At 62.7% G+C, this 55,486-nt stretch carries 57 protein-coding genes, 1 pseudogene and 1 riboswitch (2 of these 59 cut by a window edge); of the genes and pseudogenes, 36 read left to right on the top strand and 22 right to left on the bottom strand.

What is annotated here, in order from left to right:
* Positions 1-233: the 3' end of an ABC transporter transmembrane domain-containing protein gene (locus tag NKH36_RS15645; protein ID WP_352963161.1), read on the top strand. It extends 1,570 nt beyond the left edge of the window; only the last 233 of its 1,803 coding nucleotides appear in the window; its start codon lies beyond the left edge, outside the window; the stop codon is at positions 231-233.
* On the opposite strand, the gene NKH36_RS15640 is transcribed toward NKH36_RS15645, so the two are convergent.
* From NKH36_RS15640 to NKH36_RS15625, 4 genes are all read right to left on the bottom strand, one after another.
* On the bottom strand, positions 167-1,360 hold the full coding sequence (locus NKH36_RS15640; RefSeq protein ID WP_352963159.1) for a hypothetical protein: 1,194 nt from the start codon (positions 1,358-1,360) through the stop codon (positions 167-169). The genes NKH36_RS15645 and NKH36_RS15640 overlap by 67 nt on opposite strands.
* 161 nt (positions 1,361-1,521) lie before the next feature.
* A complete protein-coding gene (locus NKH36_RS15635) occupies positions 1,522-1,656 on the bottom strand; it encodes a hypothetical protein (RefSeq protein WP_352963158.1) in 135 nt (44 codons plus the stop codon).
* A gap of 66 nt (positions 1,657-1,722) precedes the next feature.
* Complete coding sequence (locus tag NKH36_RS15630; protein ID WP_352963156.1) at positions 1,723-2,205, bottom strand: DUF3857 domain-containing protein; 483 nt, start codon at positions 2,203-2,205, stop codon at positions 1,723-1,725.
* A 158-nt stretch (positions 2,206-2,363) separates the two neighbouring features.
* On the bottom strand, positions 2,364-3,848 hold the full coding sequence (locus tag NKH36_RS15625) for a carboxypeptidase M32 (RefSeq protein ID WP_352963155.1): 1,485 nt from the start codon (positions 3,846-3,848) through the stop codon (positions 2,364-2,366).
* A gap of 187 nt (positions 3,849-4,035) precedes the next feature.
* Here NKH36_RS15625 and NKH36_RS15620 point away from each other — a divergent pair, with 187 nt between their 5' ends.
* Positions 4,036-4,389, top strand: coding sequence for a DUF1304 domain-containing protein (locus NKH36_RS15620; protein ID WP_352963153.1), 354 nt, complete (start codon positions 4,036-4,038; stop codon positions 4,387-4,389).
* A 114-nt stretch (positions 4,390-4,503) separates the two neighbouring features.
* On the opposite strand, the gene NKH36_RS15615 is transcribed toward NKH36_RS15620, so the two are convergent.
* The 9 genes from NKH36_RS15615 to NKH36_RS15575 form a co-directional block, all read right to left on the bottom strand.
* Positions 4,504-4,800, bottom strand: coding sequence for a hypothetical protein (locus NKH36_RS15615; RefSeq protein ID WP_352963151.1), 297 nt, complete (start codon positions 4,798-4,800; stop codon positions 4,504-4,506).
* A 365-nt stretch (positions 4,801-5,165) separates the two neighbouring features.
* On the bottom strand, positions 5,166-6,197 hold the full coding sequence (locus NKH36_RS15610) for a peptidoglycan -binding protein (RefSeq protein ID WP_352963149.1): 1,032 nt from the start codon (positions 6,195-6,197) through the stop codon (positions 5,166-5,168).
* Position 6,198: 1 nt separating this feature from the next.
* Positions 6,199-7,224 (bottom strand): MotA/TolQ/ExbB proton channel family protein, encoded by a 1,026-nt coding sequence (locus NKH36_RS15605; RefSeq protein WP_352963147.1) that lies wholly within the window; start codon positions 7,222-7,224, stop codon positions 6,199-6,201.
* A gap of 113 nt (positions 7,225-7,337) precedes the next feature.
* Positions 7,338-8,027: a PAQR family membrane homeostasis protein TrhA gene (trhA, locus tag NKH36_RS15600; RefSeq protein WP_352963145.1), complete on the bottom strand. Its 690-nt coding sequence runs from the start codon at positions 8,025-8,027 to the stop codon at positions 7,338-7,340.
* A 109-nt stretch (positions 8,028-8,136) separates the two neighbouring features.
* Positions 8,137-8,937, bottom strand: a complete 801-nt coding sequence (locus tag NKH36_RS15595; protein WP_352963143.1) for an inositol monophosphatase family protein — start codon at positions 8,935-8,937, stop codon at positions 8,137-8,139.
* Positions 8,938-9,018: 81 nt separating this feature from the next.
* Complete coding sequence (gene efp / locus NKH36_RS15590; protein WP_352963141.1) at positions 9,019-9,585, bottom strand: elongation factor P; 567 nt, start codon at positions 9,583-9,585, stop codon at positions 9,019-9,021.
* A 137-nt stretch (positions 9,586-9,722) separates the two neighbouring features.
* Entirely contained in the window at positions 9,723-10,754 is a 1,032-nt protein-coding gene (locus NKH36_RS15585; RefSeq protein WP_352963139.1) for a tetratricopeptide repeat protein, read from the bottom strand.
* A gap of 1 nt (position 10,755) precedes the next feature.
* On the bottom strand, positions 10,756-11,403 hold the full coding sequence (locus NKH36_RS15580; RefSeq protein WP_352963137.1) for a thiamine phosphate synthase: 648 nt from the start codon (positions 11,401-11,403) through the stop codon (positions 10,756-10,758).
* Positions 11,404-11,537: 134 nt separating this feature from the next.
* A complete protein-coding gene (locus tag NKH36_RS15575) occupies positions 11,538-12,455 on the bottom strand; it encodes a DMT family transporter (RefSeq protein WP_352963135.1) in 918 nt (305 codons plus the stop codon).
* Positions 12,456-12,588: 133 nt separating this feature from the next.
* Between NKH36_RS15575 and NKH36_RS15570 the strand changes: the two genes are divergently transcribed.
* Complete coding sequence (locus tag NKH36_RS15570) at positions 12,589-13,047, top strand: Lrp/AsnC family transcriptional regulator (protein WP_352963132.1); 459 nt, start codon at positions 12,589-12,591, stop codon at positions 13,045-13,047.
* Between the two features lie 113 nt (positions 13,048-13,160).
* On the top strand, positions 13,161-13,931 hold the full coding sequence (locus NKH36_RS15565) for a sulfite exporter TauE/SafE family protein (protein WP_352963129.1): 771 nt from the start codon (positions 13,161-13,163) through the stop codon (positions 13,929-13,931).
* 56 nt (positions 13,932-13,987) lie between these two features.
* Here the strand turns inward: NKH36_RS15565 and NKH36_RS15560 are convergent, their stop codons facing one another.
* Positions 13,988-14,539, bottom strand: a complete 552-nt coding sequence (locus NKH36_RS15560) for a DUF2269 family protein (RefSeq protein WP_352963127.1) — start codon at positions 14,537-14,539, stop codon at positions 13,988-13,990.
* A gap of 335 nt (positions 14,540-14,874) precedes the next feature.
* On the opposite strand from NKH36_RS15560, the gene NKH36_RS15555 reads away from it, so the two are divergent.
* The 9 genes from NKH36_RS15555 to NKH36_RS15515 all read left to right on the top strand — a co-directional run bounded on the left by NKH36_RS15555 (position 14,875) and on the right by NKH36_RS15515 (position 20,941).
* Entirely contained in the window at positions 14,875-15,279 is a 405-nt protein-coding gene (locus NKH36_RS15555; RefSeq protein WP_352963125.1) for a hypothetical protein, read from the top strand.
* A gap of 379 nt (positions 15,280-15,658) precedes the next feature.
* On the top strand, positions 15,659-16,189 hold the full coding sequence (gene rcdA, locus NKH36_RS15550) for a protease adaptor protein RcdA (protein ID WP_352963124.1): 531 nt from the start codon (positions 15,659-15,661) through the stop codon (positions 16,187-16,189).
* A 328-nt stretch (positions 16,190-16,517) separates the two neighbouring features.
* Positions 16,518-17,024: a crossover junction endodeoxyribonuclease RuvC gene (gene ruvC, locus NKH36_RS15545; RefSeq protein WP_352963122.1), complete on the top strand. Its 507-nt coding sequence runs from the start codon at positions 16,518-16,520 to the stop codon at positions 17,022-17,024.
* Positions 17,025-17,181: 157 nt separating this feature from the next.
* On the top strand, positions 17,182-17,451 hold the full coding sequence (locus tag NKH36_RS15540; protein WP_352963120.1) for an AbrB/MazE/SpoVT family DNA-binding domain-containing protein: 270 nt from the start codon (positions 17,182-17,184) through the stop codon (positions 17,449-17,451).
* Positions 17,429-17,848, top strand: coding sequence for a type II toxin-antitoxin system VapC family toxin (locus NKH36_RS15535; RefSeq protein ID WP_352963118.1), 420 nt, complete (start codon positions 17,429-17,431; stop codon positions 17,846-17,848). The genes NKH36_RS15540 and NKH36_RS15535 overlap by 23 nt, the downstream gene beginning before the upstream one ends.
* A 27-nt stretch (positions 17,849-17,875) precedes the next feature.
* On the top strand, positions 17,876-18,496 hold the full coding sequence (gene ruvA / locus NKH36_RS15530; RefSeq protein WP_352963115.1) for a Holliday junction branch migration protein RuvA: 621 nt from the start codon (positions 17,876-17,878) through the stop codon (positions 18,494-18,496).
* Between the two features lie 40 nt (positions 18,497-18,536).
* Positions 18,537-18,821, top strand: coding sequence for an AbrB/MazE/SpoVT family DNA-binding domain-containing protein (locus tag NKH36_RS15525; RefSeq protein WP_352963113.1), 285 nt, complete (start codon positions 18,537-18,539; stop codon positions 18,819-18,821).
* A gap of 46 nt (positions 18,822-18,867) precedes the next feature.
* Entirely contained in the window at positions 18,868-19,905 is a 1,038-nt protein-coding gene (gene ruvB, locus NKH36_RS15520) for a Holliday junction branch migration DNA helicase RuvB (RefSeq protein WP_352963110.1), read from the top strand.
* 127 nt (positions 19,906-20,032) lie between these two features.
* Positions 20,033-20,941 carry a metallophosphoesterase gene (locus NKH36_RS15515; protein WP_352963107.1) on the top strand — a complete coding sequence of 303 codons (909 nt, stop codon included), beginning with the start codon at positions 20,033-20,035 and terminating at the stop codon, positions 20,939-20,941.
* A gap of 6 nt (positions 20,942-20,947) precedes the next feature.
* Here the strand turns inward: NKH36_RS15515 and NKH36_RS15510 are convergent.
* Positions 20,948-22,197 (bottom strand): annotated as a pseudogene (locus NKH36_RS15510) (glycoside hydrolase family 5 protein).
* Between the two features lie 133 nt (positions 22,198-22,330).
* Here NKH36_RS15510 and ybgC point away from each other — a divergent pair.
* From ybgC to ftsH, 9 genes are all read left to right on the top strand, one after another.
* Entirely contained in the window at positions 22,331-22,804 is a 474-nt protein-coding gene (gene ybgC / locus NKH36_RS15505; protein WP_352963104.1) for a tol-pal system-associated acyl-CoA thioesterase, read from the top strand.
* 280 nt (positions 22,805-23,084) lie between these two features.
* Complete coding sequence (gene tolQ, locus NKH36_RS15500; protein WP_352963101.1) at positions 23,085-23,795, top strand: protein TolQ; 711 nt, start codon at positions 23,085-23,087, stop codon at positions 23,793-23,795.
* 9 nt (positions 23,796-23,804) lie between these two features.
* Positions 23,805-24,263 carry a protein TolR gene (tolR, locus tag NKH36_RS15495; RefSeq protein WP_352954833.1) on the top strand — a complete coding sequence of 153 codons (459 nt, stop codon included), beginning with the start codon at positions 23,805-23,807 and terminating at the stop codon, positions 24,261-24,263.
* A gap of 7 nt (positions 24,264-24,270) precedes the next feature.
* The gene (gene tolA, locus NKH36_RS15490; RefSeq protein WP_352963098.1) at positions 24,271-25,428 is read left to right on the top strand and encodes a cell envelope integrity protein TolA; all 1,158 of its coding nucleotides are present in this window, start codon (positions 24,271-24,273) and stop codon (positions 25,426-25,428) included.
* A gap of 67 nt (positions 25,429-25,495) precedes the next feature.
* On the top strand, positions 25,496-26,779 hold the full coding sequence (tolB, locus tag NKH36_RS15485; protein ID WP_240992820.1) for a Tol-Pal system beta propeller repeat protein TolB: 1,284 nt from the start codon (positions 25,496-25,498) through the stop codon (positions 26,777-26,779).
* A gap of 269 nt (positions 26,780-27,048) precedes the next feature.
* Positions 27,049-27,555 (top strand): peptidoglycan-associated lipoprotein Pal, encoded by a 507-nt coding sequence (pal, locus tag NKH36_RS15480; protein ID WP_352963095.1) that lies wholly within the window; start codon positions 27,049-27,051, stop codon positions 27,553-27,555.
* Between the two features lie 203 nt (positions 27,556-27,758).
* On the top strand, positions 27,759-28,868 hold the full coding sequence (gene ybgF / locus NKH36_RS15475) for a tol-pal system protein YbgF (protein ID WP_352963092.1): 1,110 nt from the start codon (positions 27,759-27,761) through the stop codon (positions 28,866-28,868).
* A gap of 55 nt (positions 28,869-28,923) precedes the next feature.
* Positions 28,924-30,300 (top strand): tRNA lysidine(34) synthetase TilS, encoded by a 1,377-nt coding sequence (gene tilS / locus NKH36_RS15470; RefSeq protein WP_352963089.1) that lies wholly within the window; start codon positions 28,924-28,926, stop codon positions 30,298-30,300.
* Between the two features lie 123 nt (positions 30,301-30,423).
* A complete protein-coding gene (gene ftsH, locus NKH36_RS15465) occupies positions 30,424-32,352 on the top strand; it encodes an ATP-dependent zinc metalloprotease FtsH (protein ID WP_065011263.1) in 1,929 nt (642 codons plus the stop codon).
* 287 nt (positions 32,353-32,639) lie between these two features.
* Here the strand turns inward: ftsH and NKH36_RS15460 are convergent, their stop codons facing one another.
* Positions 32,640-33,299, bottom strand: coding sequence for a hypothetical protein (locus tag NKH36_RS15460; protein WP_352963086.1), 660 nt, complete (start codon positions 33,297-33,299; stop codon positions 32,640-32,642).
* A gap of 514 nt (positions 33,300-33,813) precedes the next feature.
* Between NKH36_RS15460 and glmM the strand changes: the two genes are divergently transcribed.
* From glmM to serA, 5 genes are all read left to right on the top strand, one after another.
* The gene (gene glmM / locus NKH36_RS15455; RefSeq protein ID WP_127314515.1) at positions 33,814-35,166 is read left to right on the top strand and encodes a phosphoglucosamine mutase; all 1,353 of its coding nucleotides are present in this window, start codon (positions 33,814-33,816) and stop codon (positions 35,164-35,166) included.
* A gap of 226 nt (positions 35,167-35,392) precedes the next feature.
* Positions 35,393-36,223 carry an outer membrane protein gene (locus NKH36_RS15450; protein WP_352963083.1) on the top strand — a complete coding sequence of 277 codons (831 nt, stop codon included), beginning with the start codon at positions 35,393-35,395 and terminating at the stop codon, positions 36,221-36,223.
* A 189-nt stretch (positions 36,224-36,412) separates the two neighbouring features.
* Positions 36,413-37,162 (top strand): outer membrane protein, encoded by a 750-nt coding sequence (locus NKH36_RS15445; RefSeq protein ID WP_352963080.1) that lies wholly within the window; start codon positions 36,413-36,415, stop codon positions 37,160-37,162.
* 202 nt (positions 37,163-37,364) lie between these two features.
* Positions 37,365-38,540: a phosphoserine transaminase gene (locus NKH36_RS15440; RefSeq protein ID WP_352963077.1), complete on the top strand. Its 1,176-nt coding sequence runs from the start codon at positions 37,365-37,367 to the stop codon at positions 38,538-38,540.
* Positions 38,541-38,608: 68 nt separating this feature from the next.
* Entirely contained in the window at positions 38,609-40,210 is a 1,602-nt protein-coding gene (gene serA, locus NKH36_RS15435; protein ID WP_352963074.1) for a phosphoglycerate dehydrogenase, read from the top strand.
* 112 nt (positions 40,211-40,322) lie between these two features.
* Here serA and NKH36_RS15430 read toward each other — a convergent pair whose 3' ends face one another.
* Positions 40,323-41,213, bottom strand: a complete 891-nt coding sequence (locus NKH36_RS15430; RefSeq protein WP_352963072.1) for a DMT family transporter — start codon at positions 41,211-41,213, stop codon at positions 40,323-40,325.
* A 217-nt stretch (positions 41,214-41,430) separates the two neighbouring features.
* On the opposite strand from NKH36_RS15430, the gene NKH36_RS15425 reads away from it, so the two are divergent.
* Both NKH36_RS15425 and NKH36_RS15420 read left to right on the top strand, forming a co-directional pair.
* A complete protein-coding gene (locus NKH36_RS15425; protein ID WP_352963070.1) occupies positions 41,431-42,729 on the top strand; it encodes an adenylosuccinate synthase in 1,299 nt (432 codons plus the stop codon).
* Between the two features lie 74 nt (positions 42,730-42,803).
* Complete coding sequence (locus tag NKH36_RS15420; protein WP_352963068.1) at positions 42,804-44,438, top strand: hypothetical protein; 1,635 nt, start codon at positions 42,804-42,806, stop codon at positions 44,436-44,438.
* A 23-nt stretch (positions 44,439-44,461) separates the two neighbouring features.
* On the opposite strand, the gene NKH36_RS15415 is transcribed toward NKH36_RS15420, so the two are convergent.
* The 4 genes from NKH36_RS15415 to NKH36_RS15400 all read right to left on the bottom strand — a co-directional run bounded on the left by NKH36_RS15415 (position 44,462) and on the right by NKH36_RS15400 (position 47,533).
* Positions 44,462-44,761 (bottom strand): CcdB family protein, encoded by a 300-nt coding sequence (locus NKH36_RS15415; RefSeq protein WP_352963066.1) that lies wholly within the window; start codon positions 44,759-44,761, stop codon positions 44,462-44,464.
* The gene (locus NKH36_RS15410; protein WP_258121622.1) at positions 44,761-45,003 is read right to left on the bottom strand and encodes a type II toxin-antitoxin system CcdA family antitoxin; all 243 of its coding nucleotides are present in this window, start codon (positions 45,001-45,003) and stop codon (positions 44,761-44,763) included. Before NKH36_RS15410 ends, NKH36_RS15415 begins: the two co-directional genes overlap by 1 nt.
* 63 nt (positions 45,004-45,066) lie before the next feature.
* Positions 45,067-46,887 (bottom strand): ABC-F family ATP-binding cassette domain-containing protein, encoded by a 1,821-nt coding sequence (locus NKH36_RS15405; RefSeq protein WP_352963064.1) that lies wholly within the window; start codon positions 46,885-46,887, stop codon positions 45,067-45,069.
* Between the two features lies 1 nt (position 46,888).
* Entirely contained in the window at positions 46,889-47,533 is a 645-nt protein-coding gene (locus tag NKH36_RS15400; RefSeq protein WP_352963061.1) for a thiamine diphosphokinase, read from the bottom strand.
* 103 nt (positions 47,534-47,636) lie between these two features.
* Positions 47,637-47,751: riboswitch (TPP riboswitch) on the top strand.
* A 43-nt stretch (positions 47,752-47,794) separates the two neighbouring features.
* Between NKH36_RS15400 and thiB the strand changes: the two genes are divergently transcribed.
* The 4 genes from thiB (at position 47,795) to NKH36_RS15380 (ending at position 53,183) form a co-directional block, all read left to right on the top strand.
* On the top strand, positions 47,795-48,808 hold the full coding sequence (thiB, locus tag NKH36_RS15395) for a thiamine ABC transporter substrate binding subunit (RefSeq protein ID WP_352963059.1): 1,014 nt from the start codon (positions 47,795-47,797) through the stop codon (positions 48,806-48,808).
* Between the two features lie 263 nt (positions 48,809-49,071).
* Positions 49,072-50,691, top strand: coding sequence for a thiamine/thiamine pyrophosphate ABC transporter permease (gene thiP / locus NKH36_RS15390; protein ID WP_352963057.1), 1,620 nt, complete (start codon positions 49,072-49,074; stop codon positions 50,689-50,691).
* The gene (gene thiQ / locus NKH36_RS15385; RefSeq protein ID WP_352963055.1) at positions 50,688-51,458 is read left to right on the top strand and encodes a thiamine ABC transporter ATP-binding protein; all 771 of its coding nucleotides are present in this window, start codon (positions 50,688-50,690) and stop codon (positions 51,456-51,458) included. The genes thiP and thiQ overlap by 4 nt, the downstream gene beginning before the upstream one ends.
* 297 nt (positions 51,459-51,755) lie before the next feature.
* Positions 51,756-53,183, top strand: coding sequence for a M48 family metalloprotease (locus NKH36_RS15380; protein WP_352963177.1), 1,428 nt, complete (start codon positions 51,756-51,758; stop codon positions 53,181-53,183).
* 141 nt (positions 53,184-53,324) lie between these two features.
* Here the strand turns inward: NKH36_RS15380 and NKH36_RS15375 are convergent, their stop codons facing one another.
* Positions 53,325-54,188: an RNA polymerase factor sigma-32 gene (locus NKH36_RS15375; protein WP_192360880.1), complete on the bottom strand. Its 864-nt coding sequence runs from the start codon at positions 54,186-54,188 to the stop codon at positions 53,325-53,327.
* A gap of 137 nt (positions 54,189-54,325) precedes the next feature.
* On the opposite strand from NKH36_RS15375, the gene NKH36_RS15370 reads away from it, so the two are divergent.
* From NKH36_RS15370 to NKH36_RS15360, 3 genes are all read left to right on the top strand, one after another.
* Positions 54,326-54,478 (top strand): hypothetical protein, encoded by a 153-nt coding sequence (locus NKH36_RS15370; protein WP_352963053.1) that lies wholly within the window; start codon positions 54,326-54,328, stop codon positions 54,476-54,478.
* Between the two features lie 14 nt (positions 54,479-54,492).
* Positions 54,493-55,266 (top strand): amino acid ABC transporter substrate-binding protein, encoded by a 774-nt coding sequence (locus NKH36_RS15365; RefSeq protein ID WP_352963052.1) that lies wholly within the window; start codon positions 54,493-54,495, stop codon positions 55,264-55,266.
* A gap of 161 nt (positions 55,267-55,427) precedes the next feature.
* Positions 55,428-55,486, top strand: the beginning of a protein-coding gene (locus NKH36_RS15360) for an amino acid ABC transporter permease (RefSeq protein WP_352963050.1). The gene runs 622 nt beyond the window's last position; only the first 59 of its 681 coding nucleotides appear in the window; the start codon lies at positions 55,428-55,430; its stop codon lies beyond the right edge, outside the window.

The following is a 55,486-nucleotide window of genomic DNA, read 5'->3' as shown; positions in this document are numbered from 1 at the left end:
AGACGCTGGTGCAGACGGCGCTGGAACGGCTGATGCAGGGCCGCACCACCATCGTCATCGCCCACCGGCTGGCGACAGTGCTCAAGGCCGACCGTATCCTGGTCATGGATGGCGGCTGCATTGTCGAGGAAGGCACCCACCAGAGCCTCGTCGCCAAGGGCGGCATCTATGCGCGGCTGGCCAAGCTGCAGTTCGAAACCGGGGCGAGTGCTTTCAGAGGTGCTGCCGAGTAGCGGTTGCCGCCTATGGTGCCAGGACAGCCTGTCAAAGGTGGCCAGCTTTCTTTCCATTCCCCAAGCAAAAACTCAGCGTCTGCCGCGCCTGTAGGCCATGAACAGGGGAACTCCAACGAACAGGGACAGGAGCAGCATGCTGAAGATGGTCTGGCGTTGTTCCAATCCCGGATCGGCCACCGGCACATTGGCGGGCGGATCCTTGGGATCTTCATAGGTAAAATCGTACCGCCACTCGGTGTCATTTGAATGTCGTCGACGGATTTCAGGTAGTCGGCAATGGCCTTGGCCGGGACTTCCATTGCCAGCGTCTGAAAATTCCATTGCACCTCGAATTCGGTCGGCGTGCTGCTCCAGGAGGTCTTGAGCGAGACATAGGGTGTCACGATGCTCTTGATCTCTTCCCCGGAAAATCTGGCCTTGAGGTTGCGCAGGGTGATGGTATGCCGCCGGTAGACGGAACCGCCAAGAAGGATGGGTCCGGTGCGGCCTACCGCCGTCGGGGTCGGCAGGGAGTTGCCGAGATCGGCCGCCTGGATGGGAAAGTTCTTGGCGAGGTCGTTGGCGGCCAGTGCCGCTGCCGGCAATTTATAGCTTTCCTTCACGCTGACGATGTTGTCGTCGCGACGATCGACGATGTTCAGCTTGGCAGCGCTTTGAATGCCCGGATACCGCTTGCTGTAATATTTCAGATAGGTGTCCGACACGTCGCTCAGCGAGCGGCCGGCCAGCTTGTTGCGCATCGAATCCGCGCTGGCGCCTTCGTATGTCGAGGTGACCGTCAAGGACAGCGGATCGCCCGGGTCCCGCGGGAAATCGAACAACTCAGTGACCTGGATCGACGGGCTGGTCAATTGCGGGCTTGGCATCTTCTCCAATCCGCCGGTGCTGGAAAGCGGCAATGCGAACCCGTAATCAGCCTGCACGAAATTGTGCGCCTTGCCGCCCTGGAGATCGTTGGTGGCATCGAGCCAATATGTCTCGCCGCCGATCTTCGCCTTGACGATGGCGTGATCGAAGTTCCGCAACGCCGGCAGATGCTGGTCCAGGGCCCGACCCTGGTCGAGATCGGCCAGCGCGACTTCGGCGGAAATGCCAAGCCGCACAAGCGATGCGGCAAGCAGCAATGCCTTGTCCTTGCAGTCACCGAACCCGCTCCGCAGGACCGTTGCGGGATCGCGCGGAATGTAGGACCCGGCACCGATCGACAGGCTGACATAGCGGATCTGGTCCTGCACCAGCCGCGTCGCCGCGATCATCCGGTCTTCCGGCGCGGGGTGCTTGACGGCTATGTCGCCGAGCTTTGCCGCGAAATCGGCGGGAAAATCGGCCGCCGGTTTGCAGGCTTGAGCTCGGTTCCCCTTGTTTTGATCTCGAGCGGGTGATCGGCGGGCCAGATGATGCTGGTGCGGATCAGCGCCACCGGCTCTTCCCATTCGGCGGCAAAGCTGAAGAAGAAAGGACTCCCGGAGACGAGTGGTGTGATCTCCTAGGTCGTCGCGTAGTCGATAGTCTCGCCGACGCGCACATCATCGACATTGATATGAGCCGTCAGCCAGCCATCGTAGATGCCTCTTTCCGCGTCCTTTTCCTGCCGGAAGATATCGAATTTAGTGTCGTTCAGCCGATCCAGCACAACGCCGTCGCGGATGATGCGTATATGGTTGAGCGTAACCTTGTGGCGCGACGGATCGAACTGCAGGTTGATTCCCGCGCCCTGCTCAAGACCGGGCCGGTCGACGATCTTGTAGACCAGGCGCGAATAGTCATCATAGCCGACGGGGCGATGAATTATCTGCTCGTCCGACAGCAGCCACGAGAGTCCGTTTCTAACCTGGTCAGAGCGGGTCGGGTCGGCTTGCGGGATATCGATCGGCCTCGTCCAGCTTTCCGCCGTCCCTTCACAACCACCTCGTCGGATCTGGCCGGAGAATTCAGGCCGATCAGCAAGCTGAAAAGGAGGACGAGGCACCGTAAAGGCTTGACCTCGCGAAAACTGATACAGGCCGACATCTGCCCCCCCAGAGTTGAAGACAGCTCTTTCTCTGAGGCTTTCCAGTCAAAGTAAAGTCTGGCCGTGCAGGTTTTTACAGCCTGCGGTAGCAGGAAGCGACTTGGGGATGGCGGTGTTCAACCGCCGTAGCGCTTCTTCAGATGCTCCGTGAAATACGCGGCGTTCAGTTTTTCACCTGTCGCCCGTTCGAGCAGCTCCGGCGTCGACCAGCGCGAGCCCTGCGACCAGATCTTTTCGCGACGCCAATCGTTGATGGCGCTGAAGTCTCCCTTGGCGAGATCCTCGTCGGCGGAGGGATGGTCTCTGGTCAGCGCTGCCCATTGCTGCGCCGCCATCATGGCGCCCAATGTGTAGGACGGGAAATAGCCGAAGGCGGCACCCGGCCAGTGCACGTCCTGCATCGGCCCGTCGGCGGGGTTGTCGATGGTCGACAGGCCGAGATAGTCGCGCATCTTGGCGTCCCAGGCCTCGGGCAGGTCGGCGGCCTCCAGCCGTCCCGAGACAAGCTCCTGCTCCAGCTCGTAGCGCAGGATGACATGCAGCGGATAGGTGATCTCGTCGGCGTCGACGCGGATCAGGCCGCGCTCGACCCGATGCACATGCGGCAGAATGTCGTCGATCGACCAGATCTCGCCGAGGTGCCGTTCGACCACAGGCAGCGCCCAGCGCCAGAATTCGGGATTGCGGCCGATCTGCTTTTCGACGAACAGGCTCTGGCTTTCATGCACGGCCATGCCGCGCGCCTTGCCGAGCGGCCAGTGCGCCCACGCCTTCGGCAGGTTCTGTTCGTAAAGCGCATGGCCGGTCTCGTGCAGCACGCCCATCAGCGCCGACAGGAAATCGGAGGTCCTGTAGCGGGTGGTGATGCGCACGTCGCTCGGCACGCCGCCGCAGAACGGATGATGCGATACCGACAGCGAGCCGTGGGTGAGGTCGAAGCCGACCGCCGCCATCATGGCGAGGCCAAGCTCGCGCTGCTTTTCGATCGCATAGCTGCCCGAAAGCGGCTTCAGCGGATGTTTCGCCAGCCGCTCTTCCTGCACGGCCAGTGCCTCCGGCACGAAATCCCTTAGGAAGGTCTTCAGCTCGGCGAAGACCGGCGTGATGTCGGCGGCGCGGTTGCCGGGATCGTATTGCTCCATCAGCGCGTCATAGGGATCGAGGCCGAGCACGTCGGCGCGAAGTGCTGCTTCCTCGCGCACCAGCGCCACGACGCCTTCGAGCGCCGGCAAAAAACCTGCCCAGTCGTTCTTTGCACGCAAGTCGCGCCACAACTGCTCGGAGCGCATGCGCGCGGTCGTTTGACGCTCGACGAATTCGACCGGCAGACAGGTCAGGTTGGTGTATTGCCGCCGGAACTCCTTGACCGCTGCCTGCTGTTCTTCGTTCAATGTTTCCTGGTCGGCCGCTGCGATCCAGTCGGCGATCTCCGGCGCGGTCGCTCTGGCGTGATGCATGCCGGCCAGCGCTGACATTGCCTCGGCGCGCTTCTCGCCGCCGCCGACGGCCATGTGGGTCGCCTCGTCGGCGCCGAGAATGGCGAGGGCATGTTCCAGTGCTTCGAGCTTGTGGCCGAGGTCGTCGAGTTTTTGAAAGGACATGGTGGGTTCCGCTGAATTTGAACGGCGGGAAAAGATACCAATGCGTGGGCATTGGCAACCCTGAAGGCCGTCTGCGATGGGCGCATTGGTCGCTAGCCAGGATGCACGCCGCAATGCGTCTTGCGGGAGCGGTGGCGTGCGTGATCAATATCGCGAGGCGGCGCCGTGCCGCGACGGGAGATGAAGCATGATCGCCAATGTGCTGGTCGGGTTGGTGGCACTGATCCACGTCTACATTGTCTATCTGGAGATGGTGCTGTGGAACACGCCGCGCGGCCACAAGGCGTTCAAGCTGACGCCGGAATTCGCTAGCGCATCGAAAGTGCTTGCGGCCAACCAGGGGCTTTACAACGGCTTTCTCGCCGCCGGGCTGATCTGGGGGCTTTACCTCGGCGAGGCCGGTTTCCAGATCAAGGTGTTATTCCTGCTCTGCGTCGCCATCGCCGGCCTCTACGGCGCGGCGACGGTCGCCAGGAAAATCCTCTGCATCCAGACCGTACCGGCGGCAGCTGCTCTGATCGTACTTTGGCTGGGTGTATGATCCCTAAAGGTTCCTGCGCGGATTTGCTGCGCGGGCCTTCGGCGCTGAACGGATCTTGCGCAAAAATCAAAGGATCATGCGCAAGATCAAACTGCGGCGCTGTAATGGATGGTTTCAGCCGTTTGGATATTTTGGGCCGTAGCCGTTTGGATAATATCCACCATCGCCGCCGCTGCCGATGAGGAAGGCGCTGCCGGTGGCAGCCCGCAGCTTCTGGCTCACATCATCGAGCTGCGCCAGCAACTGCTGATATTGTGTGGTCGGCATCGTTCCATCTCGCGCGGCCCGCTGGGCGGCCCGATCAAGTTGAGCGACCTGCGTGCGCAAGTCACGCGCCTCGCCCGGCTTGAGCTTGCTCGCCTGCATGGCGGCCTGGATACCCGTATCCACGCTCTGGATCTGGTTGATCAAAGCTGTCTCATGCGGGCCAGCGTAGGCGCCAGCAAACGGAACGGTGACGAGAAGGGCAGCGAGCGTTGCAGTCCTGAGGGTTTTGGGCCAGAGGGTTTTGGGCCTGAGGGTTTTGGGAGTGAAAGAGCGCATGGTTGCGTCTCCTTTTACTGGGGAAGGCGGCGGTTAGGACGCCGCCTTCCGGCCTTGGGCCGTCCGGTTCCGTCGCGTCGCGATGGACGGTTCCACCGCCGGCGGTTCTCGGCCCCGTGACACAGCCTAGGAGCGGTTCTCGGCAAAGTGGAATCAAAAAAAAGGTAATCTTTTCAGGCCTTGCCGGCTCGCATTGGCGCCCTACATGCGGTCGCCGCTTCAAGCCAGGCCAATCAGCGCTCGGTCAATTTCAGCTCGATGCGGCGGTTCTTGTTGCGCGCGTCTTCGGTGTCGGCGGGGTCGAGCGGCTGGAATTCGCCGAAGCCGGCCGCAACCAGCCGGTTCGCCGGCACGCCGTTCTCGATCAGGAACTTCACCACCGAGGTCGAGCGCGCGGTCGACAGTTCCCAATTGTCGCGGTAGCGGCCGGTGCCGGACAGCGGCTTGTCGTCAGTGTGGCCGTCGACGCGCAGCACCCAGTTGATCTCCGGCGGGATCTCCTTCTGCAGGTCGATGATGGCGTCGGCGAGCTTGTTCATCTCGACCTTGCCGGCGTCGTTGATCACTTCGGAGCCTGTCGGGAAAAGCACTTCCGACTGGAAGACGAAGCGGTCGCCGACGATGCGGATGTTCTCGCGGTCGGCGAGGATTTCGCGCAGCCGGCCGAAGAAGTCGGACCGATAGCGGTTCAGCTCCTGCACACGTTGCGCCAGCGCGACATTCAGGCGGCGGCCGAGATCGGCGATCTTGGTGTTGGACTCGCGATCGCGCGTTTCGGATACGTTGAGCGCTTCTTCGAGCGCTCCGATCTGCCTGCGCAGCGCCGCGATCTGCTGGTTGAGGATTTCAACCTGGCTCAATGCCTGCTGGCTGATCTGGCGCTGGTTGTCGAGTTCACCCGAAAGCGCCGTGGCGCGCTGGTTGGCCGCGTCGCCGGCACCGGCGCCTTGCGCCAGCAATTGCTCGAGCCGGCTCTTTTCCGCCTCTGATGCCGACAGCGACGCCTGCAAATTGGCGAGCGAATCTTCCTTGTCCTGCGTCGTCGAGCGCTCCAGCGCCAGAAGCTGGGTCAGTTCATTGATCTGCAAATTGAGGCGATTGAGCACCGTGTCCTTGCCGGAGATTTCGCGGCCGAGCAGGAACTGCGCCAGCACGAAGACCGTGAGCAGGAACATGATCGCCAGCAGCAACGTCGACAGCGCGTCAACGAAGCCCGGCCAGTAATCGATACGGCGATCGGTCCGCCGGCTCCTGGCGAGAGCCATGCTAATGGACTCCAGTCTTCTTCAGGGCGTCGGCGATCTTCTCTAGCGTATTGCGCATCGCCTTCTGCTCGTCCGACTGGGCCTCGACCCAGTCGCGCATGATCTGCTGCTCCGAGCGCATGTTCTTGACCAGGCCCGAAATGCCGTCGGCAAGGTTGGCCATGGCAGTGGCAACACGCGGATTGGCGCCGCCGCCGTTCTCCTGCATGCTGCGCAGTCTTTCCGACAGGACGCGGATCTCGTCGGAGGATTCGGCCTTGGCCGGTTCGGCGACGACGATGTCGGACGACAGGTCGGTGACCGAGGACAGCCAGTTTTCGAGCTCGGTGTAGAAGCGTGTCTGGGCGCGGCCAGCCTGCAGGTCGAGGAAGCCGAGCACCAGGGAACCGGACAGGCCAAACAGCGACGACGAGAATGCGGTGCCCATGCCGGCCAGCGGCGCGGAAAGCCCCTGCTTCAGCGATTCGAGCACGGCGGCGGCATCACCGCTGCCGGGATCGAGCGACTCGATGGTTTCGCGGATCGAGCCGATCGTGCCTAGCAGGCCCCAGAAAGTGCCGAGCAGGCCAAGGAACACCAGCAGCCCGACAAGATAGCGCGAGGTGTCGCGGCTTTCATCGAGGCGGGTGGCGATCGAATCGAGCATGGTGCGCATCGAGCTGGTCGAGAAGGCGATCGTCGACGAGCGGCCGATCATCGCCTTCATCGGTGCCAGCAGCACCGGCTCGGTGGTTTCGGAGCCGGCCCGAAAGGAGTTGACCCAGCGCACTTCGCGAAACAGCCGGCCGACCTGCACGAAGGCCAGCAGGATGCCGACCACCAGCACGCCGATGATCAGGCCGTTGAGACCGGGATTGGCGGCGAAGGCGCTCGAGATCTGACGGGTCAGGATGGCGGCGATGAAGGCGACGATCATCAGGAAGATGACCATGGTCAGGAGGAAGACCTGCGGGCTCGACAGTTTGTGCGGATCGTACATCAAAACGTCGGAGCGTCTGCGCATGCCGAAGGATTTGAAAAAAGCCATCCGTGCCCCGTTTCCGATGCCGCTGCCGTCAATTCACGTTTGACGGCGACTCTAAACGCAATTGTGACGAAATTGAATGGCGCTTGGCAATATTGCCAAGCGGATCATTGGCGTCAGAGCCGGTTGATGACCAGGCAGTCGACCATGGCGGCCAGATGCAGGCCGGCGCCGGTGACGACAAAGCCGTGCCACAGCGCATTGTGGAAGCGCAGGCCCTTCCAGGCGAAGAAGATGACGCCGCAGGAATAGACGATGCCGCCGGCAACGATCAGCGCGATCGACGTCGTCGGCAGTGTCTGGACGAGCGGCTCGACAAGAACGATGCCGCTCCAGCCGATGGCGAGATAGAAGACGATCGCCAGCCGGTCGAAGCGACCGGGAAGAAGCACTTTGATGGCGATGCCGATCGCTGCCGCGACCCAGACCAGGACGACCATCGAGATGGCCAGCGGCGAACTGTCGAGCTGGGCGAGGAAAGGCGTGTAGGTCGCGGCGATCAGCAGATAGATCGCGGCATGGTCGAAGCGCCGCAATATCCACTTGGCCGGCGACACTGGCCACAGATTGTAGGCCAGCGACACCGACAGCACGGTGAGCAGCGAAACCACGTAGAAGGCGGCGGCGACATATTCGCCCGGACCGGCATGGAACGCGGCCAGTGCCAGCAGCGCCGAGCCGGCGGCAATGGCGAGCACGATGCCCACCGCATGGACGATGCCGTCGGCGATCATTTCGGCGCGCGAATAGTGCCAGCGTCCCATGAAGGGGATTTCGATCCGGGATTCAGGGCCGATGTGCGTCATGAATGATCCTGCATCTCCCTATCTGGGCGGATGCCGGACAGTATTTCAAGCTTTGGTTGCGGTTTTGCGACTGCGGCGGTTCAGCGCGCCAAGTCAGCTTAGCTAGAGCCTAGCGCGGCGTCACCGGCTTCCTGACGGTCTTCAACAGCGCACGCTGGATGATCTCGTTGCCGGCGACGATCGAGCCGCCATCCAGCATGTTCTGCCCGCCGGCGAAGTCGGAGATGAAGCCGCCTGCCTCGCGGATCAGCAGGATGCCGGCGGCAACGTCCCAGGCAGACAGGCCGGTTTCCCAGAACCCGTCCATGCGGCCGGCAGCGACGTAGGCGAGATCGAGCGAGGCGGAGCCGAGGCGGCGCACGCCCGAGACTTCGGCCATCACGTTGCGCAGCTCGACCAGGAAATTGCCGTGCTGGCCGCGCCCGAGATGAGGTACGCCGCAGCCGATCACCGTATCGATCAGCTTGGTGCGGCCAGCGACGCGCAGCCGGCGATCATTCATGAAGGCGCCGCCGCCGCGCTCGGCGGTGTAGAGTTCGTCCATCGCCGGATTGTAGACGACACCCGCGACGATCTGGCCCTGGCGCTCCAGCGCGATCGAGATGGCGAAGAGCGGAATGCCGTGCAGGAAATTGGTGGTGCCGTCGAGCGGGTCGACGATCCAGCGGTGCTGGCCGTCGTCGCCTTCGATCAGGCCGCGCTCCTCCATCAGGAAGGCATAGCCCGGCCGCGCCTTCGATAGCTCGGTGAAGAGTATTTCTTCTGCCTTGAGGTCGGCCTGGCTAACATAGTCGCCCGGCCCCTTCATCGAGACCTGCAGGTTCTGTACTTCGCCGAAATCGCGCGACAGCGAGCGGCCGGCCTTCATGGCGGCCTGGACCATTACATTGAGGATCGCGGAACGCGCCATAGTGTTTCTTCCTGCTGCCGCGCCTATCTGCTTTGAGGCATGATCTTATCCAAAAAGTCTGCAACTTTTTGGGATCATGCCTTAGTCGGCGCGGCGCACGTAAGTGATTTCGTTGGTGTCGACAATGATGCGCTCGCCCGAACCGATGAAGGGGGGCACCAGCACGCGGATGCCGTTCTCCAGCATCGCTGGCTTGTAGGACGAGGCGGCCGTCTGGCCCTTCACCACTGGATCGGCCTCGGTAATGGTCAGCGTCACCTGGTCGGGCAGCGAAATGCCGATCGGCCTTTCGTCGTAGAGCTGGACCGTCACCATCATGCCGTCCTGCAGGAAGGCGGCGCGATCGCCGACGAAATCCTTTTGCAATTCAAGCTGCTCGTAGCTTTCGGTATCCATGAACACCAGCGCTTCGCCCTGCTCGTAGAGGTAGGAGAAATCCTTCATCTCCAGCCGGATCTGTTCGACGGTTTCGGCCGAGCGGAAGCGCTCATTGAGCTTGGTGCCGTTGATCAGGTTCTTCAACTCGACCTGGTTGTAGGCGCCGCCCTTGCCTGGTTTGACAGCGTTGGTTCTGACCGCCACCCAAAGGCCGCCATCGTGCTCGATGACGTTGCCGGGACGGATTTCGTTGCCATTGATCTTGGCCATGATGATGTGATCCGGAATGAGATTTTCGCGATGAAAGCGATTTGGCGCCTCCAAGACCACAAATTGCCAGGAGAGGCAAGTGAGCGGCGAAGAGGGGGAACCCGCGCCACTGCGAGGTATTCACTGTCCGTGGCGCTTTACGGCAGGCGGTTGGCCTTCTGCAGCGCCTGCTTCGTCTGGTCGTCGGTGAGGCCTTGCAGAAAATCGTCCATCTGCGGATCAATCAGCCCGGCGCGGCGTGCAACGACGTACCAGGCGCCGGCAAGGATCGGATCCGGATCGGTGCCGATGCCGCCCATGTACAGCTTGGCGAGGCGGTTCTGGGCGGCGACATTGCCGCTCTCGGCGGCCTGTTTCATCCAGCCGAAGCCGGACTTCAGGTCGCGGGCGCCACCACGTCCCTCGATCATCCAGGCAGCGAGATCGATCTGCGCCGTATCGTAGTTCTGCCGTGCTGCCTGCGCCAGCAGGCCGCGCGCCTGGACATCGTCGCGCGGCTTGCCGCCGACGCCATTGGCATAGACCTGCGCCATCGCATATTGCGCGTCGGCAAGGCCGGTCGCGGCGGCGCGCTGGTAGTAGGACACGGCTTTTGCGATCCCGGAATCGCCGGGATCCTGCTGGACCAGCAGCTGCGCGAAATTGAACTGCGCCAGACGGTTGCCGGCCTCGGCGGCAGCCTGCATCAGCGCGTAGGCCCCCTTTTCGTCCTTCTTAACGTAGCGGCCGTCGAGCAGCATCAGCGCATATTGGAACTGCGACTCCGGTATGCCCTGCTCGGCCGCAAGCGCGTACCACTTTGCCGCCTGCGCCGCGTCGACGGGCACGCCAAGACCGCGCGACAATATCTCGGCGACCAACGTCTGCGCCGCCGGATCGCCGTTCTGCGCGCGGACCAAGGCGAGGTTGTAGGCCGTCTTGTAAAGGCCGCGCTGGAAGGCGCCATAGGCAGAATCCGACGGTTTAGCACCGAACCGGTCGGGATTGATGGCGTCGGCCGACGGCAGCGGGGCCGTGGTGGCGGGCTGCGGCAGCGGCGTGGCGATCGGCTTGTCCCTGTGTGCGCCGATATCGGGGTTGGGTTGCGGCAACGGTACGGTTTCAGCCACGGCGGCTTGCACCGTGAGCGCCGCAAACAAAGCACTGAAAAGGATTGTCCGCGCCGGCACGTCAGTCCTCGAAACGCGGCGCGGCTTCGTCGAGCAGCGCATTGGCGCTGGCGACTGCCATCTTCGGGTCGACGCCGTCGGCAAAGACGGCGCTGGACAGCGCCACGAATTCGGCGCCGGTGGCAGCTACCGCTTCGACCGAGGCGAGGTCGGACCCGGCCATGACGATGCAAGGGATCTGGATCACATCCGCCCACCATTGCCCCAGCGACAGGTTGCGCGGGTGCGGCTCCGGCTTGTTGTCGTAGCCGAAGCGGCCGAAGAAGATGTAGTCGGGCCTGAGCTCACCGAGTTCCAGCGCATCGTCGCGGGTCTTGGCGCCGCCGGTGCCGACCATCATTTTTGCCTGGAAGCGTTCGATCGTCTCGGCGAGTTCGGCCTTGCCGACCTCGACATGGATGCCATCAGCCTGGACGCGGCCGGCGATGCGGGTGTCGCCGGCGATGACGACAGCGACGCCCGCCGCTTGCGCCGCCGGCACGATCTGTTCGGCGAAGGCCTGGAAGGAGGCTTCGTCCATGCCGTTTTCGGGCAGGATGAGCGAGGCGACGTCGCCGCCCTCGAACGCCGCAACGATGCGCTCAGCCGGCACGCCGGGCAGCGCGATCAGCACGATGCGACAGCGATTTGGAGGCGTTGCGTCGTTCATTGGTTTTCGATCCCGGTTTTCGCCTATGCCGGGCGAAGATGGTTGCATTGCGGCATAGAGCAAAGTGCTGGCCTTGAACAGGCGGGCGGGGCAGGATCATTGGCGCATGATTGTCGTCCGGCGACGTTCTTCGCTCACTCGATTGGCTGGAGGCTCTCGGCTGGAATCTTCGATTTCCACAGTCTCCAGCCAAGGTTCATGCCGGCGGCGGCGACCAGGATGGCGGCGGCGCCGACGATCTGGGCCGGATGCAGCCGATGTCCGAAGGCGACGACATCGACCAGGATCGCGACCACAGGGTAGATAAAGGACAGCGACCCCTGCAGATGTGTCGGCAGTTTCTGAATGGCGCCGTACATCAGGATGTACATCAGACCGGTATGGACGACGCCAAGCGTCGCCAGCATGCTCCAGCTCCACACGTCGGCGGGAAGGTGGGAAAAATTGGCGAACGGTGCCAGCATGACGACGCCGACGCTGACCTGGATCAGGGCGATCAGGTGCGGTGGCGTGCCTTTGAGCTTTTTGGTGAGGATGGCGGCGACGGCCCAGAAGAAAGCCGCACCCAGCGCCATCGCGATGCCGGTAAAATAATCCGTGCCAACACTACCTGTATTGGGGCTTACCTCAGGTGAGGTCTGCACGATCAGCAGCATGCCGGCGAAGGCGATGCCAAGCCAGGCCAGCTTCGTCATGCTCAGCCGCTCCGAGAAGAAGAGCACGCCAAAGCCGACCAGCATAAAGGGCTGGGTGTTGTAGACTGCCGTGGCGATCGAGATCGAGGCGCGGGAAAACGAGCTGAACAGCAGCAACCAGTTGATGACGATGGCAGCACCCCCGAGAGCAGCGATCGCAACGGTGCGCAGCGACACCCTGCCGCGCAGCAGCCCCAGGGCAGCGCAGATGATCAGCAGTGTTATCGCGCCGAAGGCGCAGCGCCAGAAAACGACGTCCATGATGGGCTCGCCCGACATGACGACGAACCATCCGATCGTGCCGAGGATCGCCATTGCGGCCGTCATTTCGATCGTGCCGCGCACCGTGCTGTTCATGAAGATACCCCTGAGATCTGTTGAGACTTGACAATCTCACGTGGCTCCCGCGCTTTCCATGATCTTCAGAAGGTGGTATCGGTATTATGCCTAATTAAATTAGGACCGTATCGGATTTGATTCAGGAAAGTGAATGCTGGACGAGCTGGATAAAAAGCTTCTCGACATCCTGATCAAGGATTCGCGAACCTCATTGAAGGAACTGGCCCAGCAGGTCGGGTTGTCATCGCCAAGCGTTTCGGAGCGGCTTCGACGTCTCGAGGATCGCGGCGTCATCCGGGCCTTCACCGTCGAGATCGACCCGCAAGCGCTCGGCTACTCGCTGCAGGCGATCGTTCGCATCCGGCCCTTGCCGGGCAAGCTGCATATCGTCCAGAAGCTGATTGAGGAGATCCCGGAGTTTGGCGAATGCGACAAGGTGACGGGCGACGATTGCTTTGTTGCCCGGCTGTTCGTGCGCTCGATCGGCGATCTCGACAAACTCCTCGACCGTATCGCCGACAAGGCCGAAACCAGCACAGCCATCATCAAGGCGCAGCCGATCCGGAGGCGCCCGCCGCCGCTCGCCGCAACCGCCATCTCAAAACCGTAACAGGCCTCAGCACTCACGACGCATCGCACTATGTGCACATTTGCGGTCGCGGCGGGAAAGTTTATCGGCTATTCCAGCCTCTATACGCTTTCCCTCCAACTGCTCCCCCGCCGATGTCAGGCCTGCTTCTCGATCCATGGTTCTATGCCGCCGCCATTCCAGCCGTCATCCTGGTCGGTCTGTCCAAGGGCGGCTTTGGCGGTGCGGTCGGCTTCGTCGGCGTGCCGCTGATGGCGCTGGCCATGCCGCCGGTGCAAGCCGCCGCCATCCTGCTGCCTATACTGTGCCTGATGGACATCGTCTCGGTGTGGACATGGTGGGGTGTCTATGACCGCAAGATGCTTGCAGACATGATGCCAGGGGCGGTGATCGGCATCGGCCTTGGCTGGCTGACCGCGGCGCTGGTGACAGCGGAGATGGTGCGGCTGATCGTCGGCGCGGTGGCCATTATCTTCGTGCTTCGCTGGGTCTATCTGCAGATGCGGCACGGTGCGAGCCACTCAGCCGAGCCCAACCGCGCGGCTGCCGCCTTCTGGGGGACGGTCGCCGGCTTCACCAGCTTCGTCGCCCATGTCGGCGGCCCGCCCTTTCAGGTCTATGCACTGCCGATCCGGCTCGATCCGAAAATGCTGTCGGGCACTGCCGCAATCTTCTTTGCAGCCACCAACGCATTGAAGCTCATCCCCTATTTTGCGCTGGGACAGTTCGACACCACCAACCTGACCGCGTCGGCGGTTCTGGTACCGCTGGCGCCGCTTTCGACCATCGCCGGCGCCTGGCTGGTGCGGCGGATGCGGCCGGAACTGTTCTACCCCTTCACCTACGCGACCGTAGCGGTCGTCGCGGTCAAGCTTCTGTGGGACGGGATCGCCGGCCTTCTCTAGATCGCCGGCCATGGAAGCTGCCGGCAACTGGGCCGCCAGCAGCTTCACGGCGGAATTCAGGCGGCGCTCGGCACCAACCGGCGCGTTCCGCCGAGGGCGAGAGCAATTCCGGTGGTCAGGACCAGCGCCATGCAGCCCAGGATGGTGATATCGTTCAGCGTCGGCTTCAGCACCATGTCGGCGATGATCACCAGCATCACCGAATAGTCGACGCGTGCAGCATTGAGGATGCGCTGGCCCTGGGTGAGAGCCGCCGGCGTGACGCCGTCCTTGGTGATCATCGCCGTCATGCGGTCGGCGGTCGGCTTGAAGATGAACATGCCGATGCAGAAGGTCATCGCATAGCCGGCAAGGCCGATCAGGATCCACAGGTCGGAGAAGCCGACCCAGAACCAGCACATGATCAGGCCGAAGGCGAGCGTCAGCATCGACATCGGCGCGAAGAACCTGTTGCCCAGCTCGCCGGTGGCGCGCATGGCCTGCAGCATGCCTTCGATGTTCCCGGCGCGATCGGCGCGCATGGCAAGCACCACCAGTGTGAAGCCGCCGCCGACCCAGAGGATCGCCGAAACGACATGCAGAAATTTGACGATCGAGTACCAATCCATGGTTGCCATCCTTGGATGCTTGACGACTGCGAGCGGCGCATATTTGCTCCGTCTCGCTGCGAGGAGCGGGCGTTTAGCGCGGCGCCTGTTTCGGAACGATGTCGCGTGGGCGGCCGCTTTGTTTCGGCGTCCTATGAGGAACCGCTCAACGATTGCGCAAGCGCGTCACGGTGTTTTCTGCTATTCTGACAGCGCCGGGGAAGGGTCGGGCGCGATGCGGCATCGTCCAGAAACATTGCCGATGCTAATGCGCCGATGCCGGGGACCCGGTGGCGGGTCGACCGCCTGAATTCAACCCATTCCCATGACGGGAAAAGGCAAATCGGGGGATTACTATGCAAAAGGTAGCACGAAATTTCTTCACGCTGGCCGTCATCTACGCGATGTTCGGGATGGCGCTCGGCCTTCAGATGGCGATCAGCCAAGATCATGGCCAGATGCCGACCCACGCCCACATCATGGTGGCCGGATGGCTGATGTCGGCGGTGTTCGCCTTCTTCTACCATCTGTTTCCGGCAGTTGCGGGAAAGAGGCTTGCCACCGTCCATTTCTGGTTGACGGCAATCAGCGGCATCGGCCTGTTGATCGGCCTTTACATCATGCTTGCCGGCAACCCGGCGATCGAGCCGCTGGTGGCAGCGTCCTCGATGGGGTTTTACGCGGGATTGCTGCTGTTCGCCTACATCGCACTGCCGGTGGTTTGGAAAGCCGAGCGGCTTCCTGAGGCGCAAAAGGCCTGAGTTCCAAGGGTTTGAGCATTGTGCTGTTACGGCACAGGCGGGCGACGCTTGTTCAAAAAGTATCCGCGTCGTTAAGGCTTCATTAAGCTTTACAGGCGTTTACTATGTGCATCCAGTGATCTGGATTCTTACCGAGTGGTTGGAGCCACTTTGTTTGACGCCTCCCTGTTAAACTCCTGAGAGCCGCCTTATCCGCGGCTCTTTTTTTGCCCGCAATCCGGATTGCCCGGGCGCCTGCGCCGCCGTTAACCGTTTGTTAAACATGTGCTTGCCTTCACCCGCCCCGAAGCGCATTTTCAAGCCTCGGTCATATAGGGTGCAGGACGTGACGGCGATGATGCCGATTCGGCCGGCTGTAAGGCAAGTGCAGGGCGTATCGATGAACGAGACTTCGAAGGGAAGCGCGAAAACCATCAAGCTGGCGGAGCGCCGGGTTTTCTCCCAATCCTTCAAACCGCTCTACCAGGAAGGCATGGGCCTGGTCGAGCAGGCGGCCGAATATCTGGACGGCAAGGGCCGGGCCGAGGCGAAGAAACTTTCCAGGCTGGCGGCGACGCTCTATGCAGCCGAATCGATGCGGCTGACCACGAGGCTGATGCAGGTTGCCTCCTGGCTGCTTTTGCAGCGCGCGGCGAATTCAGGCGAGATGACCCGCGATCAGGTTGCTTCCGAAAAATCGAAAGTGCGTCTCGACACCGCTTCCGCCAACAACGATGCCGCAGGCTGGGTCGAACTGCCCAAGGATTTTCTTGACCTCGTCAACCGCTCGCTGCGCCTGCAGGCGCTGGTGCGTCGCATGGACGAGGAAATCTACGGCGGCGCCGTGCCTGACGTGTCGCCATCCGGCCGCCGCGTCAATCCGGTTTCCGATCAGATCACGCTGCTCAACACGGCTTTTGCCCGCGGCTAAGAGACTGTTTGGAAACTCTACTCCGGCGGCCATCTGATGGCGTTTTCTGCGCTTCCGGTGCTCACGGACCCAGCGCATGACCCCGGAAACCGAAATCGGTTTCCGGAAAGGATCATGCGCCAACCAAAGTGTTAGAGCGTCCTTGCGCAAATGGACGCGCGGCGCTCTAATGTCCGCGGCGCCCCGGTTCTCGAAACCACCACCATATGACTCGCCAGAGCGAATTTCGAAACAGTCTCTTAGAGGCTCTCCTGGGGCGTAGCGGGACCTGTTTCTGGTTTGTTCACATTTCGCTGGCATCGCTGTCCGCTAGGGGTAGACTTGGCGGATGGGGGAAACGATTCGCATCATCGGCATCGATCCTGGGCTGAGGCGCACCGGCTGGGGCATCGTCGAGAGCCTCGGCAATTCGCTGCGCTTCGTCGCCTCCGGCACCGTGCGTTCCGACGACAAGGCGGCGCTGGCGACGCGCCTTTGCCAGTTGCATGATGGGCTCGTCGAGATCCTGCATACCGCCATGCCGCACGAGGCGGCGGTCGAGCAGACTTTCGTCAACAAGGATGCAGTAGCGACGCTGAAGCTCGGCCAGGCGCGCGGCATCGCCATGCTGGTGCCGGCGCGGGCCGGCCTGGTCGTTGCCGAATATGCGCCCAACGCCGTCAAGAAGGCGGTGATCGGCGTCGGTCATGGCGACAAGAAGCAGATCCACATGATGGTCAAAGTGCTGATGCCGAAGGCGACTTTCGATACCGACGATGCCGCCGACGCGCTGGCCATTGCCATCTGCCATGCGCATCACCGGCAGAGTGTTGCCTATAGGATGGCGCTGGCCTAGAGCGACGAGCGTCCATTTGGACGCACAAAGTACGCTCTAGCACTTTGAATCTACGCATCGTGCTTTCCGAAAATCGATTCCGATTTTCGGGCCGATGCGATAAGTTTTCTTGACTTGTTCTCGGGGCGGCAATAAGTAATACCTGTGAGGTATTACCATGCGGGTGACAACCAAAGGCCAAGTGACGATCCCGAAAGAGATACGGGATCGCCTGGGCATCGGCCCAGGCTCGGAGGTGGAGTTCTTGCCCACTGACGATGGCGTTCGTGTCGTTGCGGTCAACGAAAACATTTCCGAAGAGGAGGCTTCCCGTAGCTTCAGCCGGCTGCTCGATCAGATGGCCGGCACGCTGGGTCTGGGAGGGATGACGGCAGACGAGTACATCGAGTGGCTGAGGGGTCCACGTGAAGATCTCGACATTGATTGACACAAATGTCCTGATCGACGTTTGGGGTCCTGCCGGATGGGAGACGAAGTGGTCAGCGTCGGCGATCACCGCATGCCGGCGCGACGGCGCACTCGTTATTAACACAATCGTCTGGTCCGAACTGGCGCCGCTGATAGCGACGGAGCCCGCGCTTCGTAAAGCAGTCGAGACGCTCAAGATGGATCGCGAACTCTTGCCATGGGAAGCGGCGTTCCTTGCCGGCGTCACGCATTCCCGCTATCGCCGCGCAGGGGGGCTCCGCGAACGAACGCTGCCGGATTTCTTTATTGGAGCCCACGCCGTCGTTGCGGGACATCGTCTGCTGACACGCGATGCCGCGCGCTATCGCAGCTACTTCCCGGACCTCGACATCATGTCTCCGGAAACCTATCCATGAGGGCCTTGCACAAATGATAGCCTTGGCATGATAGGCAAGCTCAAAGGCACGCTGGACGAGGTCGACGAGGATTTCTGCATCGTCGATGTGCACGGCGTCGGCTATGTCGCCCACTGCTCGGCGCGCACGCTTGCCGCTTTGCCGGCACCTGGCGAGGCGGTGGTGCTGTTCATCGAGACCTATGTGCGCGAGGACATGCTGCGGCTCTACGGTTTCCAGTCGGTGCTGGAGCGCGAATGGTTCCGGCTGCTGATGAGCAATGTGCAGGGCGTCGGCGCCAAGGTGGCGCTGGCTATTCTCTCGACGCTGGCGCCGGCCGAGCTCGCCAATGCCATCGCGCTCCGTGATATCGCGATGGTCAGCCGCGCGCCGGGCGTCGGCAAGAAGGTGGCCGAGCGCATCGTCACCGAACTGAAGAATAAGGCGCCGGCCTACGCGGGCACTGCATCCGGGACCATCGGTCTAAAGCAGGAACTCGGCGAAGGCGTCGCGCCGGCGCCGATCACCGACGCCGTCTCGGCACTGATTAATCTCGGCTATTCGCGCGACATCGCCGCCAACGCGGTGGCTGCGGCGCTGAAAAGCGCCGGCGAGGATGCGGATGCATCGAAGCTGATCCGCTTCGGGCTGAAAGAACTGGCGCGGTGAGACGTTGCCCGAGAACTAAATTCCGACTAGGAACAAGAGCATGGGCGGATATGCGGGCTTGACCTCCAGGGGGCAGCTTACGATTCCAAAGAAAGTCCGGGACGAGTTGTCGCTCAAGGCAGGCGATACGGTTGTGTGGACGGTCATGGATGGTCTTCTGATAGGAACGCCGCGCAATCTCGAATTTGCCGACCTCGCTGGATTTCTGGGTGATCCACCTGGCGGGCCTGCTACGCTGGAAGAGATCGACGCCGTGGTGAGAGATGCAGCGGCCCGCCATGTTGTTGGCAAAGGACAATACGACGAACGAAGGGATACCGAGTGACGTCAATCGGTGTCGATATCAACCTTTTGCTTCGGACGGTGCCCGCATGAGCCTTTCGCCACGCCTCATTGCTCCCGATAAGCGCGGCGAGGATGCAGAGCAGACATTGCGGCCGCAGACGCTCGGCGACTTCGTCGGCCAAGCGGCGGTGCGGGCCAATCTCAAAGTGTTCATCGAGGCCGCCAAGGGCCGCAGCGAGGCGCTCGACCATGTGCTGTTCGTCGGCCCGCCTGGCCTCGGCAAGACGACGCTGGCGCAGATCATGGCGCGCGAGCTCGGCGTCAATTTCCGCTCGACCTCCGGTCCGGTCATCGCCAAGGCCGGCGATCTCGCAGCACTGCTCACCAATCTCGAAGACCGCGACGTGCTGTTCATCGACGAGATCCACCGGCTCAACCCGGCGGTCGAGGAAATTCTCTATCCGGCGATGGAGGATTTCCAGCTCGACCTCATCATCGGCGAAGGGCCGGCGGCGCGCTCGGTCAAGATCGATCTAGCCCGTTTCACCCTCGTCGCCGCCACCACCCGGCTCGGTCTTTTGACTAATCCGCTGCGCGACCGCTTCGGCATTCCGGTCCGCCTCAATTTCTACTCGGTCGAGGAACTGGAGCAGATCGTGCGCCGGGGCGCCCGTATCCTAGCGATGCCGCTCGGCGACGATGGCGCGCTGGAGATCGCGCGACGCGCACGCGGCACGCCGCGCATCGCCGGCCGGCTGCTGCGCCGCGTGCGCGATTTCGCGTCCGTCGCCGGCGATCGTCATGTCGATCGCCAGATCGCCGACGAGGCGCTGACGCGGTTGGAGGTCGACGCGCTCGGCCTCGATGCGCTCGACCGCCGCTATCTCTCGATGATCGCGCGGAATTTTGGCGGCGGGCCGGTCGGCATCGAGACGATCGCGGCGGGGCTTTCCGAGCCGCGCGACGCCATCGAGGACATTATCGAGCCCTATCTGATCCAGCAGGGTTTTATTCAGCGCACGCCGCGCGGCCGCGTGCTGACCGCCAACGCCTGGCGGCATCTCGGCCTTGATGCGCCGAAGGACCTGGCACAGCAGCAGATCAGCCTGTTCCAGGAAGAGTAGCCGCGCGGCCTTGCGGCTCCATTCCTGCGCAAAATCTCCTCATCCTGGTCAGCTTGCCGGCGCATTTGCGGGCTCTAACACTTCGCGCTGTGGGACCGTCGATCCCCGCGAACGACGGAGCTGAGCGATGATCACAAGACGTGGCTTCCTGCGCCTCATCGGCGGTTCGTTCTTATCCGCCGTGTCGCTCAGCGCTTATGCGGTTGGCCTCGAGCCGATGCTGCTGACGCATGTAAAGCGCTATTCATTGACGCCGCCAAACTGGTCTGCAGGATTGCGGCTTCGGGTTGTCGCTCTCGCCGATATTCATGCTTGCCGGCCATGGATGACGCCGGAGCGGATTAGGTCGCTTGCCGAACGGGCGAACAGCCTGCAGCCGGATCTGATTGTCCTGCTTGGCGACTATGCAGCCGGCACATGCCTGGTTTCGGACTGGGTGGGTTCCTCCGAATGGGCGCCGGCCTTGTCAGGACTGAAGGCGCCGCTCGGCGAGTGGTCAATCCTTGGCAATCACGACTGGTGGGAGGACCCTTCTGCGCAGAAAGCCGGGTTCGGCCCGACGGTCGCGCGCAGGGCGCTCGAAAGTGCCGGCATCCCGGTCCTGGAAAACGATGCGGTGCGCCTGGAAAAGGACGGGCATGGCTTCTGGGTTGTCGGACTTGCGGACCAACTTGCGCTGCGGCCGGGCATGGCCTGGGGCCGCAGCAGATTCAAAGGACTGGACGACCTGCATGGCACGCTGGCAAAGGTAAGCGACAAGGCTCCCGTTATTCTGCTCGCACATGAGCCCGACATATTTCCGAAGGTCCCGTCACGGGTATCGTTGACCCTTTCGGGCCATACCCATGGCGGGCAGGTGCGGCTGTTCGGCTATTCTCCGGTCGTACCATCCCGCTTTGGCAACCGTTTTGCCTATGGCCATGTCGTGGAGGAGAACCGCAACCTGATCGTCTCCGGAGGGCTCGGCTTCAGCATCCTGCCGGTGCGTTTTGGGGTGCGCCCAGAGATTCTTTCGATTGAACTGGGTTCCGCCTGAACCGCTTCAATGAAGTGACTTGACCACGTCCATCACATCCGGCTCGGCCCTCGCGCCATCGAAGGCGTCGACGATGCCGAAGGCGCCGCCATAGCTCCAGACCGACCATGAAAAGCCATGCGCTTCGGCGCGCGCGATCATATCCCTGACATAAGCGGCGCGGTATTCGGCCGGCATCACATAGGCATTGCCGTATTCCTGGCGGATCATGCCGAATTCGCCCAGCGTGATGTTCTCTGGCTTGATGGCGTTGGCCTTTGCCCAGGCCTCGACCCTGGTGAATGGCGCATCCATCAGCCCGAGTAGCTTCTCGTCCGAGTCCATGCCGGCGACCTGTTCGTCGAGATAGGCGAGCAGCCCGCTCTGACGCGTCCATGGCGCCTCGGCCTTGATCCTTGCGCGGATCGTATCGAGCGCAGCATCCAGCTGGGCGCGCGGGACGGCGATGAGCGGATAGGGCAGGCCGGTCACATAGGGGATGAAGTCGCCGGCCCAGGTCGCGCCCTGATGGGTCAGCAGGAACGGGTCGTAGCAGTGAAAGGTCCAGATGATGTTGTCATCCGGGATCGCCTTCGGATCGATCTTTGACAGCGATGCCGCATTGGAATAGCAGGCGCCGGTCAGGATCAGGGTGAGCTTGGTGGCCGACGAACGCGCCGCCGCAAACAGTCTCTGCTGGCGCTCCGGCCACAGGCCGGTGCCGTCGGCGTCGCAGTCGACGACCGGCTCGTTCATCGGCTCGAAGGCGACTTGGCGCGGATCCTCATCGGCCAGCGTGCGCGCCATCTTGCTCACCCCCCCGACATAGGTTTCGAAGGTTTTCGGGTCGTCCATCACCTCGCCCATGCCGATCTTGCGGCTGCTGCCGCTGGGGATCAGATGCATGTCGACGATCACTTCAATCCGGCGCGATTGACCATGCGCACCGAGTCCAGCACGCTGGCATAGAGATCGTCGCGCAGCGCCAGCGTCTCGCCGGAGAGGAACGGCGACGGATCGACCGGCATGCGCAGGAAATCGAAGCCAGCGCTCTTCAGCGCCTTGAGGTCGTCATCGCCAAGGAACTTGCGCCATTCCGGATAGGGCAGGATTGCCTGCCGGTCGCCCCACTTGTCCTCGCCCGGCCAGGTCGCCCATTGGTCGAGATTGAGGCCGCGCTTCACCGAAAAGCTCGCCGCCTGGCCCGGCAGCACCAGCGCGGTCAGCACAAGCAGCGCCGCTATCAAGGTCTTGATCATCGCCGTCAACAGTGCCATCGGGTTCTTGCGCCAAACTAATGCGTGTCGCCCAAAAATGTGTAGCGGTTTTGGGACGACGACGCGCACTGAAACAACTGCCTAAAGCGCGTCACGCTTTAGGTGCCCGGTCAGTCCCGAAAAGGAAAGCGCAATGGACGATCATGGTAAATCGGCGACGCTCTGCGCCGGGCTTTCCGGCGCGCTGACGGAATTTGGCCACCGGCTGATGGCGCGGGTCTATTATGCGGACACCGATTTCTCCGGCGTCGTCTATCACGCGCGCTATCTCGAATTCTTCGAGCGCGGCCGTTCCGATTATCTCAGGCTTGCCGGCGTCCATCACACCGAGCTCGCCGAGGGCAAGCATGGCGAAAAAATAGTCTGGGTGGTGCGGCGCATGGAGATCGACTTCCGCGGATCCGCCCGTATGGACGACATCCTGACCATCGAGACGCGCACCGAGGACATTTCGGGCGCCCGCATCTTCATGGCGCAGCAGCTGAAGCGCGGCAGCGAGGTGCTGGTCGAGGCGCGGGTCGAGGCGGCGATCATTGGCGAGAATGGCCGGCCAAGACGTTTTCCGAAGGAATGGATCGCAGCCTTCATACCGAACGCAAATCGGTAAGTTACTGACGCCGGTGATCCGCTGACGATGCCGGGCGGCTCGCCCAAGGCGCGGCAATGCGCCGCGCTGTACGTCCTAACCGATCCTTAACCATAACGGTTCATGAAGAGAGTGGTGAAGATTGGAGGAATCCAGCGCCTTCCTTTCACCAAGATTTGCCCCGAAAAGGCCGCCAACGGTGCATTTTTGGGTTATTCCGCAAGCGTTGCGCGAACGGATCATAAGGGATGCCCATGGGCCAGCCGCCAGCCGTGCCCGGAAAATTCTTAAGGACGTAACCATGGAAAATATCGCACTCGCCGAACCGGGCGCGCATTTGTCGATTTGGGCGCTGTTCATGCAGGCCGGCTGGGTGGTGAAGCTGGTCATGATCGGGCTGCTCTGCGCCTCGATCTGGACCTGGGCGATCATCGTCGACAAACTCGTCGCCTATGGCCGCATGCGGCTCGCGCTCAATCGCTTCGAACAGGTGTTCTGGTCGGGACAGTCACTGGAAGAGCTCTACCGCACGCTCGCCGACCGCAAGACGTCAGGCATGGGCGCCATCTTTGTCGCCGCCATGCGCGAATGGAAGAAGAGCTTCGAGAAGGGGGCGAAATCGCCGCTTGGCCTGCAGACCCGCATCGACAAGGCGATGGACCTGGCGCTGACCCGCGAAATGGAAAAGCTGGAAGGACGGCTTGGCTTTCTCGCCACCACTGGCTCGGCGGCGCCGTTCATCGGCCTGTTCGGCACCGTGATCGGCATCATGACCTCGTTCCAGGCGATCGCCGCATCCAAGAACACCAGCCTGTCGGTGGTCGCACCCGGCATTGCCGAGGCGCTGCTGGCCACGGCAATAGGCCTGCTCGCGGCTATTCCCGCCGTCATCGCCTACAACAAGCTGTCGTCGGACGCGAGCAAGATCGCCGTGCGCATGGAGGGATTCGCGGACGAGTTCTCCGCCATACTCTCGCGCCAAATCGATGAAAAAGTCGCGCAGAAGACCTGAGGAACAATCATGGGAATGTCTGTAGGCGCGGGTGGCGGAGGACGCGGTGGTCGCGGCCACAGGCGGCGCGGCCGCCATCACGCGATGATATCGGAAATCAACGTCACGCCGATGGTCGACGTGATGCTGGTGCTGTTGATCATCTTCATGGTCGCGGCGCCATTGCTGACGGTCGGCGTGCCGATCGACCTGCCGGACACACAGGCCAAGGCGATGAACGCCGATACACAGCCTATAACCGTCTCCATTAACCCGGCCGGCCAGATTTACCTTCAGGAAACTGAGATCCCGATCGAGGAACTGGTGGCGAAGCTGCAGGCGATCTCCAAGACCGGCTACGACGAACGTATTTTCATCAGGGGTGACAAGGCGACGGATTATGGGACGGCCATGAAGGTGATGGCCCGCATCTCGGCTGCCGGCTACAAGAATATCGGCCTGGTTTCACTGCAGGAACAGGATCAATAGACACAAGATGAGGACCGGCCTCACCACATCGGTGATCTTGCATGCGGTCGTGATCGGCTTCGGCCTGTTCACGCTGTCGGCGCCGGCCGCGTTGCCTGCCGCGGATGTCGAATCCGTGGCGGTCGAAATCGTGCCGATGGAAGCGATCGCGCAAATACAAAAAGGCGACAAGAAAGCTGCGGTGAGTGAAAAGCCGGCGCCATTGCCGACCCAGCGTCCGGACATCGTGGCCGACGCGCAGACGGTCGGCGAGAACAGCGTCGACACCGACAAGCCGCCGACGCCGGAGCCCAAACCCAAGCCGGTCGATCTGACAGAGGCGCCGCCGCCCGCGCCAACCCCGGTCGAGAAGCCGAAGCCCGAGGACGTGCCGAAGCCGAAGGAGCAGCCGAAGCCTGTTCCGGCGACAGAGGTCGCACCGGTCCCGCAGCCGAAGGAAGAAGTGAAGCCCGAGCCTGTCAAGCAGGCGGAGCCTAAGCCGACACCGGCCAAGGAACCGGCGCCGACGCCGCCGCAGGACAAGACCGCCGCCATCGACCCGCAGCCTGAGGTCAAGCCGGACGCCGTCGCCGAAGCGATTGCCAAGGAACCGCCAACCGAGGAGACGCAGCTTCCGGACTCTGCGCCGGCTCCGCAGGCGCGGCCGAAGCCGCAGCCGGCCCAGGCCGAAAGCGCCAAGACGCCGGAGCGCAAGGACGCCGACAAGCCGGTCAAGGAGGCCTCGTCCAAGCCGAAGTCGGAAGACAAGCAGTTCAACGCCGACGAGATTTCCGCGTTGCTCGACAAGCGGAAGCCATCCGGCGGCGGCGCCAAGCGTTCGACCCAGCAGGCATCGCTCGGCGGGGACAAGGATCAGGGCCAGAAGCTTTCAAGGTCGGAGCAGGGGGCGTTGGAGGCTCAGCTTGGCGGTTGCTGGACCCTGCCGGTGGGGCTCGAGGGTTCCGAGAATTTCGTCGTCGTAGTTCGGTTCAACCTGGACGCCTCCGGCAAGCTGGACGGACGGCCATCCGTCGAACAGTCGAGCGGAAACCGCCCGTTCGACGAAAGTGCCGTGCGCGCGGTTCAGAAATGCGATGTGGCCGGCCTGCAGGTTCCCGCGGGCAAACAAGACATCTGGGCCGACGTGCGGGTCACGTTCGATCCGAGGGAGATGCTGGGCCTATAGGTCTGGCGCCCGTAGAATCATTGAAGAGAAGCGAGAAGACATGAAATCCATCCTCAAGCCGCTCCTGATGATCGTAGCGATGGCGCTGGGCATGACTGCCGCCGCCACCTTACCGGCGCGGGCGCTCGTTGAGCTCAACGTCAACAAAGGCAATGTCGAGCCACTGCCGATCGCCATCACCGATTTCCAGGGCGGCGATGCGTTGGGCGCGGAGATTTCCGGCATCGTCAGCGCCGACCTGAAACGCTCCGGCCTGTTCGCGCCGATCGACAAGAGCGCCTTCATCGAAAAGATCTCCAATCCGGATGCCACGCCCCGCTTCGAGGACTGGAAGGTGATCAACGCCCAGGCCCTGGTCACCGGCAGCGTCAGCAAGGAGGCCGATGGCCGCGTCCGCGCCCAGTACAGGCTGTGGGACACCTTTGCCGGCCAGCAGATGTCCGGCGAGCAGTTCTTCGCCAACGACGCCAATACAAGGCGCGTCGCCCATATCATCGCCGACGCGATCTATGAACGGCTGACCGGCGAGAAGGGCTATTTCGACACGCGCGTTGTCTTCATCGACGAATCGGGCGCAAAGAACGCGCGCAAGAAGCGCCTCGCCATCATGGACCAGGACGGCGCTAACGTCCGCTATCTGTCGGATGGCAGGTCGATCGTGCTGACCCCGCGTTTCTCGCCAAACCGGCAGGAAATCACCTACATGTCCTATGAAAGCGGCCAGCCGAAGGTCTATCTGCTGCAGATCGAAACCGGACAGCGCGAACTGGTCGGCGACTTTCCCGGTATGACCTTTGCACCGCGGTTTTCGCCCGACGGCCAGAAGGTGATCATGAGCCTGCTGCGCGACGACGGCAATTCCAACATCTTCGCCATGGACCTGAGAAGCCGCTCGACGACCAGGCTCACCAATTCGACGGCGATCGACACCTCGCCGTCCTATTCGCCGGATGGCAGCAAGGTGGTGTTCACCTCCGACCGCGGCGGCCGTGCGCAGATCTATGTGATGGGCGCCGACGGTTCGGGCCAGACCCGCATCTCCTTCGGCGACGGCGTCTATTCAACGCCGGTATGGTCGCCGCGCGGCGATCTCATCGCCTTCACCAAGCAGACTGCCGGCGAATTCCAGATCGGCGTCATGCGCGTCGACGGTTCGGGCGAGCGCATCCTTTCCACCGGCTTCCAGCAGGAGGGGCCGACCTGGGCCCCCAACGGCCGGGTGCTGATGTTCTTCCGCGATTCAGCCGGCGGGCCGAAACTCGTTTCGGTCGATCTCACCGGCCGCAACGAACAGTCGATCCCGACTGCGAATTTTGCGTCGGACCCGGCCTGGTCGCCGCTGCTCGAGTAAGCGAGGAAATGAAAAATTGAAGAATTGAAGAGATAGAGACGACGGGATTCCTCAACTCTTCAATTCGCTCCTTTCCACGGCTTGGTCGCGTTTTAGCCGTATTTCCGCCTAGGGTTCGCGCACATTGTTGCCCCTCTGGTGGCCTCTGGCAAAACGGCTGCGGACGGCAGCCGAAACCAAATTTTAACCGTGTTTCTTGAACGCCGGTTAACCCAAACGTGGTTACTGGACGATCAACGAAATCACTCGAATTGCGAAGGAGAGGCGGCATGGGCCGTATCGCAGCACTTACCAGAAACCCGGTGATCATCGCGCTGGTGGCGTTGCTCGCCATCGCCGGTTGCGCCTCGAAGAAGACCCCGAACAGCGCCGCCGATCTCGGTCTCAGCGGCGCCGGGGCGGCAACGCCCGGATCGGCCCAGGACTTCACCGTCAACATCGGCGACCGCATCTTCTTCGACACGGATTCGTCCTCGATTCGCGCCGACGCGCAGACGACGCTTTCGCGCCAGGCGCAGTGGCTGAACCAGTATCGGCAGTATGCCATCGTCATCGAGGGCCATGCCGACGAGCGCGGCACGCGCGAATACAACCTGGCGCTCGGCGCCCGCCGTGCCGCCGCCACCCGCGACTTCCTCGTCGCCAGGGGTGTTTCCGCCCAGCGCCTTAAGACCATTTCCTACGGCAAGGAGCGTCCGGTCGCGGTTTGCGACGACATCTCCTGCTGGTCGCAGAACCGCCGCGCCGTCACCACGCTCGGCGGCGCCGGTTCTTGATCGGCAACTCCTGATCGGCAGAAATGCAACACATATGTGCGAAAGGCGGCCGCGGCCGCCTTTTTCATGTCCGGGGCCCGGATATGAGACTTGAAACAAAATTTGGCCGAAGTCCTGCCGTCCTGCTAAGAGCCGAGGCGCCTGACGGTCCCACTCCGATCGGATGGCATGCAACAGGCAAACAATTTCACGGCGAGAGGCACATGCATTTCAGATCGGTCTTGAGCGGCACGCTTGCGCTGCTGCTCGTATCAAGCGTCGCCGCCCCGGCAAGCGGCAACGAGCAACCTGCAGAAAAAAGCGGTTTTTCCTTCCGCCTGCCGACCCTTGGCATTTTCGGTGAAAAGCCGGGCATCTTCGGTGAAAAAAAGAAACCGGATCAGGTTCAATTCGCCCAGGATGGCACCGGCACTACGGCGCTGGAGGAACAGCTCCGCCAGATGAATGGCAAGATCGAGGAGCTCAACTTCCAGGTGCTGCAGATGCAGGAGCAGATCCGCAAGCAGCAGGAGGACAACGAGTTCCGTTTCCAGCAGCTGGAAGGCGGTTCGCAAGGTGCACAGCAACCGGCCGAGCAGAAGAAGTCGGACGCCACCACCAACACCGACAGCAGCGTCGCCTCGGCTCCGGCGACGCACGCGCCGGCCGATGCGGGCACACCGCCAGCCGGCGGCGAGAGCGGGGAGGTCATCGTCGAATCGCCAACGGGCGAACCCGGCACAGTAATCCCGGGCACGCCGCCGAAGACGTTCGGCACCATCACCGTCGACAAGAACGGCAATGTGATCGACGCCGATGGCAACACCCAGGCACATGCACCGGCGCAGAATACGGCCCCTGCCACCAGCGACCAAGCCGCCGGTGACCAAGCCGCTGGCACGCAGGCCGGCAAGTCCGACGATACGGTGGTCGCGGCGCTGCCCGCCACCGACGACCCGGAGGAGCTTTATCGCAATTCCTACCAGTTCATCCTATCGGGCGACTACAGCACTGCCGAACAGGGTTTTCGCGACCACATCGCTCGCTTCCCCAAGGACGCCAAGGCGGCGGACGCGCATTACTGGCTGGGTGAGTCGCTGCTCGGCCAGCAGAAATACCGCGACGCGGCCGAGACTTTCCTCGCCGCCAGCAAGGACTATCCGAAGGCCAAGAAGGCTCCCGACATGCTGCTGAAGCTCGGTGTGTCGCTGGTCGGATTGAATCAGCGCGACGTGGCCTGCGCCACTTTCGGCGAGATCGGCAAGCGCTATCCCAACGTTTCGGGCACGCTCAAGGAACGCGTCAAGCAGGAAAGGGCGCTCGCGGCGTGTTAGTTTTTCTCTTGCATGTCGTTGCCCCAAAACCGGGCCTACTTTTGGGCGACATGCATTGACGCTCGAAACCGAGCCTGACCCTTCGGTTTTTTCGCAGATCGACTTTACCAACGGCGCTGTTGCGGCCGTGTCCGGCGGCAGCGACTCGACCGCCCTTCTCCTTCTCCTCAAAGATCACCTCGACCGTACCGCGCCCGCAACGAAATTGCTGGCTGTGACGATCGATCACGGTCTGCGTCCGGGCTCGGCAGCGGAAGCGCAAGCCGTGGCCAGGCTTTGCGCCGCGCGCGGCATTGCCCACCGCATCCTGGTCTGGTCCGGGCGCAAGCCGTCAACCGGCCTGCCGGCTGCCGCGCGAGAGGCGCGCTACCGGCTGCTGGCCGAGGCAGCGCAGACGGAAGGTATCGGCCTGATCCTGACCGGCCACACTGCCGACGACCAGGCCGAGACCGTGCTGATGCGGCAAGCACGCCAAGAGGGGCCGCGAGAGGCAGGTCGAGGCCTTGCCGGCATGGCGCCTGCGACCCTTTACGACTGGCGGATCTGGATCGTACGGCCGCTTCTCGGCACACGGCGTGTTGCGCTGCGCGAAGTCCTGCGGCGCGCGAACGTCGGCTGGGCCGAAGACCCGACCAATGAAGACGAGGTTTTCGAGAGACCGCGTATCCGCGCAGCGCTTGCCGACGGCAATGGTGCCCAGCGCGTGGAAGACGCGATCGCGCTGGCCGCGCGGGCTGCGGTGGAGCGCGAACAGCTTGGCCATCGCGCCGCCGCGCTGACCCGTGGCTTTGCTAGCAGGCCCGCCGCCGGCCTTATCCGGCTCGATCCGGGCTTTGCGATGGCCGGCGACGAGCCGGCGGCCGTCTACGCGCTGCGCATCCTGCTGGCGACTGTCGGCGGCGTTGCCTTTCTGCCCGACCAGGCTCGCAGCGAGGCGCTGCTCAACCGGCTGAGTTCCCCGCCATTTTGCGCCACATTGTCGCGGACGGTGGTCGACGCACGGCGTGCCGGCATCTTCCTGCGTCGCGAAACCCGCAATCTGCCGCCCGCTGCTCCCGCCGTGGACGATACCCTCTGGGACGGCCGCCGGAGGATCACATTGGGCGACGAGCCAGGTGCATTTTTGATTGCGCCGCTCGGCGCGGCTCGTGCGGCAAAACAGGCAATTGCCGAAGACGACACGCCGCCAAGCCTTGTCCGCGCGGCTCTGGCGGCCGAGCCGGTGCTGTGGCGCGCAAGCGAACTTCTTGGCGAATGCCTTGGTTCGGCACAGGACAGCCCAGTCTTGCCGGGAATAGCGGTATGCCCGGTCGTCGCGCCCTTCGCCCGCTTCCTGCCGTCCTTCGACCTGGCGCCGGCCGGGACTGTCGCCGCGCTGATCGGCGCGCCGCTTCTTCCTGCCACGCCTTTTAGCGGCCACACTGCCGGTTGATCGTGGGCGAAAGCTTAACCGCGACATGCTGTTCTGCTTGGCAAGGGATGGCGCCATCCCTATGTTAGACCCAAGTTTCCTCTCACGACGCGTGTCCGCTAGCGGACACCAACGGGACAATTGATGAATCCGAATTATCGCAATCTCGCGCTCTGGGCGATCATAGCGGTCCTGCTCATCGCTCTCTTTAATCTGTTCCAGACGCCGCAGACGCGCGGAGCAGCGAGCGATGTCCCCTATTCGCAGTTCCTGCAGGATGTCGCGGCCGGCCGGGTCAAGACGGTGACCATAGCGGGTGCCCGCATCTCGGGCACCTACACCGACACCTCTACCGGCTTCCAGACCTATTCGCCGGGTGATCCGTCGCTGGTTTCGAGACTCCAGGACAAGAACGTCACCATCAACGCGCGCCCGGAATCCGACGGTTCCAACTCGCTGTTCGGCTATCTCATTTCCTGGCTGCCGATGATCCTCATCCTTGGCGTCTGGATATTCTTCATGCGTCAGATGCAGTCCGGCTCCGGCCGCGCCATGGGCTTCGGCAAGTCGAAGGCCAAGCTTTTGACCGAAGCGCATGGCCGCGTCACCTTCCAGGACGTCGCCGGCGTCGACGAAGCCAAGCAAGATCTGGAGGAGATCGTCGAATTCCTGCGTGATCCGCAGAAGTTCCAGCGGCTTGGCGGCAAGATCCCGCGCGGCGTGCTGCTTGTCGGCCCTCCCGGGACCGGCAAAACGCTGCTTGCCCGTTCGGTCGCCGGTGAGGCCAATGTCCCGTTCTTCACCATTTCCGGCTCGGACTTTGTCGAGATGTTCGTCGGCGTTGGCGCCAGCCGCGTCCGCGACATGTTCGACCAGGCCAAGAAGAATGCGCCCTGCATCATCTTCATCGACGAAATCGACGCGGTCGGCCGCCATCGCGGCGCCGGCCTCGGCGGCGGCAATGACGAGCGCGAGCAGACGCTGAACCAGTTGCTGGTCGAAATGGACGGCTTCGAATCCAACGAAAGCATCATCCTGATCGCCGCCACCAACCGGCCTGACGTGCTCGATCCGGCGCTGCTCAGGCCCGGCCGGTTCGACCGCCAGGTGGTGGTGCCGAACCCGGACATCGTCGGCCGCGAGAAGATCCTGAAGGTGCATGTGCGCAACGTGCCGCTGGCGCCCAATGTCGACCTCAAGGTGATCGCACGCGGCACGCCGGGCTTTTCCGGCGCCGACCTGATGAACCTCGTCAACGAATCCGCCCTGATGGCGGCGCGGCGAAACAAGCGCCTTGTCACCATGGCCGAGTTCGAGGACGCCAAGGACAAGATCATGATGGGCGCCGAGCGCCGCTCGTCGGCCATGACCCAGGCCGAGAAGGAACTCACCGCCTATCACGAGGCTGGCCACGCCATCCTGGCGCTGAACGTGCCGTCGGCCGATCCGCTGCACAAGGCGACCATCATCCCGCGCGGCCGGGCGCTTGGCATGGTCATGCAGTTGCCGGAAGGCGACCGCTATTCGATGAGCTACAAATACATGATCTCGCGCCTCGCCATCATGATGGGTGGCCGCGTCGCCGAGGAATTCAAGTTCGGCAAGGAGAACATCACCTCGGGCGCCTCCTCGGACATCGAGCAGGCGACCAAGCTGGCGCGCGCCATGGTCACGCGCTGGGGCTTTTCCGACAAGCTCGGCCACGTTGCCTATGGCGATAACCAGGAAGAGGTCTTCCTCGGCCATTCGGTGGCGCGCACGCAGAACGTCTCGGAAGAGACGGCGCAGATCATCGACGCCGAAGTGCGCCGGCTGATCGACGAGGCCTATTCGACGGCGAAATCCATCCTGACCAAGAAGAAGAAGGAATGGATCGCGCTGGCGCAGGGGCTTTTGGAGTATGAGACGCTGTCCGGCGAGGAGATCAAGCAGCTGATCGCCGGCCACAAGCCCGCCCGCGATCTCGGCGACGACACGCCACCAAGCCGTGGCTCGGCCGTGCCGAAGTCCGGCAGCCGCCGCAAGAAGGGTCCGGAGCCCGAAGGCGGCATGGAGCCTCAGCCGTCAAGCTAGGTCCGGCACAGGAGTTGATTCGAAAACGCCGCGGGTTAGACGCGGCGTTTTCATTTGGAGGGGCTGCCAACAGTCGGTCGCGGCCTGAAAACCTCCATCACTTCACCCAGTGCCGGGGACTTCTCCACATGGGACATACACGTTGAAGGTTTGCGGAGGCCGTGATGAGGCCGTCGCTTCCGCTTTTACAAACCTTCAGCACTGCAGGCGCAATCTATCGCCGGCAACAAAATGCCCGCGAACCTTGCGGTTCGCGGGCCCTTCCTGTCTTCAGGTGTTACTGCCGATCAGCTCTTCAGCGCGGCATTGCAAAGGCTGTAGAAGCCGCCGCCCTTCTGGATCCACTTGAGGCCACCCAGCGTATCGGCCTCCTTGTTGGCGTGGTACTCGTCGCGGCAGGTATGCATACGGGCCTTGGACGGGGTTTCGCTGCTGTATTTGGTGGAGATCGTCTTCGGAAACGTCACTCCCTGGGGAGCGGTGACGGTCGGCTTTTCCGGCTGGCTGGTGAGGCTTGCCTGATCGGCTGCCGGCTTGGTGTCGTCGTCGAAAGCACTGGCACCGCACTGGCTTATGCGGAAGTCGTTCCATTTCATGCCGTTCAGCGTGTTGGCGGTCTTGGCCGCCCGATATTTGGCGCCGCACTCCGCCCTGCTGAGGCCGCTGCCTGCCTTGGCAGTTGCCGCTGCCTTGGTCGTCGCAGCGGCGGCCGCATCGTCGCTGGCAGCGCTGGTGCTGTCCGTCGCGGCTGGCGTGGCGTCGGCGGCGTCGGTACCACATTCTGCCTTGCGGAACTGGTTCCAGTTCTGCCCGCCAAGTGTTCCGGCGTCCTTTGCCGCGTTATACTTGGTGCTGCATTCTGCCATGGTCAGCGCATTGGCGGGCGCCGCCAGGAATAAAGTCACGACGGCAAGACCCGTCAAAGTGGCAAGTCGATGGATGAGCATTGCGTCTTCTCCCTCAGGTGTTCACGATATGTACCAAGCGAGCAATAGCACTCAACGGCTGGTTGCGCCAGAGGGTAGATGGCATAAAATCCGTCCAAAAGTGCATTATTTTCGATAAAATCGTAGCCAGGTCCTGTCCGCCACTAGATTTTCCCGAGCGCATTGCACGGAAAACGCGTATAGAGCGAACCACAGTCAGGAACTGCCTCACATGACCGGTCCGGCCGGTGCGGCGGACCTGAATGCATCGGTCCAGGGAAACACGACACGCGAACTCCGGGAACCAAAGCCGCAGTCACACCAAGAAGCCAGCGCAATTTGAGCTGAAAATTCTGAACACTGCTGCCGCAACCAGGGCAGGAAACTTGAAGATCAACACACCAGCGTGACACAAAACACACAAAACAACAATTTTCTAAGGATTGGTGACCTATAATCATGCATTGTGATGATAGGGCTCGGGCCGATTTGTGGCATGACGTGCCGGAAAAGAACCATCGGGAAGCTGGCTAGCATGGCAGGAAGTTATTTCGGTACGGACGGCATTCGCGGGCGCGCCAACAGGTTTCCAATGACGGCGGAGGTCGCCATGAGGGTCGGCATGGCCGCCGGCCTTTCGTTCCAGCGCGGCAACCATCGCCACCGCGTCGTGCTCGGCAAGGACACCAGGCTTTCCGGCTACATGATCGAGAATGCGATGGTGTCGGGCCTGTGCGCCGCCGGCATGGACGTGTTCCTGCTCGGCCCGATTCCGACGCCCGCGGTCGCCATGCTGGTGCGCTCGTTGCGCGCCGACATCGGCGTGATGATCTCGGCCTCGCACAATCCTTACTACGACAACGGCATCAAGCTGTTCGGCCCAGATGGCTACAAGCTCTCCGACGAGATCGAAGAGCGCATCGAGGGGATGCTCGACAAGGATATCGACCTGGCGCTCGCCGATTCGGACGGGCTCGGCCGCGCCAAGCGAGTCGACGGCGTCCATGACCGCTACATCGAATTCGCCAAGCGCACGCTGCCGCGGTCGATGTCGCTTTCGGGCCTGCGCATCGTCGTCGACTGCGCCAATGGCGCTGCCTACAAGGTGGCGCCCGAGGCGCTGTGGGAACTCGGTGCCGAGGTCGTCGCCATCAATGTCGACCCCAACGGCTTCAACATCAACAAGGAGTGCGGCTCGACCCATCCGGCCGGCCTGCAGAAGAAGGTCCACGAAGTGCGCGCCGATATCGGCATCGCGCTCGACGGCGATGCCGACCGCGTCGTCATCGTCGACGAGAACGGCGCGATCGTCGATGGCGATCAGATCATGGCGCTGATCGCCGAGTCCTGGCACCAGAGCGGGCGGCTGGCCGGCGGCGGCGTCGTCTCGACGGTGATGTCCAATCTCGGTCTCGAACGCTTCCTCGGCGACATGAACCTGCAGTTGCACCGCACCAAGGTCGGCGACCGCTATGTCGTCGAGCACATGCGTGCGCACGGCCTGAATGTCGGCGGCGAACAGTCGGGCCACATCGTGCTGTCCGATTTTTCCACCACCGGCGACGGCCTCGTCTCGGCGCTCCAGGTGCTCGCCTGCATCAAGCGGCAGAACCGGCCGGTCAGCGAACTGTCGAAGAAGTTTGCGCCGGTGCCGCAGCTGCTGAAGAACGTTCATATTTCCGGCGGCAAGCCGCTCGAGGAAGCCTTGGTCAAGGCGGCGATCGAAGATGGACGCCACCGCCTAGGCAAGGCCGGGCGCCTGGTCATCCGGCCATCCGGCACGGAACCGCTCATCCGCGTCATGGCGGAAGGCGACGATCAGCAACTGGTCGAGGCCGTCGTCAACGACATCGTCGAGGTCATTTCGGAAACGCGCAGCGCCGCCTGATCCTGCAGCTTTTGCAAGTTTGAAAGCCCGCCTTCCGGCGGGCTTTTTTATTGGGTTGCACTCCAATTAATCCATGGGAAATGACGCGAAATCCTGAAAGATTTGGAGATTCATGGTTAAGCGATACGGTTAAACGCCTTTTAACTTTTCCGATTCATTATCCACAACTGAAACCAATCAGATTCGGACGCGTTCGTGTGCCGAAGGGTTCCCAGGGGTGACAAGCATGTTCAATACAGCAAGAATGGCCCTCTTTGCCGCGCTGCTCGCGGGCGTGGCCGGACCAGTGTTCGCCGCCGACTTCGTCGAGCCGCCCGTGGTCGAGCCGGCCCCGCCGCCGCCCGTCTACGAGCAGCCGGTCGAATATGCCGGCTGGTACATTCGCGGCGACATCGACTACCACTGGTCGAAGTTCCGCGGCGCCGACTACATCACCTACGGGCCGGATCCAGGCACCGGCCGCTTTGACAGCGGCAAGCTGGAGGGCGCCTTTTCGGCCGGCGCCGGCGTTGGTTACCAGATCAACCGGCATTTCCGAACCGACCTGACCGCGGACTGGATGAGCAAATCCGATTTCCGCGGCTCGACCAGCGGCATCTGCCTCGATGGCGATCCCTGCACTTCGACCGACACCTCGTCTTATACGGCACTGCTGCTTCTCGCCAACGCCTATGTCGATATCGGCACATGGCACGGCATCACCCCCTATGTCGGCGCCGGCATCGGCGGTGCCTGGGTCAAGTGGGATACGCTGCATAACGTCACTGAGGACGGTTCGTTTGAGCATAGCGGCGGCAAGGGCTGGCGTTTTGCTTATGCCGCCATGGCGGGCGCATCCTACTGCCTGACCGATCGTGTCAAGCTCGATGTCGGCTACCGCTACAGCCACATAGAAGGCGGTAAGATGTTCGACTTCGCCAGCGGGGTCGGTCCGGGCCATGACAAAGGCATCAATGTGCACGAAGTGCGCGGCGGCCTGCGCTATCAGTTCGGCAACTCGGACTGCGCCCAGCCGGAGCCGATCGCCTACGAACCCGAACCGGTTTACACCAAGTAATCGCTTCGAGAGCAGTTTGCGGACGCCCGGCAAAAGCCGGGCGGTTTTCGTGTGAGTCAGGAAAGCGTATCAAAATCAATTCGCTAACGCGCTGTTATCCTTAACCGCCACTTAACCACTATGGTTAACAATGCCTCCTGAAACGGCGCTCGCGATCGCGAATGGCGCCACCTTCGGGAGCCAGGGATCATGACAGTCAAATCGCGCATAGCGCTGACGCTTGCAGCAATCGCCCTGATGCCGCTGTCTCAAACGCTTGGCGCCGACTACGACCCACCGATCTATGTCGACCAGGCGCCGGATTATGTGCCGGTCGAGGTCGGCTCGGGATGGTATCTGCGCGGCGATGTCGCCTATTTACCGGAAAAGAGCTTCGAAGATGAGGATTTCGCCTTCACACCGGCGAGCTTCAGCGACAATGAAGATCCGATCTTTGCCAGCATCGGCTTCGGCTACCATTTCAACGACTATCTGCGTGCCGATCTCAATTTCGGCTATCTGCCCGGCAATAAGATCGGCGTCGGCTATGATGACGGAACGACCGTGGCGTCAGCGTCCCTGAAGAACTACGCCTTCTCGGGCATGCTCAATGGCTATGTCGATCTTGGCACCTATGTCGGGATCACGCCCTATCTCGGCGCGGGTATCGGTGTCGTCCAGAGCAATCGCAAGCTTTCGGCGAGCTATTTCACCGACAACAATGACCCTACCGACGATTTTGTTCTGCAGGACGACAAGACCCAGTATTCCTTCGCTTACACGCTGAATGCAGGCCTTGCCTATCAAGTGTCCAAGAATGTTTCCGTAGATCTGGGCTATCAGTATTTTTCCGCGCCCGACGCCGAATATGCGACTGCCGAGAGCCTGACTTCCTATCCGATCGACAAAGGGATCAGCAATCATCAAGTCAAGCTCGGGTTGCGTTACGACCTCTGGTAGGTGCTGCGCACGCCGCAATCAAGGACGGCGGGTCTTCGGGTCCGCCGTTCGTGTTTCGAGGCCATGACATTCTCATCACGGGTGACCAGTGTCCTGCCAGCGACAAAAACTTTCCCCTTGACGCTTGACGCCTGAACGAATATCGCCGTCCGTGGGCCACCCCTCCCCAACGAGGGGCCACTATCTGGAAGGATAGACCACGATGACGACGCATACGAAGCCCGGACTCCGTCCGGCAAATCCCAATTTTTCCTCAGGTCCCTGTGCAAAACGTCCCGGCTGGTCGGTCGAGGCGCTGACCAATGCCGCGCTCGGACGATCGCACCGCGCCAAGATCGGCAAGACCAAGCTCGAACAAGCGATCGAGTTGACGCGAGAGATCCTCCAGATTCCCGCAGATTACCGCATAGGCATCGTGCCGGCGTCGGACACCGGCGCGGTCGAGATGGCGCTGTGGTCGCTGCTTGGCGAACGCGGCGTCGACATGGTCGCCTGGGAGAGTTTCGGTTCCGGCTGGGTCACCGACGTGGTCAAGCAGCTGAAGCTTGCCGGCGTGCGCAGGATCGAAGCCGGTTACGGCGCGCTGCCGGATCTGACAAAAATCGACTTCGAGCGCGATGTGGTCTTCACCTGGAACGGCACGACATCAGGCGTGCGTGTGCCGAACGGTGATTTCATTCCGGCCAGCCGCAAGGGCCTGACCATCTGTGATGCGACCTCGGCCGCCTTTGCGCAAAAGCTCGATTTCCAGAAGCTCGATGTCGTCACCTTTTCCTGGCAGAAGGTGCTGGGCGGCGAAGGTGCGCATGGCATGCTGATCCTCAGCCCGCGCGCCGTCCAGCGGCTGGAAAGCTACAAGCCTGCCTGGCCGCTGCCGAAAATCTTTCGCCTCACCTCGGGCGGCAAGCTCATCGAAGGGATCTTCAAGGGCGAAACCATCAACACGCCGTCGATGCTGTGCGTCGAGGATTATCTCGACGCGCTGCGTTGGGCGAAGTCGATCGGCGGGCTCGATGCGCTGATCGCCCGCGCCGACGCCAATGCCGCCGTTCTCGACGGTTTCGTCGATAAATCCGCATGGCTCGGCCATCTGGCCACCGACCCGGCGACGCGGTCGAACACATCCGTCTGTCTTTCCTTCACTGACCCGGATGTTGCCGCGCTCGATGCCGACGGACAAGCGGCGTTCGCCAAGGGCATAGCCTCGACGCTCGACAAGGAAGGCGTCGCCCACGATATCGGCGCCTATCGCGATGCGCCGCCTGGCCTGCGCATCTGGTGCGGGGCGACGGTCGAGACCTCCGACCTAGAAGCGCTGCTGCCGTGGCTCGACTGGGCCTTTGCCATGCAGAAGGCGTCGCTCAAGGCGGCCGCTTGAGTTTCCGATGGCGGCCCTCGGGCCGCCCATTCCCAAACGGATCAAATCCCCATTTGAAGGAGGCCGCCATGGCGCCCCGCGTTCTCGTCTCAGACAAACTCTCCACCACTGCCGTGCAGATATTCAGGGATCGCGGCATCGACGTCGACTACCTGCCCGATCTCGGCAAGGACAAGGAAAAGCTGCTCGAAGTGATCGGCCAGTATGACGGCCTCGCCATCCGCTCGGCGACCAAAGTCACCGAGAAGCTGATCAACGCCGCTACCAAATTAAAGGTCGTCGGCCGCGCCGGCATCGGCGTCGACAATGTCGACATCCCGGCGGCGAGCCGCAAGGGCATCATCGTCATGAACACGCCGTTCGGCAATTCGATCACCACCGCCGAGCATGCCGTCGCCATGATCTTCGCGCTGGCCCGCCAGATACCGGAAGCCAATGCCTCGACCCATGCCGGCAAGTGGGAAAAGAACCGCTTCATGGGCACCGAGATCACCGGCAAGACGCTGGGCATCATCGGCTGCGGCAATATCGGCTCGATCGTCGCCACGCGCGGCGTCGGCCTGAAGATGCATGTCATCGCCTTCGACCCGTTCCTGTCGGACAGCCGTGCCGAGGAACTCGGCGTCGAGAAGGTCGAACTGGACGAGCTGTTCGCCCGCGCCGATTTCATCACCCTGCACACCCCCCTGACCGACAAGACGCGCAACATCATCGACGCCGCGGCGATCGCCAAACTGAAGACCGGCGTGCGCATCATCAACTGCGCCCGTGGCGGGCTGATCGTCGAGGCCGACCTGATCGCGGCGTTGAAAAGCGGCAAGGTGGCGGGCGCTGGCATCGACGTGTTCGAGGTCGAACCGGCGGAGAAAAGTGAGCTGTTCGGCATGGAGCATGTGGTGGCGACGCCGCATCTCGGTGCGTCGACGATGGAGGCGCAGGAGAATGTCGCCCTGCAGGTCGCCGAGCAGATGGCCGATTATCTGATCAAGGGCGCCGTTTCCAACGCCATCAACATGCCGTCGATCACCGCCGAGGAGGCGCCGCGCCTAAAACCTTTCGTCAAGCTGGCCGAAGTGCTCGGCGCCTTTGTCGGCCAAGTCACCGAGGACCCGATCAAAGAGGTCGAGATCCTGTTCGACGGCTCGACCGCGACGATGAACACGCGCGCCCTGATCAGCGCCACCCTTGCCGGGCTGATTCGGCCGCAGGTCTCCGATGTCAACATGGTGTCGGCGCCGATCATGGTTAAGGAGCGCGGCATCATCGTCGCCGAGGTCAAGCGCGACAAATCGGGCGTGTTCGACGGCTATATCAAACTAACGGTCAAGACCGAGCATAGGACGCGTTCGATCGCCGGCACCTGCTTCTCGGACGGTAAGCCGCGCTTCATTCAGATCAAGGGCATCAACCTGGACGCCGAGGTCGGCCAGCATATGCTCTACACGACGAATGCCGATGCGCCCGGCATCATCGGCCTGCTCGGCACGGTCTGCGGCGAAAACGGCGTCAACATCGCCAACTTCCAGCTCGGCCGCAACCGGCCTGGCGGCGATGCCATCGCGTTGCTCTATCTCGATGCGCCGTTTCCGGAAAACGTGCTGGAACAGGTGCGAGCGCACAAGTCGATCGACTCCGCCAAGCGGCTGCATTTCGATGTGGGCGGCGCCTGAATCATGCCCGCGCGCCCCGCGTGCTCTACAAGCACCCGGGGCGTTTCGATAATAATGGCTGCGACAGGCTCTGGATTGCACTATCCTGGATCCGATTCCGAACATTTGCCGGCTAAATCGCCATCTTCCTTCCGCTGTATTCGGCGAGGCTGATGCCGCCGAGCACCAGCACGAGGGCCAGTCCCTGATAGAGCTGGAATGTCTCACCGACGATCAGCACCGACAGCAGCGTGCCGAAGATCGGCACCAGGTTGATGAACAGGCCGGCCCGGTTGGCGCCGATCAGCTCGTTGCCCCTGATGTAGAAGATCTGCGAGACGACTGAGGCGCCGATCGCGGTGTAGAACGCTATCGCCCAGCCGCGCGCATCGGGGACGATGACCTTGCCGGCGGCCACTTCCCACAGGAAGAAGGGCAGCGAGGTGACAAGTGCGGCAATCGACAGCGCCAGCATCAGGCTTTGCCAGCGTATGGCCGGCTTCAGCCGCAGCCCGACCGAGTAGAAGCTGTAGCAAAGCACCGCGATCAGCATGATGGCGTCGCCGAAGTTGAGATCCAGCTTGAGAAGCTGGCGCAGATCGCCGTGGCTGGCGGTCAGGGCGACACCGATAATCGTCAGCACGACGCCGGCGATCTGCACCCGGTTCACACGCAGGCGAAACAGCACGAAATTGGCGAGGATGATCACGATCGGTATCGCCGCCTGCTCGATCGAGACGTTGATCGCCGTCGTGTAGTTGAGCGCCGTGTAGAAGATCGCGTTGAAGAAGGTGAAGCCGCAAGCGCCGAGCCCGCCAAGCAGCAACCAATGCTGGCGCACCGCCGGCCAGTCCTCGCGCAGCGTTCGCCAGCCGATCGGCAGCATGATCAGAACGGCTAGAACCCAGCGCAGGAAGACCAGCGTCATCGGCGAGATGTGATCGACCGCAAGCTTGCCGGCCACGGAGTTGCCGCCCCACAGCAAGGTGGTGAACAGCAAGAACAGGTAGGCGGTTCGATGCATAGCTAAAATTTCCAGCCGGGAGGGCAGGCGAAGGGTCTTTTGCCGACCTATTGTGGCGGTTCGCCCAAGTAAATGATGTCAAAGGCGAAAATTGTTGTGCCTGAGGGCGCTCTCGGCGGCAAAGAATGGTCGCGCTCGCCGGGTCTTGAGGTTATAGAAGCCTGTCGTTTCGAACCATTTCAAGCCGCTCCGAGCGGCGCCTCAAGGGAAAAGAAACATGGCCAATGTGGTGGTCGTCGGCTCGCAATGGGGCGACGAGGGCAAAGGCAAGATCGTTGACTGGCTGTCGGAGCGCGCCGACGTCGTCGTGCGCTTCCAGGGCGGCCACAATGCCGGCCATACGCTGGTCGTCGACGGCAAGGTCTACAAGCTGTCACTGCTGCCGTCCGGCGTGGTGCGGCAGGGCAAGCTGTCCATCATCGGCAATGGCGTCGTCTTCGATCCGCATGCCTTCGTTGCGGAAGTGGAGAAATTGAAGGCGCAAGGCGTCGAGGTGACGCCGGAGCGCCTGAAAATAGCCGAAAACACCGCGCTTATCCTGTCCTTGCACCGGGAGCTGGACGGATTCCGCGAAGACGCCGCCTTCAATTCCGGAACGAAGATCGGCACGACCCGTCGCGGCATCGGCCCCGCCTATGAGGATAAGGTGGGGCGGCGCGCGGTCAGGGTGATGGATTTGGCGGATTTGGAAACGCTGCCCTTGAAGGTCGACAGGCTGCTGACGCACCACAATGCGCTGCGCCGTGGGCTCGGCCACGGCGAAGTCACGCATGACGCAATCATGAGTGAGCTGATTTCGGTCGCCGACGAGATCCTGCCGTATATGGACCGTGTCTGGAAGATCCTCGACGACGCGCGCCGCGCCGGCGAACGTATCCTGTTCGAGGGCGCGCAAGGCACCCTGCTCGACATTGACCACGGCACCTATCCGTTCGTCACCTCGTCCAACACGGTCGCCGGTCAGGCGGCCGCCGGATCCGGCGTCGGCCCGGGTGCGATCGGCTATGTGCTTGGCATCACCAAGGCCTATACGACGCGTGTCGGCGAAGGTCCGTTCCCGACCGAACAGAGGAACGAGATCGGCGAGTTCCTGGGCACGCGCGGCCACGAATTCGGCGTCGTCACCGGACGCAAGCGCCGCTGCGGCTGGTTCGATGCCGTGCTGGTTCGCCAGGCCGTCGCTGTCAACGGCATCAAAGGCATTGCGTTGACCAAGCTAGACGTGCTCGACGGGCTCGACGAGATCAAGGTCTGCACCGGCTATCGCCTCGATGGCGAAGCGATCGACTATTTGCCGGCCAGCCAGGGTGCGCAGGCGCGCGTCGAACCGGTCTACGAGACACTGGAGGGCTGGAAAGGCACCACCGCCGGAGCCAGAAGCTGGAACGATCTGCCGGCCCAGGCAGTCAAATATGTCCGCCACATCGAGGAGCTGATCGGCGCGCCGGTCGCACTCCTTTCCACCAGCCCTGAACGGGACGACACAATACTTGTGACCGATCCGTTTCAAGACTAGATTCTCAGCCGTTCCGGGCATCGCGGCCGATTTGCGGGGGCCGGCCCAGAAACGAAATGCAGGTCAACTGAAGCATGGCAGATTTTGTTGGTGCTCTGAAAAAGACGCTCGATAAACTCGACAACCCGACGCCGGAGATACGCGCGAGAGTCTATGACAAGGCTCGCTCGACCATCGCGGACAAGCTGGCCAAGAACATACCGCCGCTGGCGCCTTCGGTCGTTGCCCAGCATAAGCGCACCCTGGAGGACGCCATCGCCAGCGTCGAGCGGGAGTATGCCAAGCCTGCGCCGGCATCCGATCCGCTGTCGGAGCTAGAGGACATCTTCTCCTCGATCGACCGCAACAAGAACCAACCCAGCCATGTCCGGCAGCCGGCAAAGGCCGAGCCGGCATGGCAACCGGCAAAGACCGAGCCGACATGGCAGCCGGCGCCTGCTGCCAAAGCCGCGCCGAATTGGCAAAAACCTCCTCCAGAGCGCACCGATGCGGTGCCTTCGGACGCGGATTTTCCGGCGGCGGACGAGAAGAGCGATACCTTTAGAGACGATGTCTTTCCCAGCGACGAGGGGCCGGCGCCGGAGACCTTTCAGCGTCTGCGTCCTGCCGAGCGCAGGCGCAGCTATGGCGGGCTGATCGCCGCTGTCGTCGCTTTGCTCGTCGTCGCCGGCGGCGGCTACGGCGTCTGGCTGAACAAGGACGCGTTCAGCAACATGCTGGGTCTCAACAGCACGACGGTTGCAACCATAGAACCGTTGGTGAAGCCGACCCCGGCCGAGCCGCCTACCGATACCGCGGCAAGGCCCCCGGCCGCAGCGGCTCCAACAGACGCCGAGGGCACAAAGTTCACCCAGCGGCTGACGCCGGAGGGCGGTGAGGTCGATCCCGGCCCCGCTTCAGGACAAAGCGGTATCGGAGAGGGCGAATCCGTCGCAGCACTGACCACGCCGCCGCCGGCCGCTCCTGCAGCGCCGGCCGGCGAAACGCCAGCCACGACTGCGCCCGCCATGCCGGGCGCTGCCCCCACAACACCGCCTGCCGATGAAGCAACGCCGGCGCCGGCGGCGCCGACCGATAGCGCAGCCGCCCCGGCAGCGCCGGCCCCGGGTGCTGCGCCGGCCGCGCCGACAGCCGCGCCTGCGGAAACCGCGCTGGCGGTAGGCCAAAAGGCAATCTTTTACGAGGAGCGTACCAGCACCGCCCAAGGCTCGGCCGAGCCCGGCAGCATCGTCTGGTCGCTAGTGCAGGAATCGCCCGGCGGCAATCTGCCGCCCGAGCCGGCAATCCGCGCCGAAGCGAGCATTCCGGGCAAGGACGTGCAGCTGCGCATGACCATCCGCCGCAACACCGACCAGACACTGCCGGCCAGCCACATCATCGAGATGATTTTCCTGACGCCCGATGGTTTCGACGGCGGCGGCGTTGACAATATCCTGCGCGTCGCCATGAAGGGCTCTGAACAGGATGCCGGCAGCCCGCTGATCGGCATCCCGGCCAAGATCGCCGACGGCTTCTTCCTGGTCGCTCTCAACGACACCAAGGCGGACGAAGACGCCAATCTGACCCTGCTCCGGGGCCAGAACTGGATCGACGTGCCGGTCGTCTACAAGACCGGACGGCGGGCGCTGCTCACCATGGAAAAGGGCATTCCCGGCGAGAAGGTGTTCGATGAGGCGCTGAAGGCCTGGCAAACAAAGACGGCGGGCTGAGGCCGGCCTAACTCCCCAACGGTTCAGAAACCTTGGAACAGCATGTCGAGCGCTGCAACGATCTCATCGTGATGCCTCGTCAGATTCAGCCGGCTTTCGCCCAGTTCAGTCGCTGCAACCGTGGCGATCAAATGGGTAGCCATGACCAATTTCCGCCCATTGATCTCGAAAATGGGATGAAGCTTTCGCATTGGCGATGGCGCCGTCGCGACCGGCAGAAGCGGGACGACCACCCGGGTCTTGAAATGGTCGAGCAGATCGGCCTGGACGTCGAGGAGATAGCCGCCTTCAATGCTAGCTGCGAAGGCGTCATACCGCGCCATCAGAATTGCCGATGTTCTGCCAGTGGAATGCCGTGCTTTTCGACATATTCGTTCCACGCATCTATCGTTGCGCGGTTCTCAAGCTTCCACAGCCGTGTCTTTTCGGCGGCCACTGCCTCCGCAATGCCGGCTTCGGCGGCGCGCGAGACATTCACATCGAGCCCTTTGGCTTCCTTCATGAGCTTTGAGTCGATCGACAGATTAGCCGGCTGACGAACCGCATTCATAGCTATCTTTCGCATGATAACCTCCGCAGCATGCGCATAATGTATGCGCATTTTCGTATTGAAGCAACGGCGAAGCGCCTACCCCTCCATCTCCTCGCGCAGGATTTCAAGTTCCAGCCATTCCTCCTCGAGCGCCGCCAGCGTGGCGCGCTCCTTGTCTAGGGCGGCGATGGTCTTCTGGAACGAGACCGGATCGCGCTCGTAATAGGCCGGGTCGGCGATGTTGTTCTCCAGCCGTGAGATCGAGGCGTTCACCGCCTCGATCTTCTTCGGCAGCGATTCCAGCGCGAATTTCTGCTTGAACGATAGTTTCTTCGCCGGGCCCTTCGGCGCAGCTGCTTCGGTCCTGGCTGCTGCCGCCGCTTCGCTGTTCTCGGCCTTTGGCCGCGCCTTGCGGTCGTCCAGCCTAGTGCCGCCGCGCTGCGCAAGCATGTCGGAATAGCCGCCGGCATACTCGATCCAGCGGCCGCCGCCGTCCGGCGCGACCAGGCTGGTCACGGTGCGGTCTAGAAAATCGCGGTCGTGGCTGACCAGGATCACGGTACCGGCGAAACCGGCGACCAGCTCCTGCAGCAGTTCCAGCGTCTCCATGTCAAGATCGTTGGTCGGCTCGTCGAGCACCAAAAGATTTGCCGGCCGCGCCAGCACACGGGCCAGCAGCAGGCGCGCCCGCTCGCCGCCCGAAAGCTCGCGCACCGGCGTGCGCGCCTGTTCCGGCTTGAACAGGAAATCCTTCATGTAGGAGACGACGTGGCGCTGCTCGCCATTGATGACAAGGTTCTCGCCGCGGCCGTCGGTGAGATACTGCGCCAGCGTCTCAGCCGGGTCGACCGCCTCGCGCTTCTGGTCGAGCGTGGCGATCTCCAGATTGGTGCCGAGCCGCACCGAGCCTGAGTCCGGCTTCAATTCACCGGTCAGCATCTTCAGCAGCGTCGTCTTGCCGGCACCGTTCGGACCGACCAGGCCGACACGATCGCCGCGCTGGATGCGGGTCGAGAAGCCCTTGACCACGGTAAGATCGCCAAAGCTCTTCTCGATGTTCTTGGCCTCGATCACCAGCTTGCCGGATTCGGCGGCGTCGCTGGCCACCATGGTCGCCGCACCTTCGGCGCCGCGATGACCGCGAAAGCGCTGGCGCATGGTCTGCAGTTCGCCGAGCCGGCGCATGTTGCGCTTGCGCCTTGCCGTCACGCCGTAGCGCAACCAGTGCTCCTCGCGCACGATCTGGCGGCCAAGCTTGTGCTGCTCGCGCTCTTCTTCTTCCAGCACGGTGTCGCGCCATTCCTCGAAATGGCCAAAGCCCTTGTCCAGCCTGCGGGTCTGGCCGCGATCGAGCCAGACGGTGGCGCGCGACACGCGCTCGAGGAAGCGGCGGTCGTGCGAGATGACGATCAGCGCCGAAGAGGTGCGGGCAAGCTCCTCCTCCAGCCACTCGATGACCGACAAGTCGAGATGGTTGGTCGGCTCATCAAGGAGGAGTATGTCCGGCTCCGGCGCCATGACGCGGGCAAGGGCGGCACGGCGCGCCTCGCCGCCTGAGAGATCGTTTGGCCGCTCGTCGCCGGACAGGCCGAGATGCTCCATTAGATAGGTGGCGCGGTAGGGATCGTCGGCGGGTCCGAGCCCCGCCTCGACATAGGCGCGGACGCTGGCGAAACCGTCCATGTCGGGCATTTGCGGCAGGTAGCGCACTGTCGCCGAAGGCTGGCGGAACACCTCGCCCTCCTGCGGCTCGATAAATCCCGCAGCGATCTTGAGCAACGTCGACTTGCCCGAGCCGTTGCGGCCGACCAAAGCAATCTTGTCGCCCACCGACGCTGTCAGCTCCGCCCCGTCGAGCAGCGGCGTGCCACCGAAGGTCAGTTTTATCCCGTCGAGATTGAGAAGTGGCGGCGCCATGTCAGCTTTCAGGTAAGGGGAATGGGTGGGCGAGCAACAGCGCGCGGCCGCTGCCCAGCGCGATTTCGAGCTGTCCCTTGACCTCATTGGAAATGGTCAGCGACGAGCCGAACGTCATCTCGATATGGTTCAGCGGCCATTTGGCGCCGGTCACGGTCAGGCCGGAAAGGTCGGAAAAGCCGAGAATCGAAAACAGCGTGCCATCGGCGTAGTCGAAGCCGGTCTTTCCGCGAAGCAAGGGGATGCCTTCCTGTGCGCCGCTGGTCAAAAGCACCTCCGTCCCTGCCTCGGCCAGCCGGACGCTGAGCGCCAGGTGCAGGAAGGCGTGGTCGGTGCGCTTGCCGCCGAACGCGCCGGCGAGCACGAGGCTGGTCGCGCCGCGTTGGAGCGCGGCGGCGATAGCCAGTTCGCCGTCGGTCTTGTCCTTTTCTGCCGGAAACACCTGGCGGGGCACGGCGGCCAGCTCGTCCGGCAAATCCGCCGGCACCGAATCGAAGTCGCCGACCCAGAGTTCCGGCGTCAGGCTCAGCGTCCGGGCATGGCTCATGCCGGCGTCGGCGGCGATGACACGGGAGCCTTCGACCTGGCGGTCGAGCAGCGGCGTGCGGATAAGATCGCCGCCAAGCAGGATGGTGAATTTGCTCATATGCGTGGCCCTTACCAGCCCTGCTTGTGAAACGGAAGGCCGCGTTCCCGGATGCTCGGCAAACTTCCGCTTGCGCCGCACGTGGGCCGGGCCTATGTGTCGAAACGCTCTAACGGGGTGCTGGACGCGATCTTCGCGGACCAGCTGAGAGGCAACCATGCCAACCCGCTGAACCTGATCCGGTTTGTACCGGCGGAGGGATTAGACGTTTCGGACAGCCCGATGCCTCAATTCCTTTCAACGCTGACGAAGGAGGCGCCGATGCGCACGTTTTTATACACTCTTGTTTCGGCAGTGCTGCTTGCGGGGTCCGTTCTCGCCGGCACAGGGCCAGTATCCGCGCAGGAAAAACTCACTGTCTATACCTATGAGAGCTTCACCGCCGACTGGGGTCCTGGCCCTGCGGTCAAGAAGGCCTTCGAGGCCGAATGCGGCTGTACTCTCGAATTCGTCGCGGTCGCCGACGGCGTCGCCCTGCTCAACCGCGTCAAGCTGGAAGGGGCCGCGACCAAGGCCGATATCGTGCTCGGCCTAGACACCAATCTGACGGTGGAAGCCAAGGCCACCGGCCTGTTTTCGCCGCATGGTGCCGTAGTCGATGTCAACGTGCCGGGCGGCTGGAGCGATGACATTTTCGTGCCGTTCGACTACGGTTATTTCGCCGTCGTCTACGACACCGAAAAGCTGAAGACCCCGCCGAAGAGCCTGAAGGAATTGGTCGAGGGCAATGCCGATGAGAAGATCGTCATCCAGGATCCACGCACCTCGACGCCCGGTCTCGGCCTGCTGTTGTGGGTGAGGTCGGTCTATGGCGACAAGGCGCCGGAAGCCTGGGCCAAGCTTAAGGCAAAGGTGCTCACCGTGACGCCGGGCTGGAGCGAGGCCTACGGCCTCTTCACCAAGGGCGAGGCGCCGATGGTGCTGTCCTACACCACCTCGCCGGCCTACCACATGGTTGCCGAAAACACCGAGCGCTATCAGGCGGCGTCCTTCGAGGAAGGCGAATATCTGCAGATAGAGGTCGCCGGCATCACCACCAAGGGCGCGAAGAATCCATTGGCGAAACAGTTCCTGACTTTCATGACTGGGCCGAAATTCCAGGATGCCATCCCCGAGAACAACTGGATGTTTCCTGCCGGCAAAACTGACAAGCCGCTCAATCCGGCCTTCGACAAGCTCGTCAAGCCGACCAAGACTTTGCTGTTCAGCCCCGAAGAGGTGGCCGCCAACCGCAAGGCCTGGGTCGACGAATGGCTGTCGGTGATGAGCGAGTAGCTTGTGATTGAAAGATGATCACTCTACGGCGCCCCCCTCTGTCCTGCCGGACATCTCCCCCTCAAGGGGGGAGATCGGATGTCACTTCCGTTTTCGCCAATCGCAACAGCCGAAAGATTGAGGCGGGGGTAAAGTTGCCGATCTCCCCCCTTGCGGGGGAGATGCCAAGTTCTGGCAAGGAGGGCAGGACAGAGGGGGGTGGGCGGGAACTCGGCCTCAGCCATATTTTCTGCTTCGACGATCGTTGAACCAGGCAGGGCGGCATGCATACCGGATATCCTGCCGATCCCCGCGTCACCGCCGGCACCATCGCGCTTGCCGCTGTTGCGCTGCTGATCGGCGGAGCGTTCGCCGGGCTCATCCTTGAAGCTACACGCAACCCGACCGGCGCCGTGTCGGCCTTCGATTCCTACCTCTTCCGTATCGCCCGTTTCACGCTGTGGCAGGCTTTGCTGTCGACACTGCTTTCCGTCGTGCCGGCGCTGTTCGTTGCGCGGGCGCTGTCGCGGCATCCGCGCTTCTTTGGTCGCGGCCTGATCCTGCAGCTCTTCGCCGTGCCGCTTGCGCTGCCGGCCATCGTCGCCGCACTCGGCATTCTGGCTCTCTATGGCCGTGCCGGCTATTTCGCCGGCGTGCTCACCGCGATTGGCGGTCAGGGCTGGCCGGGCATTTACGGCCTGTCCGGCATCCTCGTCGCCCATGTCTTCTTCAATCTGCCGCTGGCCACACGGCTGTTCCTTGAGGCGCTGGCGACAGTGCCGGCCGACCAGTGGCGGCTGGCGAGCCAGCTCGGCATGGGCGCCAGACCCGCATTCCGGCTGATCGAATGGCCGACGCTGCGTGCGGCACTGCCAGGCGTCGCCGGGCTTGTCTTCATGCTTTGCGTCACGTCTTTCACCATCGTGCTCACGCTGGGCGGCGGGCCGCGCGCGACGACACTGGAGGTCGCCATCTACCAGGCGTTGCGTTTCGATTTCGATCCTGCCCGCTCGGTGACGCTGACACTGCTGCAGATCGCGCTGACCTTCGTCGTTATGCTGGCATTGACGCGGCTTGGCGCCAACACCGTCGGCGACGCCAATCTGCCGGTGGCATCGCGCCGGTATCTTTCGGCCGGCACGGCCGAGACCGTGCTGAATACAGCATTGATCGTTCTGGCATTGCTGTTCGTCGCCGGGCCGATGGCGGCCACGGTGACGTCAGGCCTTGGCGCCGATCTCGGCCGGCTGGCAAGCGAGAGCGCGGTGCGGCAAGCGACACTGACCAGCGCCGTGCTCGCCTTACTGGCGGCGCTGCTTTCAGTGGCGCTGTCGCTGTCGCTCGTCATGGCACGACGGGCGCTGGCCTTGAGGCGTCGCGTTGGCGCCAAGACGCTGCTCGAATACGCCACCGACACCGGCGCCGGCTTCGTCCTCGTCGTGCCGCCCATCGTCATCGGCGCCGGCTGGTTCCTGCTCCTGCGTGCTATCAGCGACGTCTTTGCCATCGCCCCTGTCATGGTCGTCGCCGTCAATGCGGTAATGGCGATGCCGTTTGCCATCCGCGCCATTCGCCCCGGCTATGATGCGGCGAGCGAACGCCACGAACGGCTCTGTTTGCTGCTTGGAATCTCGGGCTGGAACCGGTTCCGGCTGGTCGACTGGCCGTCGCTGCGGCGGCCGCTCGCCACCGGTTTCGCATTCGCCATGGCTTTGTCGCTCGGCGATCTCGGCGTTATTGCCCTGTTCGGCAGCGACTCCCTGCAGACACTGCCTTATCTCTTGCTGGCGCGCATGGGCAGTTACCGCACGATGGACGCGGCAGGCCTGGCGTTGCTGCTCGGCCTGGTGTGTCTCGCGCTTGTTCTGGCCGCGGACTGGCTGGGGCGGGGAGAAAAATCATGACGCTCAACAGCGAAAACGGTACGGCTGTGCGGCTGGAAAAGGTCTCGTTCAGCTATCGCGAAGCGTCGTTTTTACTCGATGTCGAGTTCGCCGCCTCGAAGATCACCGCCATCATGGGGCCGAGCGGTTCGGGAAAATCGACACTGCTCAATCTGGTGGCCGGCTTCGAGACGCCGCAATCGGGCCGCGTGCTGATCGGCGGCGCCGATTTCGGCGCCAAACCGCCTTCGGCGCGGCCGGTGTCGATGGTGTTCCAGGAAAACAATCTCTTTGCCCATCTTTCGGTCGAGAGAAATGTCGGCCTTGGCCGCTCGCCGTCGCTCAGGCTGACCGAGACCGATCACGCTGCGATCGCAGCGGCACTCAAGCGCGTCGGCCTTGCCGGTAAGCAACAGCGCCTGCCGCACGAACTCTCCGGTGGCGAGCGGCAGCGCGTCGCGCTCGCCCGCGTCCTGGTGCGCGACCGGCCGGTGCTCTTGCTCGACGAACCGTTCGCCTCGCTCGGACCGGCGTTGCGCGACGACATGCTTGATCTGATAGCCGGCGTCCATGCGGAGCGGCGCATGACGGTGCTGTTCGTCACGCATCAGCCGGAGGATGCCCACCGTATCGGCCAGGACATCGTGTTCCTGGACAATGGCACGGTTGCCGCAACCGGGACTGTCTTCGATTTTTTTACCAAGGCTGGACCGGAAGCCTTCCGGCGCTATATCGGTGCAGGTCCGTTTGGCGCGGGATCACGAGATGTTGCCCGGAAGCGGACATAATTTACGGCCAAACCGGCTTCAGGCGATGTGATGCTTGCTTGCCATGGTCAAAGTAGTGTGACTAGGTCCTCCGATACTGGTCCGGCATAGGTTGTGATTTGCCACTGCGGTGCCATGCGTGCTCGTGGCCGCGAAGGACGCTGTGGCAGTTGATTGTGCGCATGATCCTTTCTGAAAATCGATGCCCGATTTTCGGGGCCATGTGCTGAGACCCGAAAGGAAGCTGTTCTGCCGACCGGCACCGACAGAGTGAGAAAGAAACCGCTGGCGCGCCTCCTCGCGCTGGCTGGTTTTGCCATGGCGCTGGCAAGCTGTCAGATGTTCACGCCTCCGGACGTTCAGGAATCCGGCTTCCAGCCTTCCAGCAAACCGATCACGGTCGACAACGTCGCCGCCAATAGCAAGCTCGCCGAAATGGCGAAGGCGCAGCACCCGCGCATCCTCGCCACCTATGGCGGCGAGTATTCCGATCCCAAGCTCGAGCGTATGGTCGCCAAGGTCGTCGGCAGCCTGACCGTGGTGTCGGCCAACCCGACCCAGACCTACCGCATCACCATCCTCAATTCGCCCAACGTCAATGCTTTCGCGCTGCCGGGCGGCTATCTCTACATCACGCGCGGCCTGTTGGCGCTGGCCAACGATTCGGCCGAGCTCGCCGCGGTCATCGCGCATGAGATGGGCCACGTCACTGCAAACCACGGCTTGCAGCGCCAGCAGCTCGAGGCCGAGGAGGGGTTTGCAACCAAGGTCGTCTCGGATGTGCTCGGCGACAGCCCGACCGCCAAGGCGGCACTGATCCGCGGCAAGCTGCGGCTTGCCCAGTTCTCGCGCAATCAGGAGCTGGAGGCCGACGGCATCGGCATCAAGTCGATCGGCGAGGCTGGCTTCGATCCCTTTGCCGCCGGCCGCTTCCTGCAGTCCATGTCGGCCTACACCGATTTCCGTTCAATCAGTGGCGCCACCGACGCCAGTCTCGACTTCCTGGCGACGCACCCCAACACGCCGCAGCGCATCGACCTGGCGCAGCGTCACGCCCGCCAGTTCGGCGCGCCCGGCGTCGGCACGCGCGACCGCGACGCCTTCCTCGCCGGCATAGACGGCCTGCTCTATGGCGACACGCCGGAGGAGGGCTATGTGCGTGGCGAAACCTTCCTGCATCCGGGGCTCGGCGTGTCGTTCTCGGTGCCCGACGGCTTCATCATCGACAACTCGGCAGCGGCGGTGACGGCAACCGGGCCAGGCGACATAGCGATCCGCTTCGATGGCGTTTCGATCGACAAGAGCCGCTCGCTGACCGACTACATTCGCAGCGGCTGGGTGGCCGGTCTCGACGAAAGCAGCGTGCGCCAGGAAACGATCAATGGCAACGAGGCGGCGACGGCGCATGCCAGCGCCGAGGGCTGGCAGTTCGACATCGCGGTGATCCGCGCCGGCGGCCAGGTCTACCGGCTGCTGACGGCTGCCCCTTCCGCCAGCATCTCGCTGGATGCCGTGGCGCGCTCGGTCAGCGGCTCCTTCCGTATCTTGAGCGCGGCCGAGAAAGCGGCGCTGAGGCCGCTGCATATCCGCGTCGTCACGGTGCGGCCCGGACAGACCATGGGTTCGCTCGCCGCGCAGATGGTCGGCGTCGACCGCAAGCTCGACCTGTTCAGGGTGCTCAATGCGATGTCGCCCGGTGCAGCCGTTTCGGCCGGCGACAAGGTCAAAATCATCACCGACAAATAGGGTGTGTCGATATTCAGGTGATGCCGGCCTGCAAACGGCAGTTTCCTGCGCTTCCGGTGCTCTCGTACCCAAGTACGCTCCGCTCCGGTTCTCGGAAACCACGGTTTTCGGCTCGGCATAACCTGAATCTCAACGCACCCCCTAGGCGGCGGTCGCCAGAAACTCGGGGTTTTGCTTCACCAGCGCCACCTTGAGCTTTTCCATGGCGCGTGCCTCGATCTGGCGGACGCGTTCCTTGGAGATGCCGAGCGCCTCGCCGAGGGCTTCGAGAGTCGCGCCTTCGTCGCTCAGCCGGCGCTCCTCGATGATCCTGAGCTCGCGGGCATTAAGCGCGCCGAGCGCCGTTTTCAGCCAGACAGAACGGCGTTCGACATCGATCGTGTCGCCCACGACCTCGTCCGGCAAGGGATCGTCCGAAACCAGGAAATCCATTCGCTCGGTGGCGCCCGCATCGTCGGCGAGCGGCTGGTTGAGCGAGCTATCCGGTGCCGAAAGGCGGGAGTCCATCATCGCCACGTCAGCCTCGGAGACACCGAGCGCGACCGACACCTCGCGGTAGAGCGAGGTATTCGAGATCGGCTCGGCACCGTTCGCCAAGCGGGCGCGCAGGCGCCGCAAATTGAAGAACAGCGCCTTTTGCGCCGAACTGGTGCCGCCGCGCACGATCGACCAGTTTCGCAGGATATAGTCCTGCATCGAGGCGCGAATCCACCATGTCGCGTAGGTCGAAAACCGCACCTCGCGTTCCGGTTCGAAACGGGCCGCGGCCTCCAGCAGGCCGACATGGCCTTCCTGGACCAGATCGCCGAGCGGCAGACCGTAGTGGCGGAATTTCGAGGCCATGGAGATGACCAGACGCATATGTGCCATGGCGATTTGGTGCAGCGCCTGCTGGTCGTTGTCTTCCTTCCAGCGAAGCGCGAGAAGATGCTCTTCGTCGCGCTCGAGATAGGGGGCTTTCATCGCCGCGCGGACCATGGTTCGCCCTGCCGTATCTTCCATCATGCCACGCTCCCTGTTCCGGGCGTTGCGGTGCGATCGCTCGAACCCTGAGCTGGCATCGTGGTTGAATTGGCGACGCCGCGCCCTACAACAGCCAACAAACGTGCCACGCGCGCGAATGGTTCCGCCGCTGATGTCGCGTGGATGGCATTACCCGAAAGCTCGATGCGGCGGTCGCTCCGCGGCAGGTTGGCGTGCAAAAGCGTCTCATTTTTGAAATCTGGTTCCTTATTCCGCCAGCCTTCATCTGTCAGTTTCCGGCGCTCACAAATGCGCCGGACGCCGGCCAATGACGGGATGACAGAAAATGAAATGGCTCAAATCGCTTATCGTCGCCGCAACACTGCAGGTACTGGCCGTCACATCAGGCCATGCCGGCGCCAATCTCGATCAGATCAAGCAGGCCGGTGTCTTCAAGGTCGGCACGGAAGGTACCTATGCCCCCTTTACCTATCATGATGCCTCGGGCGCATTGGTCGGCTTCGATGTCGAGATCGCCAAGGCGATCGCCGAGCGCCTCGGCGTCAAGGCCGAATTCCTAGAAGGCAAATGGGATGGGCTGATCGCCGGCCTCGACGCCAAGCGCTATGACGCCGTCATCAACCAGGTCGGCATCACCGAAGAGCGCAAGGCCAAGTATGATTTCTCCGATCCCTATATCGCTTCCAAGGCGGTGCTGATCGTGCGCGGCGACAGTACCGACATCAAGAGCTTTGCCGACCTTAGGGGTAAGAAGGCGGCGCAGTCGCTGACCTCGAATTTCGGCAAGCTCGCCGAAGCCAACGGTGCCGAGCTCGTCGGCACCGATGGTTTCGACCAGTCGATCCAGCTGCTTCTTACCGGCCGCGCCGACGCCACCATCAACGACAGCCTGTCCTTCCTCGATTTCAAGAAGCACAAGCCCGACGCCAATGTGAAGATCGCCGCGCAGGAAGAAAACGCCGACTATTCCGGTGTCCTCGTGCGCAAGGGCGATCCGGAACTGATCGCCGCCATCAATCAGGCGCTGGCCGATATCAAGGCCGACGGCACCTACCAGAAGATCGCCGACACTTATTTCGGCCAGGACGTTTCGAAGTAAGCGCATTTCACGGAGCGAGCCGGTCGTCGGCCTGCATTGGCAAGCGTCGCGGCGAGCCGTCTTTGACGGCCGCCGCTTTTCGCGTGATATGACGACCGTATGATCGCGCCTCGATGCTGCCGGGCCGGTTTTTGGGCGGCAATCTCGCAAGGAGGGTTTTCGTGTCGCATTGGCTGCAATTGATGCTGGACTCGTTGCCCACGCTGCTATGGGCCGCGCT

Source organism: Mesorhizobium sp. M1312 (assembly GCF_040318115.1).
In the GTDB taxonomy this organism is placed as follows: Bacteria; Pseudomonadota; Alphaproteobacteria; order Rhizobiales; family Rhizobiaceae; genus Mesorhizobium.
This window is presented reverse-complemented; position numbering and strand designations above follow the sequence as displayed.

What these genes read in the sequence shown, in the direction of transcription:
- NKH36_RS15625 (WP_352963155.1), bottom strand. Translation starts at nt 3,848, where the DNA reads ATGTCCTTTCAAAAACTCGACGACCTCGGCCACAAGCTCGAAGCACTG.
- NKH36_RS15620 (WP_352963153.1), top strand. Translation starts at nt 4,036, where the DNA reads ATGATCGCCAATGTGCTGGTCGGGTTGGTGGCACTGATCCACGTCTAC.
- NKH36_RS15610 (WP_352963149.1), bottom strand. Translation starts at nt 6,197, where the DNA reads ATGGCTCTCGCCAGGAGCCGGCGGACCGATCGCCGTATCGATTACTGG.
- NKH36_RS15605 (WP_352963147.1), bottom strand. Translation starts at nt 7,224, where the DNA reads ATGGCTTTTTTCAAATCCTTCGGCATGCGCAGACGCTCCGACGTTTTG.
- trhA (WP_352963145.1), bottom strand. Translation starts at nt 8,027, where the DNA reads ATGACGCACATCGGCCCTGAATCCCGGATCGAAATCCCCTTCATGGGA.
- NKH36_RS15595 (WP_352963143.1), bottom strand. Translation starts at nt 8,937, where the DNA reads ATGGCGCGTTCCGCGATCCTCAATGTAATGGTCCAGGCCGCCATGAAG.
- efp (WP_352963141.1), bottom strand. Translation starts at nt 9,585, where the DNA reads ATGGCCAAGATCAATGGCAACGAAATCCGTCCCGGCAACGTCATCGAG.
- NKH36_RS15580 (WP_352963137.1), bottom strand. Translation starts at nt 11,403, where the DNA reads ATGAACGACGCAACGCCTCCAAATCGCTGTCGCATCGTGCTGATCGCG.
- NKH36_RS15575 (WP_352963135.1), bottom strand. Translation starts at nt 12,455, where the DNA reads ATGAACAGCACGGTGCGCGGCACGATCGAAATGACGGCCGCAATGGCG.
- NKH36_RS15570 (WP_352963132.1), top strand. Translation starts at nt 12,589, where the DNA reads ATGCTGGACGAGCTGGATAAAAAGCTTCTCGACATCCTGATCAAGGAT.
- NKH36_RS15565 (WP_352963129.1), top strand. Translation starts at nt 13,161, where the DNA reads ATGTCAGGCCTGCTTCTCGATCCATGGTTCTATGCCGCCGCCATTCCA.
- NKH36_RS15560 (WP_352963127.1), bottom strand. Translation starts at nt 14,539, where the DNA reads ATGGATTGGTACTCGATCGTCAAATTTCTGCATGTCGTTTCGGCGATC.
- NKH36_RS15555 (WP_352963125.1), top strand. Translation starts at nt 14,875, where the DNA reads ATGCAAAAGGTAGCACGAAATTTCTTCACGCTGGCCGTCATCTACGCG.
- rcdA (WP_352963124.1), top strand. Translation starts at nt 15,659, where the DNA reads ATGAACGAGACTTCGAAGGGAAGCGCGAAAACCATCAAGCTGGCGGAG.
- ruvC (WP_352963122.1), top strand. Translation starts at nt 16,518, where the DNA reads ATGGGGGAAACGATTCGCATCATCGGCATCGATCCTGGGCTGAGGCGC.
- NKH36_RS15540 (WP_352963120.1), top strand. Translation starts at nt 17,182, where the DNA reads ATGCGGGTGACAACCAAAGGCCAAGTGACGATCCCGAAAGAGATACGG.
- ruvA (WP_352963115.1), top strand. Translation starts at nt 17,876, where the DNA reads ATGATAGGCAAGCTCAAAGGCACGCTGGACGAGGTCGACGAGGATTTC.
- NKH36_RS15525 (WP_352963113.1), top strand. Translation starts at nt 18,537, where the DNA reads ATGGGCGGATATGCGGGCTTGACCTCCAGGGGGCAGCTTACGATTCCA.
- ruvB (WP_352963110.1), top strand. Translation starts at nt 18,868, where the DNA reads ATGAGCCTTTCGCCACGCCTCATTGCTCCCGATAAGCGCGGCGAGGAT.
- NKH36_RS15515 (WP_352963107.1), top strand. Translation starts at nt 20,033, where the DNA reads ATGATCACAAGACGTGGCTTCCTGCGCCTCATCGGCGGTTCGTTCTTA.
- ybgC (WP_352963104.1), top strand. Translation starts at nt 22,331, where the DNA reads ATGGACGATCATGGTAAATCGGCGACGCTCTGCGCCGGGCTTTCCGGC.
- tolQ (WP_352963101.1), top strand. Translation starts at nt 23,085, where the DNA reads ATGGAAAATATCGCACTCGCCGAACCGGGCGCGCATTTGTCGATTTGG.
- tolR (WP_352954833.1), top strand. Translation starts at nt 23,805, where the DNA reads ATGGGAATGTCTGTAGGCGCGGGTGGCGGAGGACGCGGTGGTCGCGGC.
- tolA (WP_352963098.1), top strand. Translation starts at nt 24,271, where the DNA reads ATGAGGACCGGCCTCACCACATCGGTGATCTTGCATGCGGTCGTGATC.
- tolB (WP_240992820.1), top strand. Translation starts at nt 25,496, where the DNA reads ATGATCGTAGCGATGGCGCTGGGCATGACTGCCGCCGCCACCTTACCG.
- pal (WP_352963095.1), top strand. Translation starts at nt 27,049, where the DNA reads ATGGGCCGTATCGCAGCACTTACCAGAAACCCGGTGATCATCGCGCTG.
- ybgF (WP_352963092.1), top strand. Translation starts at nt 27,759, where the DNA reads ATGCATTTCAGATCGGTCTTGAGCGGCACGCTTGCGCTGCTGCTCGTA.
- ftsH (WP_065011263.1), top strand. Translation starts at nt 30,424, where the DNA reads ATGAATCCGAATTATCGCAATCTCGCGCTCTGGGCGATCATAGCGGTC.
- NKH36_RS15460 (WP_352963086.1), bottom strand. Translation starts at nt 33,299, where the DNA reads ATGCTCATCCATCGACTTGCCACTTTGACGGGTCTTGCCGTCGTGACT.
- glmM (WP_127314515.1), top strand. Translation starts at nt 33,814, where the DNA reads ATGGCAGGAAGTTATTTCGGTACGGACGGCATTCGCGGGCGCGCCAAC.
- NKH36_RS15450 (WP_352963083.1), top strand. Translation starts at nt 35,393, where the DNA reads ATGTTCAATACAGCAAGAATGGCCCTCTTTGCCGCGCTGCTCGCGGGC.
- NKH36_RS15445 (WP_352963080.1), top strand. Translation starts at nt 36,413, where the DNA reads ATGACAGTCAAATCGCGCATAGCGCTGACGCTTGCAGCAATCGCCCTG.
- NKH36_RS15440 (WP_352963077.1), top strand. Translation starts at nt 37,365, where the DNA reads ATGACGACGCATACGAAGCCCGGACTCCGTCCGGCAAATCCCAATTTT.
- serA (WP_352963074.1), top strand. Translation starts at nt 38,609, where the DNA reads ATGGCGCCCCGCGTTCTCGTCTCAGACAAACTCTCCACCACTGCCGTG.
- NKH36_RS15430 (WP_352963072.1), bottom strand. Translation starts at nt 41,213, where the DNA reads ATGCATCGAACCGCCTACCTGTTCTTGCTGTTCACCACCTTGCTGTGG.
- NKH36_RS15425 (WP_352963070.1), top strand. Translation starts at nt 41,431, where the DNA reads ATGGCCAATGTGGTGGTCGTCGGCTCGCAATGGGGCGACGAGGGCAAA.
- NKH36_RS15420 (WP_352963068.1), top strand. Translation starts at nt 42,804, where the DNA reads ATGGCAGATTTTGTTGGTGCTCTGAAAAAGACGCTCGATAAACTCGAC.
- NKH36_RS15415 (WP_352963066.1), bottom strand. Translation starts at nt 44,761, where the DNA reads ATGGCGCGGTATGACGCCTTCGCAGCTAGCATTGAAGGCGGCTATCTC.
- NKH36_RS15410 (WP_258121622.1), bottom strand. Translation starts at nt 45,003, where the DNA reads ATGCGAAAGATAGCTATGAATGCGGTTCGTCAGCCGGCTAATCTGTCG.
- NKH36_RS15405 (WP_352963064.1), bottom strand. Translation starts at nt 46,887, where the DNA reads ATGGCGCCGCCACTTCTCAATCTCGACGGGATAAAACTGACCTTCGGT.
- NKH36_RS15400 (WP_352963061.1), bottom strand. Translation starts at nt 47,533, where the DNA reads ATGAGCAAATTCACCATCCTGCTTGGCGGCGATCTTATCCGCACGCCG.
- thiB (WP_352963059.1), top strand. Translation starts at nt 47,795, where the DNA reads ATGCGCACGTTTTTATACACTCTTGTTTCGGCAGTGCTGCTTGCGGGG.
- thiP (WP_352963057.1), top strand. Translation starts at nt 49,072, where the DNA reads ATGCATACCGGATATCCTGCCGATCCCCGCGTCACCGCCGGCACCATC.
- thiQ (WP_352963055.1), top strand. Translation starts at nt 50,688, where the DNA reads ATGACGCTCAACAGCGAAAACGGTACGGCTGTGCGGCTGGAAAAGGTC.
- NKH36_RS15380 (WP_352963177.1), top strand. Translation starts at nt 51,756, where the DNA reads ATGGCGCTGGCAAGCTGTCAGATGTTCACGCCTCCGGACGTTCAGGAA.
- NKH36_RS15375 (WP_192360880.1), bottom strand. Translation starts at nt 54,188, where the DNA reads ATGATGGAAGATACGGCAGGGCGAACCATGGTCCGCGCGGCGATGAAA.
- NKH36_RS15365 (WP_352963052.1), top strand. Translation starts at nt 54,493, where the DNA reads ATGAAATGGCTCAAATCGCTTATCGTCGCCGCAACACTGCAGGTACTG.